The sequence below is a fragment of the Akkermansia sp. UBA7090 genome, from assembly GCF_002493465.1.
GTDB classification, from domain to species: domain Bacteria; phylum Verrucomicrobiota; class Verrucomicrobiia; order Verrucomicrobiales; family Akkermansiaceae; genus Akkermansia; species Akkermansia muciniphila_A.
Map to the genome: position 1 here is coordinate 1 of NZ_DKYW01000009.1, position 57,501 is coordinate 57,501.

The following is a 57,501-nucleotide window of genomic DNA, read 5'->3' on the forward strand; positions in this document are numbered from 1 at the left end:
GACGACGCGGATGGACGGCTATGAGGAAACGGGAGCGGGCAACGCAGGACTCAACGTCGGCCGGCAGGACTGGACGACGGGAACAGTGGCGCTGGGCGGCCGTTGGATGGGGCTGATAGGCAGCAACATCTTCGGACGTGAAGCGCTGGGGGAAATCCGGGTCAACGCGGCGCAGGACCTGGGAGACCGGAGGGGAGAAACAAACGTCACCCTGCTGGGCAACCCCGGCTTCACGCAAAGCGTGAGAGGGGCGAAAGCGGGAACGACGGCGTTGCAGCTCGGAGCGGGGCTGAGCGTGCCGGTGGGGACGAAAGGAACCATCTTCGTGAACGGCAACGCGGACATCCGTGACGGGTCCAGCTCGGTGAACGGAAGCGTCGGCTACCGTTACGACTTCTAACAGAAAGTAACATAATATGATGACCAGGCCGTTCCGGAATAGCTCCGGAACGGCCTGGTAACGTCCGGGTACGTCCGGCAGAGAAATGGGGGCGTCTATTCTTCCAGCAGCCGGCCTCCGTCGTGCCATTCTCCGTACATCCTGTTTTCACGGGTATTCTTCAGAAATTTTTCCAGACGTTTGCGAAACAGTTCCGGCTGGTTTTTTTTAATTTGAATGGTATCCAGGCGCACGTGACGGTATAGACGGGGAAATGCCAGGAAATTGGCGTAAATAAGCGGATCCTGTTGAAGGAGCTGTAAAATATACGGGTCAATACGGAATGCTTCCGGGTTCATTTCCGGCAGACATTGTTCGCCGTGGGGCGTCATTAACCCCAGCCTGGCCAGGCGGCGGCAACGTTCCTTGTTCAGTTCGGACCATTTACTCTTTCTGGATCGCGGAGTGAGACGCTGGGCCAGGAAACCGGAGGGCATCTTCTTGCGGGTGCTGTCAATCCAGCCGAAGCACAGGGCTTCCTCCACGGCGTCCAGGTAAAGGAGGGCATGTGGGGAAGGTTTCCTCGTTGTGAGAACCCAGCAGCAGGAGGAAGAGAGGTGGTTGTTTTCCAGCCATATTCTTAATTCCTTCCGTGTAGTGATGGGAAGAAGGTTGTTTATTTCCATGGCGTTTTCGTGAATGCCGCTTTTTCCTGCGGCGGTGCAAAGGGGATGAGTCCGTTGATGGCGGGTCTTCCGCTGACGTTCTAAGGGCTGATGATACTTCTCCGGAGCCTGCATTTCCAGCACAGACATGTTTTCTATCCGGGGGAACAGCTTCGGGCAGGGAACTTTTCTCTGGAACCGCCCTCCTTTCCGTCTTCCTTTTCCTTCTTCGGAGAGAATCGGCTGGTTTTCTGCTTGTCAAAACAAAAGCCGCCATTATAGATGATTTATGAAGAAGAGTGTAGCCCTGTCCTTGCTGGGGCTGGTTCTGCTGGTTTCCTCCGTAGCGGCTTTCAATATGGCATGTGCAGAAAAATCCTCCAACCGTGCGGATATCGCGCGGAAACGGGTAACGCCCGTGCTGAATTCCTTTCTGGAGCCGTGCGGCGCCAGAGTGGGGAATCCTGTGTTTTTACGGGCCGTCAAGGAAGACTCCGTCCTGGAACTGTGGGTGAAACCGGACAAGGCGGAATGTTACGTGCTTGCCAAGCGTTATCCGATCGCCGCATGGTCCGGGAAGCTGGGCCCCAAGGAGAGGGAGGGGGACAGGCAAACGCCGGAAGGTTTTTATGAAGTGGAACTGTCCGGACTCAATCCCCGGAGCAATTACCATCTGTCTTTCAACATCGGGTATCCGAATGCCTATGACCGCTCCCTGAACCGGACGGGGAGCTTCATCATGGTGCATGGCCGGGATGTTTCCATCGGCTGTCTGGCGATGACCGATTCCGGAATTGAGGAGATTTATACTATGGTGGAACAGGCCCTGGTTCATGGGCAAAAAAACGTTCCCGTGCAGATTTATCCCTTCGTGCCTACTCCGGCGCGTTTGTCAGAGGAAAAGGATTCTCCTTACGCCGCCTTTTGGGCGGACATGGCCCGCGCATGGGACTGGACGGAACGGACCCGTACTCCGGCCCGGGTGAATGCCGTCAATGGAAGGCTTGTTGTGGTGGAGCAATAAAAATCCTCCGGCTGTGGGCCGGAGGATAAAGGGAGACTTGCGGAACAGGGGCGGCAGAACCGCCCCGGATGCGTGTGTCCGGAATGCTCCGGATTAGACCAGCTGGGCAATCAGTTCTTCGCGGTCGCCCGGCAGAAAATCCATCGGGGCTATTTCCGGCAGCGTGTAGCAGCCTGCAGCCAGTTTCATGCTGGCGCGGGCGGAAGCCACCATGACCTGGGCGGTCAAAGCCGGATTATTGATGCGCATTTCAAACGTGAACATCTGGTTCTGCGTGGAGCCGGAAACGCCCTTGCGTTCCATCAGCACACCGTGGCCCATGTCTTTCAGCACGTCGATGTCGGGCACCTGCAGCACACGGGTGTCGTCATGGCTGAAGTAGGAATCGGATTTAATGGCGAATTCCACGTCGGAGAATTTGGCGCCTTCCTTCAGCACCACATAAACCATGCGGCGGTGTACGCCGGAACCCGTAGGAATGGTGAGGGAGAGCGCATCCGCCACTCCTTCCTTGGAACGTGCCACGACGCTGTGGCCCATGCTCATGCCGGGACCGAAGTTGGTGTACGTAATGCCCTTGGGAGCCATGGCCAGCATCAGGGTGCGGATGACGGAGTCCGTGCCGGGATCCCAGCCGGCGGAGATAATGGAAACGGCGTCGTGCTTGATTGCCTGGGCTCCCAGGGAACGGCGCAGGGCCACGATATCCCCGTGAATATCGAAGCTGTCTACCGTGTTGATGCCGCGGGCGAGCAGGGGCAGGGCCGTTTCTTCCACGCTGCGGGTGGGGGTGCAGAGCAGGGCCGCGTCCACATGGCCCAGTTCCTCCACATTGCTTGCGGTTCTGATGCCGTGCACAGGTTCGCTGCCGGGGCGGCGCACGATGCCTGCCAGTTCCATATCGGGAGCGGCGCGCAAGGCGTCCACAGCGTATTTCCCGATGTTGCCGTATCCTACGATGGCTACTTTAATCATTTTGGTAGTAAATAGTAATGGTTCCGGGTAATGGGAGCGGAATATCCGCCCGGCATTTTTTCCGTTGGCGCATGTTTTTTAAGTGTTTCAGGCACGCATGGCAAGAACGGAGAATGACAGGAGGCTTTGTGGCATGATTGCCGGTTCTTTGAACGGGGAATGAAGGAATGGAGTCTGATTATTCGGAACACTTCCAATAAAACGATGAAAAGCAAATTAATTATTCTGAGTATCGCCACCCTTCTTGGGTGCGTTTCCTGCAATACGATCGGCGGGGTTGGCAAGGATGTGGAAGCCGTCGGCAGCGACATTAATTCCGCAGCCCGTTCCACCAGCCGGGCCATGTAAGAAGGTTGTGTGGAGACCTTGAACGAAAGCCGCTTCATCCAAATGGATGAAGCGGCTTTCAGGTAAAAAATTTGCTGCCGCCCGCTTGTCCTGGTTTCCGGATTGCCGCAAAGGTTTGGATTGTTTCATGCAGGATGTAGCCGAACCTTGTCAATTCGTTGAGAATCCCATGGGGGCCGACTGCCATTCAAACAGAATGGGAGACGACAAAATACCGCCTCTTTTCCCTTAAAAGAGGACTCAAAAGGCGTCCGGCTACGTTCCGGGACTTATTGCATGGACTTGCTGGTAGCCTGGGAGGCGCTGTCAATCTTGCTTCCCATGGCTTCCACGTCTTTTCCTATTCCGCTGATCGTATTGCAGGAGGAGAGAGCGAGGGCTGTGGCGAGCGTCAAAAGGGCGGATTTGATATTCATTAGTCGAAGAGAGGTTGAAGGCCGTATCCTAACCTGCTTCCGGTTTCTTGTCAATGAACCTGGCGAGCAGTAATTTGTTATAGTTTTTTTCTATTATGCTATAGAATAATTGTATTATCGAATAATAACGCTATTTCCCATAAGAATCCTGCATTTTGTTACAGATTGAAAAATACCATGAAAACATCAGTTACAGGACAATAAATCAACATGGCGTTTACCGTTTTCCAGGAGAGGGCATGCCTGCCTTGCCGCTTTCGATATTACCGGGAATAAAGCAGAAAGCGCCGACGCTTTTCTGTTCATCCGGGCAGGTGGCGGGACACAGTGCTTGCTGACCTTTGCCTATTAGCCTTGAAGGCAGGCATTCTGCTTTTCCCTTTATGTTTCAAGACCCGTTTCCCTGTTGACGGGGAACGGATTTTGCCATTGCAGCGTGCGTCCTGCGTCAATATGGACAATGCTGTCCATACCTGCCCTGTCTGTTCGGGGGAGAGGCGGTTGCCGTCAGGAACGCTGGGATGGAGGGGTCAACTCGGGTTGACGGTAGTTGCGGTATCTGCCGCTGGGGCATCGGCTGCGGGAGCAGGGGAGGAAGCTGCAGTTTTCCCTTCCATGGGTTTGCCCAGAAAAGCGGGCAATTCCAGCCCTACGCTTTTGCCGAGTTCATGAAGGGGCAGCGTATCCTTTACCAGATTCTGGACGAATCCTCCTACAGAGGAGTTCCCTCCGTTGCCCATGACGACTACTTTGTCAAATTTCAAACCCTTAATGGCGCCGGACTGGAGCTCCACAATCTTGGTAAGCTGTTCCGTCACCAGCAGGTTGGAAGCGGCCTCGGAAGAACCTGCCGCCTGGACGATCTGCTGAAAACCGCGGGCCTTGCCTTCCAGCACGGCTTCAATCGCGGCCGCTTCACCGCGTCCCACCATTTCCATGCCTTCCCCTTCCGCTTTTTTCTTCAGGAGGGTAGCCTGGGCTTCGCCTTCCGCCAGTTGGCGGATGGCTTCCGCTTCCGCTCTGCGCTGGATGAGCAGAGCCTGCGCCTTGCCTTCCTGTTCCAGTTTGAGTACTTCCGCCGTGGCCTGGGCCTGCACTTCGCGCTGGCTCTTTTCAATGCGGGCTGTTACCAGGATGTTGGCTTCCTGCGTGGCGCGTTCGCGTTCCGCGCGCTTCAATTCCGCTTCTTTTTCCGCCTGGTAGGCTTCTTCCAGGGTTTTAGCCTCCTGCACCTTCTGGGCCACTTCCGCCAGCTTTTTGGCCTCCGCCTGCTTCACTTGCAGCTTGGCGGCGGATTCCGCAATTTTAATCTGGGCTTCGTTCTGGCCCTCAATGGCGATGGCGCGGGCGTTCGCCACTTGGATGGTCTGGTCCTTTTCCGCTTCCGCTTTACCAATTTCCCCGCGGCGCGTTTCTTCCGCCACCTTGATGGTGGCGTCATTGATGGCGCGCGCAGCGGCTTCTTTGCCCAGGGCGTTGATGTAGCCGGAAGCGTCCTGGATGTCCGTGATATTGGCGTTGATGAGATGGAGGCCCACTTTGTGCAGTTCCACGTCCACGCCTTCCGTGATGCCCTTGATGAGTTTTTCGCGGTCGGAGTTGATTTCCTCAATGGTCATGGAGGCAATCACCACGCGCATCTGCCCCATGATGATTTCCGCAGCCAGATTGCGGATTTCCTCCCGGGAGCGGCCCAGCAGGCGCGCAGCGGCGTTCTGCATGATTTCAGGCAGGGTGGAGATGCCCACGATGAAGGAGGAGGGCACATCCACACGTATGTTTTGGGAGGAAAGGGCGCCCTGGAGGGGCACGTCAATATTGATAGGGTTTAGATCCAGATAGCTATAGGACTGGAGAACCGGAAGCACGAAGGTGGAGCCGCCGTGGTAACATTTGGCTGGTTGGCCTGTGCCTACTTTCCCGAAGACGATGAGGATTTTGTCCGGAGGGCACATGCGGTAGCGGCTGAACAGCCAGGAAGCGGTCAGAATGATGAAGAGAACCAGAATGGCGATGGGGATGATTTTGTCCATAGTCGGCTAGGGGTATGATGATTGGGGTGTTTGTTAATGAAGAGGTTTGACGGTGACGACTCCCGCAGTGACGGCTACCACTTCCACCGGGGTTCCGGAGGGCAGGGGATGTTCCCCTTCCTGGACGGCAGGGAGGTACAGCAGCTGGCTGGGATGGGCGATTGTAACTTGTCCGCCGCGTTGGAGGTTTCCGGGAATGCTGATGTAAACGGAGCCAGTCATTCCCTTGAGGGTTTCATAATTCAGGGTGCCGTCTGATTTAAGGCTCATAATGAAACGCATGGAGATGCCGATAATCAGGAACATCAGCACGCCAGTGAAGAAAGCCGCCGCCAGGGAGGCGGCCATCCCCCAGTCCAGACCCTGGGCGAGCACGCCGCCCCAGCCGAAGCCCAGAAAAAAGCCGATGCCGGATTTAATGGACAGCAACCCTACGTCCGCTCCGCCGGAATCCGCATCAAAGTCCAGATCATGTTCCCCCAGCCCGAACAGGGACAGGAGAAACAGGAGCGCTCCCACGCCCGTTGCTACTACGGCGATGATAAAGAAAATGGAGTAATCAGTCATAGGGTGGATTGATTACCGACAGTATCCATGTTTGAAGGTTGCTTGTCTATGGAAAAAGAGCGGCGGCCGGATATCCGGCCGCCGACGGAAGGGGAAAATTTCCTGCGACTTGTTTTTCTCCCATGCTTATTTCATTTCCACGACGGCTTTTTCTCCCTTTTTGAGTTCCAGTTCCCGGAGCAGAAGGAAGTCGTTGGTCAGCAGGCCTACCTTTTCAATGGGTGTAGCGGTTCCGCCGATGGTGACGGTGGCTTTGCCGGCGCTGATTCGGTTGGGGAACCAGACCCCCAGGCGGCCTTTGGCGTCTTTGTTGGCTGTAACGGTGAAGCCTTTGGAGGCGTCTGCGGGGTCATTCCAGTCGATATGCCACGGAGACGGAGCGCGGGATTCGTCAAGACGCGCCGTCCAGGCAGGGTCTCCGTAAAAGGCCACGGTGTCCCGGTCGTGGATAAGGCCCAACTGATCCTTGCCCATGCCGTATCCGGCGGAACTCATGCCCCTGGCAAAGTCCGGATCGTTCCTGATTCCATTGATATCCGGGGAGTTAAAATGGACGTTCATGAGCTTGGGAAAACGGGTCATGGTCTCGTCCAGAATAAACTGGTTGTTCAAATACCAGGCTTCCGCCAGGCTGGAGGCGTCATGATTGCTGAACAGAAGGCCCAGTGTTCCCCAGCCTCCCTTGCCATACCAAGAAGGGACGGTGTAGCCTACCAGCTGGTTGAAGCCGTAGCGGCTCAGGGCGGTGATGGCCATGGAGTTTTTCGTTTTCTTGGCGTCTCCGATCAGGCAGTTTCCCGCTGCGACCCAGACAGCCGGAACCGGCCTGGTTTCAATCACCGGCGCTTTAATTCTCTTTAGGAAGGAGAGCAGGTCGTCTTCCTTCCCGTTGAAGAGCACGCCGCGCAAAAAAGTGGTGAATTCCCTGAACTGTTTTTTGTCCAGCGCATAGAACCGGTTGTTGCCGGAAACGATGAGCCCCTTGCCGAAAGGCATTTCCAGATTAAACTGGGTTGCGTGGGAGGCCGTTACGAAGAGCTGCGGGGAGTAACGTTTCCAGTATTCCATAAGCTTGGGCGTTACGCCCAGCGTGGTTTCATCCCCTTTGTCCTGTTCTTTCAGGCCTTTCGTGTAGAAAGCCGGCGTCACCTTGCCCTTGGAACCATGCTGTTCCAGGTATTGGAAGGGCTGCCAGTCCGTGATGCTCATGCTGTCTTTGAACCGGGAGGAATCCACATTGGTTGTTCCCATGGCGCGGCTGATGACGAGAGGCTTCGTTGCAGAGGCTATTCTCATGGCTGCCTGGGGGGTGTATCCTGTGACAATGCCCCAGATACAGTCTCCGTAAGGGTCGTCGTCCAGCCGGCGGCTCAGGCGGTGCAGGTCATTCACCAGCACCCGGTCTATTTCCTCCGGGCGCGCGACGACGGCCATGAAGCGGGGAGCCATTTTTTTAAGCGTGTCCAGCTTGGAGAATACGGAATCCTTTACGGTGACGATGGTGCCTCCGTGTTTTTCGGCCAGTTTGTCCGCTACGGCCTTCCAGTCCGGCATAGCGGCTGTTTTTTCGGAAATAACGATGGCATATCCGTTCTTGCCGGAGTCTTTGTTGACAGTCTTTACGACGGTGGCGCGAACGCAAAAAGCCGCCGGGGAGACGGCGGCCTGGGGAGAAGCGGCTTTGTCCGCCTGCTTTTCAGCAGGCGGAGTTTCCACAGCCGGATGATCCGGAAGAATGTTCAGGTTGAGGTGCTCTCCCTTGCCGAAGATGTCTCTGGCAAGTTTGTTGACCTCTTCCACGGTGATGGCTTTTACGTCCGGAATGCCTTCCCTCTGCTGGTTCAGCCGTTCCGGCTTGGCCTGGGAGTCTCTCAGCAGGGATGCCCAGTAGCCGTTGTCGCGCTGGGCGCGGTCCATGGAATTGAGAATGGGATTGCGTGCACGGTCCAGTTCCTCCTGGGTGATATTTCCCTTGCCGAGATCGTCCGCAATTTTGGCGATAGCGTTGCGCACAGCCTCCTTATTGCGCATGACGCCGGAACTCATCGTGATGATATAGCCGCCGTCCGGATAGGTTTCACTGATATTGAGGCCGGTGGAAGGAGAGTAGGTTTCTCCCATGTCTTCGCGCAGACCCTTGAATACGCGGTCATAAAAGACGGCCTTGAGCATATTCAGCCTGCGGGCCAGCTTTTTATCTTCTCCTCCGGGCGTTTTCCAGAAGAGGCAGACCAACGTTTTATCAATGGATGAGTCATAAGTCAGATCCTTGGAGAAATTAAAGTCCGCCATGGCCGGATGGCGAAGTTTTTCATCCAGCGCGGCCGGAGCTTCCGCACGTTTGGGAACCGCGCCTACGGTGCGTTCCAACAGGGGGATGATATCTTCCGTCCTGAAGTCTCCCGTAACGGTCACTTCCATGTAATTGTTTTTCAGCGGGGCGTCCACCCAGTCCCGCACGTCCTTGATCTGGTAGGAGTTCAGCTGTTCCTGAGTGGGGAAGGTGAACCGGGGATTGTTTTTGTAAAGGATGGCCGGCACCTGCTTTTTCATGGCTCCCTGAACTTCATGATCCATTTTGTTATAAATCATGGGAATGGTCCGACGGAGCAGGGTAACGCCGTCCTGGCGGTAGCCGGGGTGCATCAGGTAGGCCGTCTGGAGCTGGAGTTGCGTTTCCAGGTTTTCCCTGTTGGTGTTTCCGGAAAGCAGGAAGAAGCGGTCCGTCATGGAAAAGCCCACACCGACCTTCTTGCCCGCCATGATAGCGGCCAGTTCATCATTGGAATGGTCCTTCAAGCCTCCGCCGTTCATCACGGCGCCCGCAAAGAGTTCCAGCCCAGAGGCTTTTTCCGGTCTGCTCAGTCCTCCGCCGTCCACGGCAAAGGTGATGTTGATGGAATCCTTGTCAAATTCCGTGGGTTTCAGGTTGACGCGGACTCCGTTGGAAAGGGTGAGCTGGGTGACACCCAGGTCCGCAGCTTCCGCGCGGGCCGTCACCTTGCCGGGTTCCCCGAATTTATAGGAGAAATCCTTCCGGCTGTCCGTCTGGTAGGGCTGTACTTTGGCGGTTTGGGATTCCCGGTACGTCTTCATGATTTCGGCGCTTCCCTGGGCGTTTTCCTTATTGGAAGTGACGATGACGCGGGGAAAGGCTCCGGTCCAGGCTTCCTTCAGGGCGGCCTGGCATTGTTCGGGAGTCAGGTTTTCCACGACTTCCCTGGAAATGGCCCAGTCTTCCTGCGGCGTGGTGAAGACCTTGTCCTGCGCGGCGCTCTGGGCGATGGCGGAAGCCAGGTCTTCCGACTTGGCGGTGGACCAGGACTTGATGGCGTTTTCCGCGGCGGCGGTAATGTTGCTGCGGGCTTCCGCCAGTTCTTCCTTGTTGAAGCCGAATTCGATGGCCCGGCGCAATTCCTGTTCAATGGCGGCCAGAGCCGCTTTCCAATTCTTGTAGTCCGCCTGGGTCTGAATGGAATCCACTTCCGCCGCTTCCACTATGTCCGTGCGGCCTCCTGCCGCGGAGATAAAGGGGCAGTCCGCATTCTTCGCCATCTTTTCCAGACGGCGGTTCAGCATGGCGTAAGCCACGTTCAGGGGGATATCTTTGTTGCGGTTGGCGACGGTATCCGGCTTGTTCACGTAGGGCCGGGAGATGTTGATGCTGGCTTCCGTGCTGGTGGCCTCTTTATTGGTGATCCAGTGGGCAGTGGTTTCCGCAGCCGTTTTAAGCGTGCCCCGGTCCGTCTGGAAGGAGTAGTTGTCCTTCTTCATGGAGCCAAAATATTTTTCCACCCAGGCTTTTCCCTGTTCCGGGGTAATGTCCCCGGCGATGACGAGCTGCATTTGGCTGGGAACGTAGTGGGTCCGATAATAGTTGATAAATTTTTCCCGCGGCGCGGTGCGGATTACTTCCAGCGTGCCGATGGGATAGCGTTCCGGAATGCGGGTACCGTCCAGCATGATGGAGAAGACTTCCTTCATGACCCGGTAGCCGGCGGAGTCGCGCACCTTGTATTCGCTGGTGATGATGCCGCGTTCCGCGTCAATGGCGCTTTCTTCCAGCAGGGCCCCGTCCGCAAAATCCCTCATGATGGTGAAAGCCAGGTTCACGGTGGATTCCTTCATGCTGGGCACGTCCATCATATACACGGTTTCGTCAAAGGCGGTGTACGCATTTGCGTCCCCTCCCAGGCCCAGGCCTTCTTTCTGCATGGCGGGAATCATTTCCCCGCGCTTGAAATGGGTGCTCCCGTTGAAGACCATGTGTTCCAGGAAGTGGGAAACGCCCTGGATGTCATCCGTTTCATTCAGGGAACCCGTGTTGACGCGCAGGCGGATACTGAACCGGCCCTTGGGTTCCGCATTCGGGCGGATGAAGTAGGTCAGGCCGTTGGCGAGTTTCCCCTTGATAAGCTGGGGGTCCTGCTTGGGAATGCCTGCCGCCGTTTGCGTTGAGGCAGCCTGAATCTTGTTTTCTGTTGCGGCTCCGGCCGGCGAATAGGACGGAAACAGGCACGCAGCAGCCAGAATGGAGGTAATGGTAAATGCCTTCATGGGAAAATACTGCCTTTTTGTTTCACACGATTTTCCGGGCAAGTCAAGCGGCCTTCTCTGCATAAAAGCGGCGGATTTCCGCAGACTTTCGGGAAATGTCATTCTTTCCGCACGCAGGCGGCCATGGCAGGATGTGAACGGCGACAATGAAAAAGCGGGATTCTTCGCTTATGGGGTGGCATACCCGCCGGGAGATTCCAATAAATGTGTGGATTGGCTTCATGCCGTTCGCCGTCAAGGTTCTGCCGCGTTTCCGTCAGAAGGGCGTAAAGACCGCATTTTCGGGGAAACTGCCTTTTTCATTTCAGGCCGCGGGGGACTCTTTCCTGGACCTTTTCATAAGAATGACGCCCCATGTTGCCGCATAGAGCAGAATGTAGATTCCTGAGAAGGTCAGGATCATTATATTCTTTTGCCGAAGTTCTGCTGTATAGCTTTCTGCAGTTTCATCCGATTCTATGGTGATATAGGAATGGTTGTCGGCAGGGATGCTCAGCACGCGCCGCTCTACGGCGATTTTCTGATTCACGATTTTTTGTCCCGTTTCACGGGTAGCCGCCTGGAATTTCCACTGATAGCCTTTTCTGCCGGTATCACGGTAGTGGACCATGTAAACGGTTTTGGTGGGGTTCATGCGGCGGGCTCTTCCGGTTGCGCCGGTATTTTCCACCTGAACGGGAAGCACCCGGACAGGTACGAAGGAATAAACGCCTTTATCTTCATAACCGGACGCCGGAATAATGGAAGACAGCCTTTGAGCGGAAAAATAACCCATTGTAACTGCCGCGAGCAGAAGCATGACGCCGAACACGGTGATGAATGGTTTTAATTTTTTGATGCTCATTTCAGGAACATTTTAGATACTTCTTTTCAAGAAAAAGTGCAACGCATGTTCACGATTTTCTTGATGTATTGCCTCAAGCCGCTGCGCTCTTGCTCAGAAAGATGAGGAAGGTTGCCATTCATCCCGTGGGCGCGGTTTTGAAATTCCGCAAATGCGGTCCACACAACGTTCCCATGCTTCCTGGCCCTGGTAGATTTCCACTTCAATGCGCAGGAAATAGATGGGAACCTCCGGGTCTTCCTCCGGTTTTTCCAGCCGCACGGCATCCTTTTCCGTAGTTACGATCATGTCCATGGCCCGGTCCGCGCAGCGGTCATAAAATTCCTGCAATTCCGTTTGTTCAAACCAGTGGTGGTCCGGAAACCTGCGGCAGATTTCCACGTGGGCGCCCAGGGAGCGCAGGGAGTTTTCAAAACTTTCCGGGCGCGCGATGCCGCTGAGGCACGCCACCCATTTCCCCCGCAGGGCCTCCAGAGGAAGGCGTTCCCCCGTGAACACATTTTCCAGGTATCGGGGGCCGTGGTCGCTCACGATGATATCCGCCACGGGATTGTACTTCCTGATGGCGGAAATCAGCTCATCCTGCGGTTTCCCTCCGCATTTGGTCAGGATGATATAACTGGCGCGCGCCAAACTGCTTCTGGGTTCCCGCAGGGTGCCGCGCGGGAGCATGGCTCCAGTGCCAAAGGGCGCGCCGCAGTCCACCAGCACGATATCCAGTTCATGCGCCAGTTTCAAATATTGCATGCCGTCGTCCAGCAACAGGGTGTCGCAACCCAGGTGCTCAATGGCGAAGATGCCGGACTTGATGCGGTTTTTATCCACCAGCACCGCCACGCCGTCCAGATTTTTGGCGAGCATGAAAGGTTCATCACCGGAATACAGGGGGCCCAGGTAGCGCGTTTTTCCATCGCTGGCGATCTTGGGAAGATTCTCCGGCAGCTTACCGTCCTTGTCCCTCCATTCCTGCGGCTTGTCCAGCTCTGCGCTCTTGTAGCCACGTGTCAGGATGGCTACTTTGCGCCCGCGCCGGGTGAGGGTGCGGGCCAGCAGTTCCACCACCGGGGTTTTTCCGGTTCCTCCCACGGTGATATTGCCCACGCTGACCACCAGCATTCCCAGCCTGGCCTGCCTGGCGATGCTGGAATGAAACAGATACAGCCGCGCCAGAACCGCCAGCCTGAACAACCAGGAGGCGCCGCGCAGGACCATGCGCATCATGGCGGCGCGGAATCCCTTGGCACGGCCGAAGATGACTTCCGTCCCCCACTCTTCAAATTCTTCCGATCTGGATTTCATGGCAAGCCCGGCGGCGTTCCTGGAACCTCTTTCAGTAGAGGATGCGGTGGCAGCTGTCGCAGTAAACGGTTTCGTGGCCGCCCAGCACTTTCATACGGGCGTTGTCCGTGATAACCATGTGGCAGCCGCCGCAATGGCCTTTTTCATCCATGGGCACAATGACCGGAACCCCCTTGCTTTTGGTCATCCGTTCGTATTCCCCCAGGGAATCTTCCGGCACGGCAGCGGCCAGATCCGCGCGTTCCGCATTCAATTGGTTCAGAAGCTCCTTGTCCGTCTCTGCCGTCCGGTCAAAGCGCGCGAGCGTTTCCTCCAACTCCTGCTGGGCATCCTGTACACGGCGGATTTTCTGCTCCATGTCCGTTTTTGCTGCTTCCAGGCGCTCCATCAATTCCAGCTCCGAGGTTTCCAGAGCGTCAATAGCGGCTTCCGTTTTCTCCACCTCTTGGATGCACCTCTGGTATTCCTCGTTTTTCCGGGTGTTGGACTGGAGGGTTTTCATTTTGCCGATGTAGGAGCGTTTGGTTTCAACGGCGGCCTCCACATCCCGTATGCTTTTTTCAATGCCTGCCACTTCCTGTTTGGCGGCCAGGGCCTTCTGCTTGATGGCCTCCATCTGCTTCAGCAGGCGTGTTCTCTGTTCCGGCAGGGAAGCCAGATCCTTCCGGAGTTTGGAAATCCGCACATCCTTTTCCTGAAGGATCAGCAACTGGTCTAAATCGGCATGATTCATCGCCTGCCACCCTAGCATGCCCTGCCGGGAGGGAAAAGATTTTTTCTCGGCTCCGGGGCGGCGGTGCTGCCGTCTGTTGACGGTTCGGGGAAGTCTGAGAAATATTTTTCTGCTCTCCGCTGAGTATTTCGAGTAGGGCCTTTTGTTGCGCCGGGGTGCTTCCCAGTGAGGGCTGCGGCATGGAAAATTCCGCGTACTGCCGCGCCAGCCGGTTTTTTTTCTCCCGGTTCTGCCAGGAAAGGAAGGCGCACATGGCAAAAGCGCAGACGCAGACGATTGCCAGGACCATGTATGAATGGCTGTTGGAGGGCATGGAGAAAGGGGCTTGCCCTGCATTATAGAAAACGACTGTCTTCTGCTCAATGTAAATAGGCAGGTAAGGGAAAACGGCGTTTGCGGGGGAAGAATTTTCGTTCCTTGCCTGTTCTCCCTGAGCGGAGAAAGCCTTCAGAAAGCCGGGAATGGCCAGAGAGAAGGCTTGTATTGGCCCTCCGTGATGAAGGACAAATGATGCTGGGCGGCTGGGGGGGCGGGTATTTTGCCGTTGCAAAAAGAACCGCTTAAAAACCCAGGGCTTCCCTCTGCCAGTTCAACAGGGTGGAAACGCCTTTTTCCCTGTCTTCCGCAATGGCTTCCAGAGAGGCCCGGGTAATCAGGAAGGAGCCTTCCATGCCCAGTTCTTCAGCTTTTTCATCCCTGAGTTTGCACAGGCGGGCCAGATTGTCTTCAAACTGTTCGGAATGTTGCCGGCGCTGGATGCGGGGCCGGCATGGGTAGTCTTCTTCATCCAGCAGGTAGAATTTCTGGAGCGCATTCATGAACCGGCTGCGCCTGTGGGCATGAAAACGGGGCGGGGGAGCCACGGTGCGCTGCTCCTGAAGAGCCACGCTCCACTGGATGAGGTCAGCATTGGAGCAAACCATGAATGCGGGCTTGTCCCACGTTTTGGCTTCCGCATCACGCCAGGTCCACATTTCCCGGAGGGCGGCCAGCCCCTTCCTGTTCAGTTTTCCGCAGCCCTGGATGCGCCAGGGATCCTGATGTCCGGACAGATGGCGTTCCCGGGCGCGTTCCATGGAGTGTCTGCAAATTTCTTCAAACCAGCCCATGCGGCCTTTTTCCCGTAAGGCGGCCGTCAGTTTGTCCGCCATGTCCAGCATGTAATTTACGTCGTTCAGGGCGTAGGTGACCATGGTCGGGGAAAGGGGACGCCGCGCCCAGTCCGCCTTTTGGGAGGATTTGCTCAGGGTGATGCCGTAGAAGTGTTCCACCAGGGCGGCCAGTCCGAACTGGCGGAATCCCAGCAGGCGCGCCGCCGTCTGCGTATCCCAGATCATGGCGGGCAGCGTTTCCCAGGCGTTTTGAAAGAGGCTCATATCGTAGTCCGCTCCGTGCATCCAGACTTCCGTTTCTTTCAGCCAGTTGTAGAAAGGCCCCATGTCTTCGATGGAGAGAGGGTCGATCAGGCAGGAACCCGTTTCGTCCGCGTATTGGATCAGGCAGATTTTTTCCTGATAGCGGTGCAGGCTGTCTGCCTCCAGATCCAGGACTACCCGCCCCGCGGGCTGTGCGGCGGCGCGTTTGCGCCATTCCAGTAATTCCTCTTTCTCGCTAATCATCTTATTGCAACGGGGCGGGATTGAACCATGTATCCGGACGCCGGGCAACTGGAAATACAAAAAAAGTGCTGATGGGGCAATCATGTATTGCCTATTTCCCGGAAATAGGGCACGAAGAAAGGCGTATGGACGAGGAAGCCACAGCAACCGGACGCAACCACGGAGAACAGCCTTTGGATGAACTGATGAAGCGCTGGCATCTGACCAATCATGACCTGGTGGAGATTTCTCCGGAGCAGCTTACCCACAAACAGGTTCAAAAAGCCCGGCAGGGGCGCCAGCTTACCCTGAAAATGATGCAGAAGGTGTGCCGCGCCTTGAACGTAGCCATCTGGGAACGGCTCACTCCCATGCAGAAGGAGCAGTACTTCGAATACATGCACAAGCATGTGTTCAGCTATGCCAGGGGATATGATCCGGCCTGGAAAGACCCGAACATGGACATGATGGTCTGACCCCGGTTTTCGTTACCGGGCGGATTTCGCCTGCTGCCAGCGTTCCTCCATGGCGTCTGCAGAGGCTTCTTCCAGGGAAAGGCCGTCTTTGGCAAGCAGCCGTTCCATTTCGTTGAAACGCCGCTCAAACTTTCTGTTTGCTCCGGCCATGGCCGTTTCCGGGTCGATGCCCTTCTTCCTGCACAGGTTGACTACGGAAAACAGAAGATCTCCCAATTCCTCCGCGACGCGTGGGTCTTCCTCCGGCGCGGAAAGAATTTCCCCGCATTCCGCGGTTTCTTCCTTCACCTTGTCAAGGGCGCCTTGGGCGTCCGTCCAGTCAAATCCTACTTTGGCGGCTTTTTTCTGGAGCTTCCATGCCTGGAGCATGGGAGGCAGCCCCTTGCCTGTTCCATGCAGGTACGGGGTTGTTTCCGCCCCTTTTTCCCGGCGTTTGATCTTGTCCCACTGTGCCAATACGGCATCCGTCGTATCCGCCTTGGACTGGGCAAATACATGGGGATGGCGGCGGACGAGTTTTTCGCTTACTTCCGCAGCCACGTCATTGAAATTGAAGCGCCCTGCTTCCTGGGCAATCTCCGCATGAAAAACCACTTGAAGCAGAACATCGCCCAATTCTTCCCTCAGCTGCGTCCAGTCATTCCGCTGGATGGTGTCCACGACTTCATAGGCTTCCTCAATCATATTGGAAATCAGGGAATGGTGGGTTTGCTCCGCATCCCAGGGGCAGCCGTGGGGGGCGCGCAGACGTTTCATGATGGAGATGAGGCGCTGCATTTGAAGGGCAGGCTCGCGGCATTCGATCATTTCAGTGTCGTTCATGACGGAGCCATACTAATCGCGCAAGGGCGGATGACTAGAAAAAATTCCTCTTTACCCGGAACGCTTCTTCCTTACACTCGCCTCCATGGAAGTTCACACGTGGAAAGAACGCACGGAAGAGGGAACCCTGGTGTACAGGGCATGCCACCATGCCGGCAAATGGAAGCTGGAGTGCGCCCCCAAGGTGGGCCGTGCGGAACGCGACGATGTGGAATGGGAACGCGTGGAATTAACGCGGGCGCACTGGGTGACCCTGCGCGATGTGCTGTGGCGTAAATACCAACGCAAGCGATGCCCGTGGCGTTTCATTGAAACCATAGACAAGCTTCTGGAAGAGATGCCGGAAGAGGAGGACGCCGATTTCCCCGATGGGAAAGGCGGACGATAGGAACCCCTTTCACCTTTCTGCCGTGCGGGGAATGCTGGGGGCGGTTGTCAGGGAATGGCTTTCCTGGGTGTATCCCTTCGTTTGCGAGTTGTGCGGGCGCGGCGGCCTGGACGGTTGCCATGTTTGCCCGGACTGCCGCGGAAGTTTTGTGCCTGTTGAGCCTCCTTTCTGTGTCGTCTGCGGGGAACCGGCGGAGGGTTCCTTCATTCCGTCCGGATTATGCCGCCGCTGCGCGGCGGCTCCTCCCTCTTTTGAGGAAGCCCGCGCTGTGTATGTGAATACGGGATCATTGAGGGATCTGCTGCTGGCCTTCAAATATGGGGGAGCCGTTCATCTGGCCGGCTCCTTCGCGCAGATGATGGCGGAGGCTGTGCGCGGAAATCTTCACTGGTTCGGAGGGAAAGAGCGCCTGCTCGTTCCCGTGCCCATGCATCGCGGCAAGCAGGCTCAAAGGGGGTATAACCAGGCGCAGGAACTGGCGGAGCTGCTGGGGAAGGAACTGGACTGGCCCTATGCCGGCGTGTTGAAACGCCTGCCGGATACGCTTCCCCAGGCCAGCTTGTCGCGGGAGCAGCGGCTCAGACATGCCCGCAAAATTTATGCGGCGGATGAAAAAGGGATGAAACGCCGCCCCGTCAGGGGCAGGGATGTGCTGCTGGTGGATGATGTTTTTACGACCGGAGCCACGGCAGATTCCTGCGCCCGTCTGCTCCTCCGCGCCGGGGCTGCTTCCGTCTGCGTGCTGACGCTGGCGCGTACGCATCATTTATGGCGCGGCTGAACCGGAATTTCCTTTCAGCCCGCCTGTTTCCTTTTTACAATGGCAGGCATGAATCCGGAGCTGATGTTTCATACGGAAGATGAAGTCATGTTTTATGATACGGACTGCGGCGGTGTAGTCCATAACCTGGCCTATTTGCGCATGATTGAAGCCTGCCGCACCAAGCTTGGCGCTAAACTGGGAATGGATTACAAAACCATGAGCGATTTGCAGCAGTTTGCCGTGGTGGTGCGCCATGAGATCGACTATGTGCGTCCGGCTGTTCTTGGAGACACCATTTTAACGACGGGATGGCTTCAAGCCGTGGAGCGGGCCCGCTTCTGGTGCGATTTTGAAATGCGGCGCGCTTCCAATAATGATCTTTTAGTCAGGGCTCATCAGCAGCTGGCCCTGGTCCAGATGCCGCAGGGGCGCCCTGCGCGTATTCCTGCGGAATGGCGCGCGAGATGGCTGGAATGCATGGAATCCTGATCTTTTTTTGTTCATCTTCCATTTTACGCTTGCCATGAAAGGGGGTGTGGTGTTTACTGCTTGCGCCCTTCCAGCAAGGGTAAGTGCTTGGGTAGCTCAGTTGGTAGAGCAGTAGACTTTTAATCTATTGGTCCCGGGTTCGAGTCCCGGTCCAAGTACCATTCCTCTTTTAAAACCCCGTAAGTTCAGCGACTTACGGGGTTTCTCTTTCTTGTTTCAGGTGTTGGATATGATTCCGGCGCTATATGTTTCACCAGGAGGTTGATAGCATGATATGGCGGTAAATCACATGTCGGTTGCCGTTCTTTGAAGAGACAGCCCGGAACTCTTTTCCGGCAGGGAATTCCCATAGAAACGTTCAGGCCGCATATCCCCCCTGCCGTGCTGTGTTATTCGGCATGATTTTTCGTCGCCCATTTCCTGTACTGCGCGGACAATTGCTCCACAAGCTCTTGGCGCCTGGATGCCAGATTGTTCTGCTCCGTTCTGTCCCTGATGTCGTACACCTGCCAGGGGCCCCGGTTGGGGGCCACCAGCTTGAATTGACTTGTCAGGGCCGCCCGGTTTCTCTGATGTTCCCAGAAAATAGTGCGGGGAGGGCAGGTATTGGGAATGTAGTCCCAAACCTTGGACGGAGGAAGTTCCGGAGGGTTATTCCAGTAAGTGTTGAGCGGTTTGCCGTCCATATGGGCCGGAATTGGGAGGGCGGCCCACGCAAGGCAGGTGGGGGCGATGTCCTGGAGCAGGAAAGGCGAGTGGTAGCGCGAGCCCGGACGTATCTTGGAAGGGTAGCGAATGATGAAGGGGGCGGACAGCCCTCCGTCAAAGGTTTCTATTTTATACTGGCGGTAAGGGGTATTGGACACAGCCGCCCACATGGGGCCGTATCCGTCCCTGCAGCCGACTTCTCCCAGCGGACCTGTGGGAAGGGTGGTTTTCTTGTTTTTATTGTTCTGGGGCATTTCCGCTGTTGCGCCATTGTCTGATAAAAACATGACGATGGTATTGTCGCAAAGGCGGTGACGTTCCAGGGACGCGAGAATGCGGCCTATTCCGCGGTCCATGATAGCGATTTGGGCGGCGTAGGCGGCCATGCATTCGGCCATATAATCCTTGCGTTTTGCGGAGGCTTGTTCATAACCTTCGGGATTGAATTTGCCGGCCATGCCCAGGTTGGCGGCAGGCGGGACGATTCCCAGCAGCTTTTGTTTTTCCAGTCTTTGGGAAGCAATGGCGTGGGGAGATTTGCCGTTGTAGAACGGGAGCATTTTTTCTATTTCCTTCCGGGGGGCCTGGAGGGGAGTGTGCGGAGCCGTATAAGCCACGTAGAGGAAGAAGGGCTGATTGCTTTTGGCGGCATCGTCAATATAGGCCAGAGCCGTTTTGGTGATATCGTCCGTCATGTAGAAGTCCTCCGGCAGATCCTCCGGACGGAGCAGTTCTCCGTCTTCCCCGAAGGGCCGGTCCGGCATGGGTTTGTAATAATCTGCCGCACCGCCCAGCAAGCCGCGGGAGCGGTCGAAGCCTCGGTCCCATGGATAAGCTCCCCGGACTTTTCCAAGATGCCATTTCCCGGAAAGATAGGTACGGTATCCCGCTTTTTTCAGAAGTTCCGGCAGGGTAGGGATATTCGGGTTCAGGCGGCCGCGGTAACCGGGGCGCCCGCTGTCGTCATCCAGCAGCCCTACGTCCGCCTTGTGAGGTTCGCAGCCGGTCATGATGGAAGCCCGGGAGGGGGAACAGCGGGAAGCGGTGTAGAGCCGGGTTGCCTGCATCCCCTGCCTGGCCAGGGTATCCAGGGCGGGGGTGGGTATTTCCGAGCCGTAGCAGCCCGGGTCGGACCATCCCATGTCATCGGCCAGGATAAGCACAATATTGGGCCTGTCCGCCAGGGAAAGGGCAGGGGAAAGAAGCCAGAGGGCTATGCCGGCTAGGATGGAGGAACGCAGGATAGAGCGCATGAAAGGAAGATGAAATAATCATCTATAAATAAGCGGAATCGCTCTTGAATATTGCAACAGGAAGGAAAAAACAGGTTGTTACGGAAAGGGCCGACGTTGCGTATGCCTGTTTTTTTCCGGAGACTTTCTCCAGCGGCTGGATATCTCTTCTGCGTGGTGAAGCGTGCCGGAAGGGGGCCCTACCACCACAGGATGGCGCAAAGCAGAATGGCGGCTCCATAGGCCATGCCTCCCAGGCAAAGAGGCGTCCACCAGGTTGGCTTGAAGCATATTTTATTGACCATGTCGCGGTACAGGTAGGGCTTGCCTATCCAGAGAATCGAAAGGAAAATGACGATGTAACACCAGATGGGAATGAGGAGCCTGGTCACTGGCTCCTGAAGGAAGGCTGCACTGAGCAGGGGAGCCGCCACCATCAGGCCGAAGATGCCCAGCGCCCGTGGAAAGAGCAGGTTTTTCACCTGCGTGACCATCAGCACCAGAAAGACGGGGCATGCCAGCTGGAGCAGCCAGCGGATGCCTTCAAATTCCGCCAGTCCTACCCGGAAGCGGCTCAGCACGCCCAATCCTTCGGGAGCCACCAGCAGAAAGAACCAGAACAGGCCGCCGGCCAGCAGAATCTGAGCCAGCAGATGGTTGCGCGGAGACGCCAGCAGAAGAGCCTGCACCTGCCGCCTTTTTACCAGCGCATACAGGTGGGCCAGCAGCAGGACGGTTCCCAGGATATACCCCGCCACAGACAGTGGTATCATGCCGTCGTACGGATGCAGGAAGGGTGCATGCTGGTTCATCTGGACGCTAACCTTAATGATTATCCCGGCTTCGTAAAGACGAATCAGCGGGAGCAGGAAGAAAATTCCATTGGATTACCGGCAACGGTCCGTTGGCTTCCTTCCCGCGCCGGGAGGAAAAACAGGGGGGTCAGGAGCCTTGGGTGACTTTGTTAAGTGTGGGGTCCTCAATGGGGGATATTTTCCCGTCCGCATAAAGCACCATGATTCCTCCCTGGTGGCGTTCAAGGGCTGGAACTACGATTTCCTCAAAATCCTGTTCCGTGATGACGCTGCGCCCGTCAATCGGGACGCCGTCGCTGATCCAGGGTTTGCCCCGCAGGGCCTGGCCGCGCGCCACATTCATGGGACGCCCCTTCCGGTTGTCCAGCCAGCTGGTGTAGGAAATAGTGTTTGGCCCGGCAGGAAGATTGGCGTCCTCCGCTCCAAGGATTTCCGGACGCTTGTCGTTTTTGCAGCGGAACGTGTCCGGAAGCATGTTGGGTTCCTTGGCGTTCCGGGCGATCAGGTCGGGTTGTTCCGCATTGACGATGGGCGCCAGGGCGTCCCACCAGTTCCGGCATTCCCTGGCGCTCAGGAGGCTGTCTTTCATGCCGCTGGAGGGCAGTTTCCCGCCGTTCTGGCCTGCGAATTCCTTGCCCCAGTCGCTAATGCGGCGCAGGTTGTCCGTACAGCGCGTTCTGGCTGCCGTTTCCGTGGCATGGGAATAAATGCTGTAGGAGACGCCTGCCAGCAGGGCGATGATGGCGATGACTACGAGAACTTCAATGAGCGTGAAACCTTTGCTGCGTGGGGTAAGTGAGCGGGTTTTCATGATTTCTCGCCATTATGCACGATTGAGGCCGCTTGAAAAGGCAGAAACTGCGCTTTTGGGTGAAAAGAGCGTGGGCCGGTGTGCCGGGGATGAAAAAGGCCGGTCCCGTGAAGGACCGGCCTGTAAAAAGGGGGGTGACGCCGAATTTCGCTTACTTGGCGGAAGTTACCAGAGCGGCGAAGGATTCCGGCTTCAGGGACGCGCCGCCCACCAGGGCTCCGTCAATGTCCGGCTGGGCCATGAGTTCCTCCACGTTTTCCGGCTTTACGGAGCCGCCGTACTGGATGCGCACCTTGGCGGCGGCGTCTGCGCCGAAGACGTCGGAAATAACCTTGCGGATGAAGGAGTGGGCTTCCTGAGCTTCCTTGGAAGTTGCGGTCAGGCCGGTGCCGATGGCCCAGACGGGTTCATAGGCGATGACCAGGTTGGCTACTTCTTCCGGGGTGAGATCCTTGAGGCCGCCCTTGAGCTGGATTTCCAGCACGGGTTCCAAAATGCCTCCCAGGCGTTCGTCCTTCGTTTCGCCGATGCAGAAGATGGGGGTAATGCCTGCGGCGATGGCTTTCTTGATTTTGGAGTTGATGATGGCGTCCGTTTCTCCGAAATATTGGCGGCGTTCGCTGTGGCCGAGCACCACATACTTGAGCCCCAGTTCGTTCAGCATGCTGGTGGAGATTTCCCCGGTGTAGGCTCCGTTGTCATACTGGGAGACGTTCTGGGCGCCGGCGGCGATGCAGGAGCAACCGCCCAGGGCGTTCTGCACGGAGGGAATGGTGGTGAAAGGAGGGATGATGACTACGTCGCACGCGACGTCTTTCCCATTAATAAGGTTTTTGAAGCTTTCGATGAACTGGGCGCCTTCGGCGGGGCCGATGTTCATCTTCCAGTTGGCGGCGATGATGGGTTTGCGGGACATAATGGAATGATATAAATCAGGAACACGCATTGTTGACAAATTGGAGCCGAGGTCAAGCACAGATCAAAAGGGCCGCATATGCGCCGTCTGATTTTTCCTCGTGGGGGAGGATAAGTTTTTCTTCTTTCAGCGTCCATTCCGGGTGGTTCTGCAGAAAGTCCCTGACCAGCAGTCCGTCTTCCTCCGCGTCAATGGAACAGGTGGAATAAACCAGTCTGCCGCCCGGTTTGACGGCGCGGGAGGCGTTTTCCAGAATGGTCTTCTGGAGCGCGGCCAGGCGGCGGATTTCCGCCGGAGTCAGGCGCCAGCGCACATCTACGCGGCGTTGGATGACTCCGGTGTTGGAACAGGGAACGTCCAGAAGCACGGCGTCAAAGCGGCCCTCCCATTCCGGGCGGCAGGGAAGGGACCAGTCCGCCTGCGCCGTCCTGACGAAGGGGGATCCCTGCCTGTCCAGGTTTTCCTTCAGGGTGGGCAGCCGGTGTTCGTGGAGATCCGTGGCGGTCAGGCGGGCTTTGCCTCCGGTAACGGCGATGATGGCTGCGGATTTGCCGCCGGGGGCGGCGCAGGCGTCCAGAATCTCCTCCCCGGGCTGGGGGGCCAGCAAATCAATGGAGTAACGGGTGGAAGGGTCCGCCACATAAAGAGAGCCTGCTTTAATTTCCTCCAGCGGCAGAAGGCCTTCCACGGAGAACCAGCCGGGTGCGCGGTCCAGCGGGGCGAGGGAGGCCGGAATATTTTTCAGGGGCATCAGAGGATTGGCGCGCACATACAGGCGCGGCGTGGTGTTGTTCCAGCGGAGCAGGTCGCGGATCGTCTGCGGCCCCATTTGTTCCGTCCATCTCCGCACCAGCCACGCGGGGGTGGAATAATGAATGGAAAGCGGAAGATGTTCCCGTTCCTCCAGAATGTCTTTCTCCCGACGCAAAGCGTTGCGCAGGATAGCGTTTACCAGTCCTCTCAGGCGTACGGACGCAAGATTCACGGTTTCATACACAGCGGCGTGGTCCGCCATGCCCAGCAGGAAAAGCTGGCTCAACCCCAGTTGGAGAATAAGGCGCGCTTCCTCGTCCAGCCTGCCTTTCCGGAGGGTTCCGATGATGTGGTCCAGCCAGGTCCGGTTGCGCAATACGCTGAAGACCAAAGCCTGCACCAGGTGCCTGTCTGCCGGTGGAAGCGCGCCCCGTGAACATTCCCGGTCCACGAGGGTTTCCGCGAAGGAGCGGCCTGCATGCCAGCTCTTCAGGCAATTCAGTGCTGTCTGGCGGGGGGAGGGGGGATTGTTCTTCACCGGGGAACTCTACATGCGGAACGTTCAGGTTTCAACCTGCAAAAACGCCCGGCGGAAAAAGGGGTGCGCCGGGCCGGTTCCGGTTTTCACCGGTCTTTTCTGGGGCTGCCCACTTCCTTTCTGTAGATGGCCTGGAGTTTTTCCAGCTGGTCTTTCCTTGTTTCCGCAAGATTATGCCTTTCTTCAGGGTCCCTGCCTATGTGAAAGAGGAACGGTTTATTCCGTTTTTGCGTAAGTTTCCAGCCGTCTCCCGTGATGACGGTGTGGTCCACGACCACATAATCGCGCTGCCTGGCGGAGTTGCCGAACAGTATATCTTTATAGGAAACGGCATCTTTGCCTTCCGGCATGCGGACCCCTGCAAGATCGGCGAAAGTGGCCATATGGTCGTAGTTGGCCACCAGATTGTGGCAGACCTTTCCATAGGGCAACGTACCGGGCCAGGAAATGATAAGGGGAACACGGATGCCCCCTTCATGGCTGGTCCATTTCAGGCCGGCCAGATTGGCCATGGATTTGTTTGGGCCAATGCGGCCGCGGCTGCCGCGGAAAACATCCAGCAGTTCCCCGGTGCCGTCCAGGACGCCTCCGTGGCAGTCGAGCCCGCGGCCGCGGCTTTTATCCGTACGGTAGTAAAGTTCATGCCCGTTGTCGGAACTGAAAATGATAATGGTGCGCTTGTCCAGGCCCAGCCTGCGCACCTGGTCCACGATGGCTCCGACCTGCCTGTCCAGCTTGTCCACCATGGAAGCGTATTCTTCTGCCGCTCCGGCGCATTCCCTGTTGGTTCCGCTGGCATTGTCATAGGCCTGGCGGATGGCAGGGAAGCCCGCGTACGTGTTTTCTTCCGGAGGAATATCTACCGGGCCGTGGGGAAGGTTGGTGGAAAAAAAGATAAACATGGGCCTGTTCCGGTTTTCCTCCATGAAACGAAGGGTTTCCGCCAGCATCACGTCCGGAGCGTAGGTGACTTTGCCTTCCCTGTTGCCTCTTCGTTTTTCTGTGGCTCCCGGACTGTAGTCTTCCGTGGTTTTCCCTCCGTCGGCATGGGTATTGCCTTTCAGGGGGAGGCGTTCGCCGTCTTTCCAGAGGAAGGAGGGATAAAAGCCATGGGCCCGCTGATGGTCCATGTACCCTGCATAGCGGTCCCAGCCGTGTCTTTTCAATTCTCCGTGCCAGGTGGTGAATCCCCATTCCAGCTTGCCGAACTGTCCCGTGACGTATCCGGCTTTTTTCAGCAATTCCGGGAGGAACACTTCTCCCCCGGCGGCCTTGATGCGTGCTGCCCGTGCCGCTTTCTCTTCCAGTTGCTCATTGGACCAGCCTTCCCGTTCCGCCGTGATGACCAGGGCTCCCGCTGTCTGGGTGTAGGAATGGGAGTGGCTGTCGTGCACGCCCATAAGCAGGGAAGCGCGCGCCGGGCAGCAATATTGGCTGCTGTAGCACCGGGTGAACATGATGCCCTGGCTGGCCAGTCGGTCAATATTGGGTGTTTTCACGATTTCCTGGCCATAGCAGCCCAGCATGCCCATGCCCAGGTCATCCGCGTAAATAAGAATGATATTGGGTTTGAAGGCCGCGGCAGACGCCAAAAAGGGAGAGAGCGAAAATACAGCCGCCAGAAATGCGTGTGAAAGGAATCCCATACTGGTCACTACGCGGGAAAGGAAAAGGTTATTGCAAAGAAAAAACCGTCCGGAGTACCTTTTCCGGACGGTTTGATAAAGAGCGGCTCCGTTACGGGCGCTTAATTGCCGTAGGGTTTGTTGACGCGGCTGAACTGCTTCAGGCGCAATCCGTTGAGGTGGATGAAGCCTTCCGCGTCGTTCTGGTTGTACAGTTCCTCGTGGCCGCCTTCCATCGTGGCGATTTCTTCGGAATACAGGGACTGCGGGGAACGGCGTCCGGCGTACATGACGTTGCCTTTGTAGAGTTTCAGGCGTACTTCCCCGTTGACGGTTTCCTGGGATTTGGTCACGAGGGCCTGGATGGCCTCACGTTCCGGAGCAAACCAGAAGCCGTTGTAAACCAGCGTGGCGTATTCCGGGATGAGGGAGTCGCGCACTTTCTGCACTTCCCGGTCAATTGTAATTGTTTCAATATCGCGGTGGGCCGCCAGCAGGATAGTGCCGCCGGGAGTTTCATAAATGCCGCGGCTCTTCATGCCCACAAAGCGGTTTTCCACGATATCCACGCGGCCGATGCCATGCTTGCCGCCCAGGGCGTTCAGCACGTACATGACGCCCAGGGGGCTGAGGAGGGTGTACCCGTCGCGTTCTCCCTTCGGGGTGACGCCCAGTTCTTTCAGCAGGGCGTCAAGGCCATCGTACTGGATGCCGATGACATTGCCCTTTTCATACAGGAGCTGGATGTATTCGGCCTGATCCGGAGCGTCTTCCGGGGAAACGGAAAGCTTGTACATTTCACGGTCGGCGGGGGTGGTGCCGTCGTACCAGGTATCTTCCAACATCCCGGCTTCAAAGGAAATGTGAAGCAGGTTGCGGTCCATGGAATAAGGCTTTTTCAGAGACTGCCGGATCGGGATGCCGTGGGATTCCGCGTAGGCGATCATTTCCGTGCGGCCCGGGAACTGCTGGCGGAATTCGGGATCGCGCCACGGGGCGATGACCTTGATGTTCGGAGCCAGGGCATTGACGGCCAGTTCAAAGCGGACCTGGTCGTTCCCCTTGCCGGTGGCGCCGTGGGCGATGGCGTCCGCGCCTTCCCGGATGGCCAGATCCACCATATCCTTGGAAATGCAGGGGCGGGCGATGGAAGTTCCCAGCAGGTAGCGGCCTTCGTAAAGGGCATTGGCCTGCATCATCGGGAAGATGTAGTTGGTGGCGAAGTCTTCCTTGAGGTCGCCGATGAAGCACTTGGAAGCGCCCGTCGCCAGAGCTTTGGCTTCCAGGCCGTCCAGTTCCTCCGCCTGGCCTACGTCTGCGCAGTAGGCGATGATTTCGGCATTATATTTTTCCTTGAGCCACTTCAGAAGAACGGAGGTGTCAAGGCCGCCAGAGTATGCAACTACGATTTTCATGTACGTCAATGATTAGTGTGCGGCGGCATGATGCCCCATTCCCCCCCCGGAGAAAAGGACAAAATCATGTTTCGCCGCAGGCTTTTCCCAGGAGCCTCCGGAGACTGCTTTGATGAAACGGTTCCTGACGGAGATGAACCGGCCTTTCCTGGAAAAGCAACGCTCTTTTCTTCCACAGTTTTTTCCGAGATTTACTGGAAATTGCTGCCGGAACCCATTGAAAAATAGCGTTCCATGCAGAGCTCTGCAAGTTTTGGCCTCTTCCGGGTTCCATCTATCATATCCGGCAAATGGTTCGTCCATAAGCCTTCAAATGCCGGGATGATACGCTCGCCCATGCCTGCGCAAGCAGCGCCTCCGAGGTACGGATCTTTATCATGACCATCTTATTTGTTGGGATATTTCTAAAAAATCGGAAAACATTCTTCGTGCCCAGAGAGTCAGCTGTTTTGCGCGGACTCCTTCCAGATATGTCTTCATGGGGTGTTGGAGATAATGGTTAGGAAGAGTTAAATAAACCGGCTTCTTTCATCCTGTTGTGAACGTTGCGGATGCCTTCTCACGCGGTATATTTGTAAAAGAAACAGGTATTCAATCCCATGCGTGAAGGCTGGAGGAAAGGCCGGATGACATTGAAAACGGCCTGAATTTGATAAAATCGAAAAAAAGCGCTTGATTTTTCATCCCCGTCCCTCTACTTATTCCGCCGAACTTATGGCTAAGAAGAGCTGGATCGCAAGAGACAAGAAAAAGGCTGAAACCGTCAAGCGCTATGCAGAACTGCGTGCGCAATTGAAGGCTGAGAAGGATTATATCGGTTTAACCATGCTGCCCCGCAATGCAAGCCCGACCCGTACGGTCAACCGCTGCCTTGTTTCCGGCCGCCGCCGCGCATTTATCCGCCGTTTCAAGCTTTCCCGTATTTCCTTCCGTGAACTGGCCAACGCCGGCATGATTCCCGGTGTGACCAAGTCCAGCTGGTAAGGACAGGGAAAGGTTGCAGCCTTATAAAGATTTTGACGCTAGGCTGATTTTTATTTAGCCTAGCGTTTTGCTATGCCCATATACGAGTATATTTCCGAAAACCCTGACGACCCCGGCCTGTCCTGTCCGGTGTGCCGCCGCGGTTTTGAGTTGAGGCGTCCCGTGGACCGTGCTCCGCTTGAAAAATGCTTGGTGTGCAAGCATCCCGTGCGTAAGGTCATCAGCCGCATTAATGTGCCGGAGGTAACCAAGCCTCTTTCCGTTTCAGACGCCAAGGCTGCCGGATTCACCGTGCTGGAGCGCCGGGATAAGGGCGTTTATGAAAAACTGTGATGACAAGTGCCGGGCAATATCTCTGCCTTCTTCTCCGAATATGTTATTTGAATCAGAATGAATGATCCGGATCCTCTGAGTATTCTTGCGGCCTTCGGGGCCGCTGAAGCGCCCGGTTCAGGCCCGGCGCTGGATGGGATGATGCTGGCAGTTGCCGGCTTTGTCCTTTTTTTACTGTTGAATGCGTTTTTTGCGGCGAGCGAGTTCGCCTTGATGAAAGTTCGCGAAAGCCAGCTGCACGCCGGAGAAGGCGTTCCGGCCCGAACCCGGAAAAAACTGGCCCGGGCACGGAAGGCGGCCAAGCATCCCGATCGTTATTTGGCCGCCTGTCAGGCGGGCATTACTCTTTCTTCCCTGGCGCTGGGATTCCTGGGGACGTTTTTTGTATCGGAATTGACAGCTCCCTTTCTGGTTTCCGTGGGACTGGGAGGCATGGTTTCCGTTTACGGAACTGCTTTGGCCGTGACATTTATTTTCTTTGCCTGCTGCCAGATGGTATTTGGGGAATTTATCCCCAAGGCCATGGCGATGCGCCATCCGGACAAGGCCGCCCTGGCGACGGTTCCCCTGCTGTATTTCTTTTATACGGTGTTCAGGTATACGGGTATTCTAGGGCTGACGAACGGAATGACCCGGTTTGTGCTGAAATACCTGCTGGGCATTGATCCCCGTTCTACGGCGTGCCCGGTGCACAGCACGGATGAACTGATGTATCTGGTGGAAGAAAGCGAACGTTCCCGAGAGCTGACGAAGCAGGAGGCGGAAATTTCCAAGAATGCCCTTGAACTGAACGACATGTGCGTCAAGGACGTCATGACCCCGCGCTCTGAAGTGGATGTGATGGACTTGACGGCTCCCTTTGAGGAAAACTGGGAGCTTGCCCGGAAATCCCGCCACACCCGGTTCCCTCTGGTGGAAGGAGACCACCTGGATGAAGTGAAGGGCTGGGTGCACGTCAAGGACCTGCTCAAACTGGTGGGACGGGAAAATCCGGATCTGATGAGCGTGCGGCGTGAATTGCGCGTGGTGCCGGATACGATGCCCCTGGACAGCCTTCTCACGTTCTTTCTGAAAGAACATGCCCACTTTGCCCTGGTAGTGGATGAATTCGGCGATTCTATCGGCCTGGTATTCCTGGATGATGTGCTGGAACAGATTGTAGGGGATGACATTCAGGACGAATTTGACCAGGAGGAAATGCGGGAGTTTGTGAAAACCGGCAAGGACACATATGCCGTCAATGGGGCTATTACCCTGTTTGACCTGGCCGATTACCTGCCTGAAATGGATTTGGATTGTCCAGGCGTGACCACGCTGGGCGGTTACGTAATCAGCCGGATGGGTTATATTCCGGAAGAAGGGGAGGAATTGCGGATTGGCCGCTACCGGGCTGTGGTGACGGGATCTGACGGCAGAAGAATCACGCAGATTCTGCTGACCCGCCTTCCGGAGGAACAGGAGGAGGAATAGCGCCATGAAGGAAAAACCGCATCCGGATATGAGTTTTGAAATGGAGGCCCGGGCTTCCGGTTTTCTTTGCGTGGCCGGAGTGGATGAAGCCGGGCGCGGGCCGTTGGCCGGCCCCGTAGTAGCCGGAGCCGTTATTTTGCCTGTTCTGGCGGAGGAGCTGGCCGGTCTGAACGATTCCAAGCAATTGACTGCGGCAAAAAGGGAACGCCTGTTCCTGGCTCTTCTGGAGTGCGAACAGGCGGTTTGTTCCGTAGGAGTGGCTTCCGTGGAAGAAATAGACCGGTTCAACATTTTGAGAGCTACTCATCTGGCGATGGCGCGCGCGGTGGAAGGCCTGGCCCTGCGCGCGGATTTCTGCCTGGTGGATGGATTGCCTGTCAAGGGGCTTCCTGTTCCGCACCGCGCCATTGTGAAAGGGGACGGCAGGAGCCTTTCCATAGCCGCCGCCAGCGTTTTGGCCAAGGTAACGAGGGACCGTATGATGACGGAAGCGGACGCTTCCTACCCGCAGTACGGTTTTGCAAAACACAAAGGATATGGCACGAAAGCCCATATGGAAGCTCTGCGGAGGCATGGGCCCTGTCCGCTCCATCGCCGCTCGTTTGCGCCGGTTTCACAAATGGAACTGTCCTTCCCTGAGCAGGGGTGAGCGGGATACGGCATGGCTGGGAATGTACGGGGAACTGGCTGCGGCCTCCTTCCTGCGTGCGGAAGGGTGCGTTGTCCTGAGAAGAAATTGGCGTCCCGTCAGAGGCGGAGAGCTGGACATGGTGTGCCGGGAAGGGGAGTGCCTTGTTTTTGTGGAGGTGAAAACCCGTACGGGAAATGGTTATGGTGGCGCTCGCCGCGCCGTGAACGCCCGCAAAAGGGCGCTGATACGCCGGGGCGCGGCGGAATGGCTTCGCCTGCTTCCGGAACCGGTGACTTTCCGCTACGATGTTGTGGAAGTCCTGTACAGGGAAGGGACACCCCCGGAATTCAGGCATATCCGCGGGGCGTTCGGGGCGAAGGATTTATACTCTTCATGAAAATACCGGGACAGGCGGGATGGAAACGCGGCGGATATGGAACTCAGGTCACGAAGCTCTGCGCAGTGACGGGACAATTTCTTCAATCCCGCATTTCCCCATGCGTGCGGATGCAGAGGTTTTTTCTATTATAATATAGTAAGGGCGGAAAATCAGTCCGCCCGGAGAGCCAGAATGGCCTCCATGAAATCCTGGGGAATATCCATGCGGGCAAGTTCGTCTTGGAGAAGAACGCCGTTGGCTCCCGCATCCAACATGCGGCGCGCGTCTTCCACGGTACGGATGCCCCCTGCGGACAGGACAGTAACGGAGGCGGGTATTTCTTCAATGAGTTTTTCCGTGATTACAGGATTGGCCTGGAGCGTGTGAGGGTCTGCATTATTGATGCAGATGAATTCCGCTTCCAGATCCATGACAGTTTCCAGTTCTTTCAGGGTGTGAACCTCCATCATCACGTCCAGGCCCAGCCCGGAAGCCATGCGGTACATCTCCGACAAATCTTTTGCCGGCAGGGCGGCCGCGACCAGGTTGACGGCATCCGCTCCCGAGACGATAGCCTGGCAGATCATGGCGGGATGAATGAACACGTCGCGCGCCATGACGGGAATGGAGCTGATTCTGGAAACAGTGGACACCATGTCCCATGAGCCGCCGTATACTTCCGGTTCCACAGCGATGGAAATGCCCTGCGCTCCGCCCTGGAGGAACATGTCGTACATGTGCCGGATATCCTGTACTCCTTCCCGGAGGCTGAGGGCGGGATGCACCCTGGATATTTCCGGAACTACGGAGAGGCGGGTTTCCCCAAGATCCACCGCGGTGCGGAATCCCGCATAGTCGTTCCGCTGGATGGCGGAGGCCCGTAATTTCCCTTCCAGAGGAAGAAGTTTTTTCAAATCGGCGCGTTTGCGCTCCAGAATGCTGTTTAGATAATCCATATATTACTTTTTGGGCAGGAAGTAGGAACGTTGTTTTTCAGAGATGGGCAGACCGGCCTGTTCCATGACACACAGCATATCCTCCCAAACCTTTCGCTTTTCTGAAATATCTTCCGTACGGAGAAGATAACTGGGATTATAAGTAACGCGCACGGGCGTGTTGAAAGCTGTGTGGAAGGCGCCTCTCAGGGCGGAAAGAGGCGTTTCTCCTGACTGGAGGATGCCGCGGGCTGCGATGGCCCCCAGGGCTACCACTACTTTCGGGCGCACCAGCATGATTTCCTCCCGTAAAATGGGCAGGGAAATTTCTATCTCCCGGTCTGTAGGAGGACGGTTGTTGGTAAGCTGCCGGGGGAGGGCGGGGCGGTATTTGACCAGATGGGTCAGGTAAATATCGGAGCGGGAAATCCCCATGGCTTTCAACATGGCGTCCAGTTTCTGCCCGGAAGGGCCGGCCAGGGGAAAGCCCTGTTTTTCTTCATACAGTCCGGGAGCGTCCGTTACCATCATGATATCCGCCCTGGGGTTGCCGGAGGAAAAGACGGGCGTTTCCCTCAGGGAATCCATGTTCCGGAGCGGCGGCCAGTTAACGACCAGTTCCCGCAGGGAGGACAGTTTTTCTTCCTCCGTTTCACCTTCCAGATCAAAAGAGATATGGCGGGGTACCGGAACTTCCTCCTCCGTTCTGTGCGGCTGTACTCCGTTGAGGATATCCCGGAGTTCATTGCCGAAGGATGCTTCATCCACGGAGTCTGAAGGCGGCTGGTCCGGGGAGGGCTGTTGCGGCCGTGTTTCACTTGCGTCAGGATAGGCGGAAACGGAAGAGCGGAGGGGGCTTCCGGATATCCGGCGCGCATCCATGACCCATTTTCTCAGAACCATTCTGGCTTCCTCCGTGACGGTGGTTTTCTCCACGCCCCGGGAGAGCAGGGCGCGCAAATAATCCAGCGTGAGGTGTTGAGGAAGGCCGGCGGGCATGTTCGTACCGGAGTGTAATCTATTTCCGGACGGATGCAACAGCCCATTCGGTATGTGCCCGTCTGCCGGGTGAAACGCCGGAACCTTTTATGGAAGGATGCCCGGAAGGGAAAAGAAATGAAGGTCATAGGCGCTTCCTTCCCGTGGCAGCGCCGTGAAAACGGACAGGAAGCCCTTTCTCCGGCTGAACTTCCTTTTTCCGGTATGAGCGTTACCCGAAATTTGGAAGACAACGGCCAGGGAGGGGGCTTTTTTTCAACCGGGCTGGAGCGTCTTTTCCCGTGGCGCGTTTTTGCGGCGGGAACGTTACTGATAACATCCGGACTTTCCGGCTTTCCCTTACAGGGGAATCTTCCTTCCAGTCTCTTCTTGACCCCTTCCTTCTGCTGCATGGGAAGGCTGTGAAAATGCGGAGATGGCAAGGGAACGGGCAGGAATTCGCGTGGGACCTTGAACGGCAAAGGGAAATTCGTTCAACGGGAGACGCGTTTTTTCTTGCCCATGACGCCTTTGCGGGATATCTGCCCTTGAGCTTTTTCAGGAAATATTTTTGAGTGATTGTGTGCTCTTTGTGTGCGTAATATTTTTATTATAAATTGAATATGGTAAAAATAAAAAAGTGTGTCGTGGTGTGATAGAAAAAAGTGTTTCGGGAAGTATATTATTTGTCATGATATGACAAAAATGCGGCATGTTTTATATATTGTTTATTTTTAGCAATTTATAATAATAGATCTTCCTTGTTTGGTAAGGGCTGAGGGGAAAAAAGGATTGCCAAGGCAGGGATTATTTCGTACCCAAGAGCCGCCGTTGCCGATTTTCCGGCTTCCGCACATGGCCTGAAGGTTTTGCCGGAGTGATTGCCATGTGTATGGCGCCTAACCTCGTACCGCATGAATTTAAGAATAATTGCCACCCTGTCTTGTGCCGTCGCGGCCATGTTTGTCAGCAGCTGCTCGACAAACGGAGCCGTAACCGGCATGGGGAAATCCAGTAGTGACGCTCTTGTTTTAGCCCGTGTAGGTGAAACTGCCCAGGGATTCGTCCAGCCCCTGGCCCCCAGTCGCTCGGCAGCGCCTTCTTCCAAACTTCCCAAGTTGGGGCGCGACAAGCACAAGATGCCGTTTTATCATCCCGCTCAGCGCACCCGTGTAGTGCGCACCACGGCTTATACCCATTCCGAACGCGACCATTTGGCTTACGGCCCCCGGAATGCCGTTGGGACGACGCTGAAATACACGTCTTCCGTCCGCAGCGCCGCTGCAGACTGGTCCGTTTATCCCCTGGGGACGACGTTCCGCATCAAGGGCCAGCCCTACCTTTACGTTGTTGATGATTACGGAAGCGCCCTGGTCGGCACCGGCACCATTGATATTTATCAGCCCAACAAGAAGCTGATGAAGGAGTGGGGCCGCCGCTATGTGGAACTGACGATTGTCCGCTGGGGAGATCCCGCCAACAGCCTGGAGGTGCTCGGCAGCCGCCGCGGCTACAGGCACTGCCGCGCCATGTATGCGGCCCTGCGGCACCGCGTTTCCAAGGGGTTTTATGCCAAGGCTGACTGACCTGTGCTTTTCATCCCGGCGCCGCCATCACTGCATGGCGGCGCTTTTTTATTTTCCGCTGTGCGGGCGGAGTGGTAATCTGGCGGCATGAATACGAAAAAACGGGCTTCCATTGTCCGGGAAGAACTCATGTCCCTGTACGGAGCTCCTCCTATTCCCCTGGTGCATCGCGACGCTTATACGCTGCTGGTGGCGGTTCTCTTGTCCGCCCAGTGTACGGACAAGAGAGTAAATCTGGTGACTCCTGCTCTGTTCGCCCTGGCCTCCACCCCGGAGGAAATGGCACGGCAGGATGTGGCCGCGGTCCGGGAAATTGTGAGGCCCTGCGGTCTCTCGGAAAGGAAGGCGTCCGCCATCGTGAACCTCAGCCGCATCCTGGTGGAAAAATACAACGGGAAGGTTCCTTGCGACTTTGCTGCTCTGGAATCTCTTCCGGGGGTGGGGCATAAAACGGCTTCCGTCGTCATGGTTCAGGCTTTCGGCGTTCCCGCCTTTCCGGTGGATACCCACATTTTCCGTCTTTCGCGTCTGTGGGGGCTGAGCAAGGGAAAAACGGTGGAAGCCGTGGAACGTGATTTGAAAAGCCTTTTCCCTGAAAATTCATGGGGAGATCTTCATCTGCGTATTGTCCTGTACGGCCGTGAATATTGTCCTGCGCGGGGATGCGGGGGGCGCTGCCCCATCTGTAGCCGGCTGGCCCGGGAATGCGGTTCCGCAGGCGGCTGAATTTTTTACAAGGTCTAAAATGAATGCTTGCAAGTCTGAATGGGCATGCTTTAATACGTCAGTATCTTGTTGAACAACCATATAACTTAAATTATGAAGAACCTTTTTAGACTGGGCTTCCGTTTCGTTGCATTTGCTTCCGTTCTGATGGCTGCGTTTTCTACATCCGCTTTCGCTCAGGAAGCTGCTGAAACTGTTGCTCCGCAGGAACAGACCATGCTTGACAAATGGATCATTGCCGGTGGTTGGACCATGATTCCGATTATGCTGGTGGAAGCTTTCATCATCTTCCTGGTGATCTACAACATGGTAGCCCTGAAAAAGGAAAAATTCTGCCCGGAAGACCTCAAGGTCACCCTGTTGCAGCTGATGGCCGAATGCCGCATCCGGTCCGCCATTGAAGTGGCTGCCGGCAGCCCCACCTATCTGGGCCGTCTGGTTGCCTACGCTCTGCCGAACGTGGATGCCACCCGTCCGGAAGACCTTGGCAAGGATGCTATTGAAGACGCCGTAGCCGACTTTACGGCCAACGAAAGCCGTGCCGTGTTCAAGTGGATTAACATGCTGGCCCTTTGCGCGCAGATTTCCCCCATGCTCGGTCTGTTCGGGACGGTGCAGGGGATGGTGGGCGCATTCGGTACGCTGGCTACCGCAGGCCAGGCGGACCCCACCCAGTTGGCCGGTGATATTTCTGTGGCCCTTCTGACGACCTTCTGGGGCTTGATCAACGCCATTATCGCCACTCCGTTCTTCTTCTTCCAGAAGGGTATAGCCAATGCCCATATTGCTGAATGCGTGGGCACCGTGCAGGAAATGGTGAATACCTCCATCAATGTGGTGAACGCTGAAGCCCAGCTTGCCCGTATTCCTGAAGGTTTGGCCTGATTGCCGGAACAGACGGTCCGGTCCGGAAGCTTCCGCGTGTGCGGAGCCGGACCGGAGAATCTCAACCAAATGTAGCTTATGGGTAAGAAGAAAGCTAATGTAGCGCCTGAAGAAGTAAATGGGGAAATGGATATGTCCCCCATGATCGACATGGTTTTCCTCCTGTTGATTTTCTTCGTGGTGAACGCTACGGCCATTACCGTTAAAAAAGATAAGAACATTCAGATGCCCACGGCCAGCAGCTCCGGTGAAGTGAAATCCGCCAACGGCTGCATTGTGGTGAATGTTTATGGGGAAGGCGCGGGCAAGCGGCCGCCCGGCGTAGATCCCAGTGTTCTCTGGTCCTCCGACGTAGGCACCCCGCTCAACTCTACTGACGAACTCAAGGAATATATCAAGAACCTTGCGGAACGCTTCAAGGACAAGCAGGATTTTGAAACGCGCCTTTATCTGCGCGGTGACCAGCAGGCTCTCTTCAAAGGGTCCCGGGAGGTAATCCGTGTGGCTGCGGAATGCGGTGTAATCAAAGTGATTTTTGCCGTTCTGCCTGCCAAGAATTCCTCTACTGCAAACAAGGCTGAATAACTTTACGCGCTATGGCAAGACACAAAAAACTGGAAACGGTTGAGGATGAAGATCCCAAGCTGGATATTTCCTCCCTCATCGACGTGTGTTTCCTTCTGTTGATTTACTTCATTGTGGCGACTTCCCTGATTCAGGAACGCAAGCTGGATATGTCCATGCCGGGCCAATCCATGGGCGAAAACGCCTCCCAGATTGAGCCGGCGCTGATCCGCATCATCAAGGACGGCACTATTTACTGGGGCAAGGACAACAGCCTGATGATCGACAATGACATGAACAACCATAACCTGGCGACGCTCGTGCAGCAGCTGGAAGCCAAAAAACAGGAAGCCAGCGCCGTAGGCACCAAGCCGGTAGTGCAGTTGTGGGTGGAAGGGGATGTCCCCCACCAGCGTGTTATTGACGTCATGAACGCGTTGACGGAAGCCGGAATTACAACAGTGGCTCTGACCGACCTTAAGGACGACTGAAAGTAAATTACCTTTATTTTTTCATTGTCTCTTAGCTTCCGTTCCCTTTGGGGAGCGGAAGCTTTTTGTTATTGCCGGGAGAAACAGAGGCTTGCATACGGCAGCAAAGCTCCGTGGAGAAATTCGGAGCAGGGCATGCCCCTTTTATTGTACGATAAATGTTCTGGTTGGGAGATGTAGTTTTGGCTGGAGCCATACTCCTTCATGGCCCGTCGCGGAATCCGTTTTTCCCTTCCGAGGAACCGCAGGCGGCGGATAGCCGTGAATTTTGACCGGGGACGGAGCTTCAAGAAAATGTTGCTGTCTTTCTCCAGTATTGTATTCCGTGCACGTCCGGGAGGGGGACAGGCAGTCTGAAGATGCGCATTCGGGAGAACGTTGGAGGTGCCGGCTTCAGGAAACCTGTTCATTCACGGGAGGGATTGAAAGAGTGATATTGGAAGGCAGGTGAAGCAGATAAAGGAAAAAGCGGCTTGAACTCTTGATCTTATTTGTGCAGTGACCGGAAGGTCCTTATTGGTGATTCCCGGAAGTGATCATTTGTTATTGGGGAATACGGGGGGAGGAAGTATATTTTCCCGTATCTCCCCGTGGGGAGGAATGGCTGTTTTTTCATCAGAGAAGGCGAAGGCGTTTATTCCGCTCCGTTTTTCATGATATTTCCTTTCAGTTCGCGGCTGGGATTTCCTATTGAAAAAAGAAAATTGGGCGGGGGCTGTTGTTGGGGGAGAAGGCCGGCATGGCTGTGGATGTCGGAAAAATGGAATCCGGTCCGGCGGACGCTGTTTCCGCCATGTTGCATGTGCCTTTGATGTCTTGATGGACGGGATTCGGGGCTGATGAAGCCGTGAGCCGTGTCCTGCCGGGAAATGGTGAAGGAGGGAGCGTAGAGTTCCTTTGGCCGTAGAGTGGTGCGGCGGGATATTGAAAAAGCCTTTTTATGCCGGGAAAAGCAGTATTTTCCCGGATGTCCGGCGCCCACCTGCCCCAGCTTCAAACAGACGGAGGCTGAAAGAACTTTCTTGCAAGGATGACTAAAAAGGTAAAACTTTCTTCTTTAGAGTTTGACACATCCTGTTAAAATGACGCAATCCATTACAGATAGGTGCATTCCGTGTATTTGCACAGATACTGTGCCTGTTTTATTATCTCTTCTGTTTCAACGAATTTTAAACACATGATCAAATCAAACTATACTACTGCACTGGCTGCAGGCCTGGTTTCCGTGCTGAGTATCGGGGCGGCACTTCCATCCGGCGCCCAGCATGGCCCGCGCGATTACCAGCGCACGGCCCTGACGGCCATGAAGGAAGGGAAGTGGCAGGAAGCCCTGGAGGCCGTGGAGCGCTGCATCCGCGTTTATGAACCCCGTATCAAAATGCTGGGGCTGGATGACGGCTTCGGCTGGTTCTACTATCAGAAGGGCGTCTGCCTGGCCCAGTTGAAGAATTACAAGGAAGCGGTGGAAGCGTTCAAGACTTGTTACACCAAGTTTCCGAGCGCTAAAAACCAGCTCGTGAAAATGGCCCTGTTCCGGGAAGGGGAAAATTACTGCCGTCTGGGCGATTTTGCCAAGGGCGCGGAGCTACTGGAGAAATTCTTGAAAGAATACCGCAGCGACCCTGTCGCCAGAAACGTCAATGCCGGTGAAGTGCAGGGGCTTCTGGCCCAATGCTATTTCAAGATGTCCCCGCCTGCTTTTGAAAAAGGTCTGGAAAACCTTGGCTCCTGCGTCACGTCCCGCTACAAGGGCCGCCGTATTACGGATGCCGTTATCACCAACGGCTTCCTGGCGATGGTGGATGCCGCCATCAAGACCGGCAAATGCAGCGAAACGGTGAAATTTGTGGAAAACTACCCTTCCGTGATGAATATCAGCCCCACGCGTGTGGCGTTGTACGCTCCGCGGCTGGTGAGCTACGTTGCGGAGGTGCTGGAAAAATCCCGCGCCCTGCTTCAGGAAGGAAAGCAGAAAGAGGCTGAAGATTATGCTTCCCTGGCGATGGTGCTGATGGGCCTTCTTCCCGATCAGGCCGGAGTCATGGCGGATGCCAATTATTCCCTGGACCGTCTGGGCCGCGCCAACGGCGCCGTGCCGGGCGTGACGGATTTCTCCCATACGCTGGACAGAGCGAAGGTGACTGCCCTGATCGACCAGTTCAACAAGATGAAGGAGGATGGAAAGGTCATGGACGCTTTCACGTTCAGCTTCATGGGCAATCAGGCTCTGGTGCATGGTTCTCAAAGGGTCGCCCGCGCTGCCTACCAGCTTATCAATGAATCCTACCCGGACGCTCCGGGCAGGGAGGATAACCTGTATTACCTGGCGATGACCACCTGGCAGCTGGGAGAAGCGGACAAGGGTGGCGAGCTTGTGGCGCAGCACCTGAAGGAATTCCCCAATTCCAAATATGCTCCCATGCTTAATACGCTGTCTCTGGAGGGACTCCTGAAGGAAAAGAAATTCGACCTCTGCGTCCAGCAGGCGGACAAAGTCATGGAGCTGCACAAGAATGACCCCACCCATAAGTTCTATGAACTGGCCCTGTACTGCAAAGGAGCTTCCCTGTTCAACCTGGGGGCTTCCGACGCTTCCCGTTACAAGGAAGCGGTTCCGGTGCTGGAACGCTTCGTGAAGGAATACCGTGACAGCACCTATCTGAAAACGGCTATGTACCTTCTTGGCGAAACTTACACGAACCTGGGCAATACGGATGAAGCTATCCGGGCCTTTACCAATTACATTGCCCGTTTCCCGGACAAGGATGATGCCAATATGGCCGCCGTGCTGTATGACCGGGCCTTCAACTACCTGAACCGCAAGAACCCCGGAGATGAAGAGCTTGCTGCGAAGGATGCGAAGGAAATTGTGGACAATTTCAAGGACCACCGCCTGTTCCCGTATGCCAACAATCTGCTGGCTAATCTGTATGCCGGCAGCAAGGAACATGAGCAGGAAGCGGAAGGATATTTCCTGGCTGCTCTGGAGTCCGCCAAAAAACTGGGCGACAAGCGTCCCGCTGCGGAAGCCGTGTACAACCTGTTTATCAATGCCACCAAGAAGCCTCTTCCGGTAGAACCGAAGGAAGCCGTGGAAACGGCCAGGACGGCGCGCCGGGACGAGGTCAAAAAATGGTATGACGAGTACTGGAAAGACAGCGATCAGCCCGGCAGCCGCTACAGCCTCCAGCTGGGCGCCGCCGCCATGGACTTCTTCAAGGATGACAAGGAGATGTTTGACCCGGCATCCGTCAAAATGCAGGAAATTATCGTGAGGGAAGGCAAGAAGGACGATCCCAAGATGACTGTCCTCCTGGAGGAAGCCGTCAATTCCTATACCAAGACGTATATGGCCGGCAATCAGGCTCTGGGCCGTAATCTGGATGCCAATGCCATGCGCAACCACTTCTACCGGTTCCCCGGTGTGGACAATGATAAAGACAAGACGCTGAGCGCTATGCTTCGTATGGCCGTCATTGCCCAGACTCAGGAACGGTATGAAAAGGCTCCTGTGGAAACGGACGAACAGCGTGCCGAGAAGGCCGCTCTGGAAGGTCTGGTCAAGCAGCTCTTCGTGGAGCTGAAGCGCGACTTCAAGCCTTCCGACCTGCCTCCGTATACGCTTGTGAAGCTGGGCACGCACCTGGCCGGCGCTTCCCAGCCTGAAGAAAGCATCGCTTACTTTGATGAAATCCTGGATCCGTCGGAACCTGATCCGGTGCGTAAAAAGGCCCGCATCAACGGCATGTCCAAGTACCGCAAAAATGCGGTCTTCGGGAAAGCCGTAGCTCTGGGGCGCAGCAAGGATAAGGCCAAGGTGGACACCGCCATCAAGATGATGAAGGATGAACTGAGTAAGGAAGAATCCAGCTCTAATCCGGACCGCAAGGCCATGGAAGACGCTCAGTACAATCTGGTCAAATTCACCTCCGCTCGCCAGGATTGGCCGGCCGTCATCGCCGCTGCCGACAAATACCGCGAAAACAAGACCTACAAGAAGAATCTGCCGGAAGTCCTCTATCTGCAGGGTGAAGCCTACCTGAAGCAGAATGAGCTGGACAAGGCCCTGATCAACTTCATGAACATCACGGGTTCGTACAAGGGGCTCGTGAAGTGGTCCGCCCCCGCCGTGCTGGCGCAGATGGATACGCTGTGGAAGAGGAATACGATTTCCCAGGGCGCGGGCAAGCAGCCTTCCGACAGGTACGTTGCCTGGAAGGCCGGCAACCAGTACGTGCAGTTGCTGGATACTCCCACCAACCGCAAGAAGATGACGGCGGAGGACAGCGCCCTGGTCAATGAGGTGAAGGATAAGACGGCCAAGTTCGGTTCCGATCCTGCCGTCAGCCAGGAACGGGCGGACATCGCCGCCTATGAAGCAGCCATACGCGCCGCCAAGGGCCAGAAATAATAACAAGAGGTTTAGTAATCAATCATATGAAAGCACTTTCAGTAATAATGGTATTGGCCGGTTTGTCCGCCCTGGTCCCGTCCATGGCCCAGAACGCCCAGAATCCCCAGCGCCTGCGCGCCAGAGTTGCCGCGCCGACCATCAAGAATGGCCGTCCGACGGATATTTACATCCTTTCCTCCAATGGACCCGCAATCCAGTTTGTGGAGAGCAGGGAATCCCAGGAAGTCCTTCAACAGATGGCCAGCGCTTTCAAGACGCTGTATATCTTTGAAACGGACGATTTTGTGGATGCCAAGGTGGCTATGGAAAACCGGAAGAACCAGGAAGCCCGCAATAAGTTCCACGCTCTGGTGAACAAGTATGCCTCAACGCTTTCCATCAAAGACAGCCTGTCCGCCCGGGCGGCCGTCTATGAGCTGGAGTGCGCCATGCGCATGATGGACTGGGCTGGAGTCAAGGGATTGGCGGCCAAGTTCCCCGTCAGAGGATCCAATCTGTCTCCTGCCGCCCAGAATGACCTGGAGGTGGCGAAAATCATGGCCCTGATCCCGGATAAGGACTGGAACGGCGTGAAAAGCCGTGCCGGTTCTTTCCTGGCGACCAAGAAGAATGCCACCCGCCTCCAGCAGGCGCGGATGAAATATGCCCTGGGTGCGGCCTCCATGGTGGCCCAGGATTGGAACAAGGCGCTGGATTATTTTGCGGAAGCCCTGGTTTTGCTGCATGGCTCCGATGAGGAACTGGCGTCCGCCTGCGTGGTCCGCTCCCTGGATACCTATCTGCGCATGCCGGATGTCGCCAAGTTCTTTGAAAATCCCGCCGTCGCAGCTGTCGCGGAATCCAGAAAGAATAATGCCGACGCCGTCATTTCGGATTCACGGATGAAGGCCCGTCCCGCTCCTGTCAGGGAAGCGGCCGCCCTGTACCGTCTGCATGAACTGATGTTCCCGGACAGGAAACTGCCGGCCAAGTACGACGGTTTTGCGGTTTCCTACAAGCATCCTGCCGCTGTTGCTCCCGCCAAGGCTCCTGACCAGGCGCCCTCGGAGCCGCAGAAGAAGCAGTGATGAACTGATGCGGCAGGTTTATTCGCCAGCCGGTCTTTCTTTAACAAGGGCCGTCCTCCCCATAAGGAGGGACGGCCCTTATTTTGTATTCCTCCTGTTTCTGCGGACGAAACTTCATCCGGTGCATCCGGTAGGGAAATCGCCCCGTGATCAGGGAGATCATGAACAACTCGTCAAGTTGGAGCGCGCATCTTTGAAGGCCTGAAACGAACTCTTTCAGTCCTGTTTCCCAAGTGGCGGAGGACATGTCAAAGGCTCCGGAAGATTCGGAAAAACGGTATTAGGCCGCTATGCGCCGGGAACAGGGAACCGGGCGAGGCAGCAAGGACGGAGGGAGAAGAGCGGCGCCGGCATCAGCAGTTGTGGAATGAAAAATGCTGTGCCTTCATGACAGCCTCTGCGGGAGGCCGTTCGGACAGGGGAGAGCCGCCGGAGACGGGCGGGAAGAGGGGCGTTACTGCAGAACGGGGGCTTTTTTTACTTCTTCCATCCATTTTCTGTACAGCTCCGGAGAAATCTCGGAAGGCTTGATTTCCGAACGTTCGCCCCAGAAAACGGCTGTGTGGAGGATGGGAATGCCGGAGGCCTCCAGATGGCGGTCAATCGCCGCCTTGTGTTCCAGAACGGCGTTTTTTTCCAATCCGTGTACCACACCCATGATTTGCGCCCCTCCAAAAACATCTCCGCCTGTTCTCCAGTAACAATGGGTCATGCAGATGTGGCGCCCGCATTCCGCTCCAGCCCGGATTTCCATGCCGGTGGGAACCGTCCAATGGAACAGTCCGTTGTATTTGGTGACGGGGCCGTCGTTCGTTTTGGCTCTCACATGTTCCAGAAAAGTGGCGAAACGGCCAATGACCTGCTTCCGGTCCAGTTCTTCCGCCGTGCGGCAGTATTCTTCCGTTCCCAGCCCTTCCCGTGCGGCACGGAGGGACCAGGGATCTTCCACCATTTCCTCAGGCCTGAGCTGTTCCTTGACGGAGAGGAGCACCTTCCATTCCAGTTCGGAGAGAGAAACGGTTTTCGTTTCCTGCATGGGGGCCGGCTCCGGAGTTTTTTCTCCGGGCCTGAGTCCCCTGCGGCGCATGTGTCCCACTCCCAGCGCAAAGACGCCGCGCGCCGGCAGCAGAACATAGCCGTTCGCTCCGATATGGCGTTTCAGGATGCCGCAGTGTTCTTCCGGAGTGCCGCATCCCACGGGCACCTTGACCGTGGTCCAGAGCCTGTAGTTGGCGCCGGGATTGGCCGCATCCGTATTGCGGAGCACCACATGGCCCGTAAAAGGGTCCTGCTCCTTCATCCAGTCAAAAGCGGCATCCAGTTTTTTCTCCGGCAGAGACCAGGCCACCAGGGCTCCCTGGGCCAGCTTGGTCGCCAGCAGCGTCTGGCGCACGCGGCGCACTACTCCGGCTTCCATCATGGCTTTCAGCCTCTGGATAACCACGGGAACAGGGTGACCGCATTGTTCGGAAATGGCATGGAAGGGCCGGCGGCGGAACCCTTTGATGCGGTCTTCCGCCACCAGCAGGATGTCCGTGTTGACGGGGTCGTTCGGAGAAGTGGGGATGTTGTTCATGGCGGCGTAAAAAAGGCCGGGCGAGAGTATCGCCCGGCCCGGAAAGCCGGATTTGATTTTCAGGCTATTGCCCGGACTGGTAGAGGGGCTTGTTGTCGTACCGGGCGTCGTAAATGGCGAAGGATTCGCGGTGCTGGTTGTGGTCGCCCCGGAAGATCAGCCTTCCGCTGTGCTGGCGTTCCAGTTCCATGAGCAGGCTGGCGTCTTCATTCTTGAAGCGGGAGAGCACTTCCGAGTTGACGACGATGACCATGTCTCCGATGGTGTCCCGGTATTTCTGGATGCAGGCGTAAATTTGCCGCTGGATTTCCACGCTCATGGTCATCACGGATTTGACGCGTCCCCTGCCTCCGCAGTACGGGCACGGATCATGAACGGATTCCCGGAGACTCTCGTTGAGCCGCTGGCGCGTCATTTCCATCAGGCCGATGGGAGTGATCTGCAGTACCTGGGTTTTTGCCTTGTCCCGTTTCAGGCGGTCCTTCATGGCCTTGTAAACGGCCTGCTGGTCCTTCCTGTGGCGCATGTCAATAAAGTCCACCACCACCAGACCGCCGATGTTGCGCAGACGGAGCTGGCGCGCGATTTCATAGGCGGCTTCCAGATTGGTATCCAGAATGGTCTTGTCCAGATCCTTGGTGCCCTTGTTGCGTCCGGTGTTGACGTCAATGGCGATCAGAGCCTCCGTTTCGTCAATCACCAGGTAGCCTCCGCAGGGCAGAAGCACCTGGCGCTGGAACGCCTCATTGATTTGTTTTTCAATTCCCAGTTCTTCAAAGATGGGCGTGCGCACGGGGAAGTGCTGAATGTGGCGCTTGGCGCGACGGGAGATTTTTCCGGCAATGGCGCGCATGTGCTCCGTGGTTTCCGCGTTGTCGCAGATGATGTTGTCCACGGTGTCCGTGAGGAAATCCCGTGCCGTGCGTTCAATCAGGTCCGGTTCCTTGTACACGCAGACGGGAGCCGGGTTGGCCTCCTTCTTTTCTTCCACGCTGTACCATTGTTCCAGCAGCATGGCGAGGTCGCGGACAAAGTGGCGGTAGCGTTGGCCCTGGGCCACCGTGCGCATGATGATGCCCATTCCGTCCGGAACATTCAGTTTCTGCATGATCTGGCGCAGGCGCAGGCGTTCTTTGGGATCTTCAATTTTACGGGAGATGCCGAACTGGTCCGTGAACGGCATCAGGACCAGGTAGCGGCCCGCCAGGGAGACGTTCGTTGTGACACGGGGTCCCTTGGTGCCGATAGGCCCCTTGGTGACCTGCACCATGATTTCGGAGCCGATGGGGTAGATGTCCGGGATGTCTTTGGACGTGATTTTGCGCTGCTGTTTTTTCGGACGGCCTTCGCGTTCGATTTCTTCCAGGCTGGAGTCCAGCGCGGCGGGAAGCGCGTCCCAGAAGTGCAGAAAGGCGTTTTTTTCCTGGCCGATGTCCACGAACATGGCTTTGAGGCCCGGCTCAATGTTCTTGACGCGGCCTTTAAAGATGCCGCCTACGATGTTGTCTTCGCCTTCGCGCTCGATGGTGTATTCTTCCAATACGCCGTTTTCCAGAAGGGCCACGCGGCGTTCGAGCTTTTCGGCATTAATGATGATAGTGGAGCCTTCCATAGGATCACAGGATCCGAAGCCGAAGGCCCGTTTGATTTTTTTAAGCATTTTTGTAAACACGGGGTGAGAATAAGCTAGGGTGTGCTATTGCCCGTAATGTTTCCGGTGGGCCGTCTCCCGTCAGGAGCGGCTGGAGTTGAAGCTGTAGAGATGGCCGGAAAGGAATCATGCAGGCAGTTGCGTTGATGTGATGCGGCAGTACGGGAGACGCAAGGCCGGAGCGCTTGCTCCGGAGATTCCGTCTTCAGTCTTCCGCATCAGTAACATTGGTGAAGAAGTCCAGTTCCTGGAGGGCTTTCCCGGTACCTTCCGCAACGGCGCTCAGAGGGTCTTCCGCAATGTGGATGGGCAGTCCTGTCTGGTCATGCAGGAGCTGGTCCAGCCCGCGCAGCAGGGCTCCTCCTCCGGCCAGAACGATCCCCCGGTCCACAAGGTCGGCGGCCAGTTCAGGGGGGCAGCGTTCCAAAGTCGTCCGCACGGCGTCAACAATCGTGTTGAGCTGTTCCGTGAGCGCTTCACGCACTTCTTCTGATCGAATCGTCACTGTCTTGGGCAGGCCCGCGACCAGGTCGCGGCCCTTGACCTCGATAGAGAGTTCCTGAGGCAGGGGGTAGGCGGAGCCGATACGGATTTTGATGTCCTCGGCGGTACGTTCCCCGACCATGAGATTGTAAGTTCTCCTCATGTAGGAGATAATGGCGTCGTCCAGTTCATCCCCGGCGCAACGGACGGAACGGCTGTAAACGATGCCGGAAAGGGAGATAAGCGCTACTTCCGTGGTGCCGCCGCCAATGTCCACGATCATGTTGCCTGCGGCTTCCTGAACCGGGAGGCCCACGCCGATGGCGGCGGCCATGGGTTCTTCAATCAGATGCACGCGGCGTGCTCCGGCCGCTTCCGCGGATTCCTTGACGGCCCTGCGTTCCACTTCCGTAATGCCGGAGGGGATGGCGATGAGCACGCGCGGCTTGATCAGGTAATACCTGGCCGTGGCTTTTTTAATGAAGTAGCGGAGCATTTCCTCCGTGATGTAGAAGTCGGCGATGACGCCGTCCTTCAACGGCCGGATGGCCGTGACGGAGCCGGGGGTGCGGCCCAGCATGCGCTTGGCTTCGTCTCCCACGGCCAGAACCTTGTCCCCCTTGACGGCGACGACCGAAGGCTCGCGCAGAACGATGCCCTGGTCCTTGACGTTGACCAGGGTGTTGGCGGTGCCCAGGTCAATGCCAATGTCATAGGAGAAAAGTTTGACAATTTTCTGAAAGAAAGATGACATAAAAAACTAGTGGATAAAGGCGTAGCCCTGAAACAGCCGGTGGAGGAACACCTCGCTTCTTCCTTTTCACGGGACTGAAAGCCTGGCACTCGGACCGGGGCTGCGGGATAATCCCGTACAGGGCGAATCGACTATGAAAAAACATGCCTTCCAGGTCAAGCGGAAGATGCCGGATGACATATGTATTTGCATTATCTGCAAGGATGTATTATATGAATGAAAGGTGGCGCCGGGGAGTCTCCGTATATTAAAATCGCATTCCCCTATTCCATGATGAAAGTTACTGCTATCCGAATAACGGCGGCATGCCTGGCCGGCTCTTTTTCCCTTTATGCCGATACGGTTTCCGATCAGGAGGAGGCCGTCTCGTCTACGGGAACCTATTCCGTGGCCGGGACTCTCCGCCTGCCGGAAAACGTGACGAAGAGGGACGTTTACGGCATGAATGTGGGCTGGAAGCTGTTCAAGGGCCGGAAGGCACCGGAGGAAGCGGCCAGCCCGGATGGCGACGATTCTTCCTGGGAGTCCGTCAACCTACCCAACGGCATTGAGCTTCTTCCGGAAGAGGCCAGCGGCTGCTCCAACTACCAGGGGCCGGTATGGTACCGGAAAACTTTCATTCCTCCCTCCCGGCTGGAGGGGAGGAGGAACACCCTGTATTTTGAGGGCATCATGGGAAAGAGCGAGGTTTGGGTAAATGGAGAAAAGGCCGCGGAACATTTCGGCGGATATCTTCCCGTGATCGTCAATCTGGACAAGTGGCTGAAACCGGGACAAAAGAACGTCATCGCCGTGAAGGCGGACAATTCCAACGACGCTTCCTATCCCCCCGGCAAACCCCAGGAAGGCCTGGATTTTTCCTATTTCGGCGGTATTTACCGGGATGTGTACCTCATTTCCACCGGCCCCGTGTATATTACGGATCCGAACGAGGCCGGCACCGTGGCCGGCGGGGGAGTTTTTTTCCGGACGGAATCTCTTGATCCCCGCACCCGCAAGGGCAAGGTAGGGGTGAAGGTTCAGGTGGCCAACCAGACGGATAAGGAACAGAAGGTGCGCGTGCAGGCGGTGATGACGGACCCCAAGGGGGTGGATCCCGCCGGGGAGACGGTCCCTCTGGCCATCCCACCCCATTCCACGGGTGAAGTGGATATCCCTCTTGTGCTTTCCAACGTGAAACCGTGGTCTCCGGACAATCCCGATTTGTATACGCTGAGCGTGGAAGTATGGGATGCCGCCGGAGGGGACCATGCCAAAGATCCGGTCCATCTGCTGGACAACCGTTCCATGAGGGTGGGTGTCCGGACGGTGGAAATAACGGAAAAGGGGCTGGTGCTCAATGGAACCCTGTTTCCTGAAAAGCTGATTGGCGGCAACAGACACCAGGATTTTGCCATGCTTGGGAATGCGGTGCCCAACAACCTGCAATGGCAGGATGCCGTGAAATTGAGGAAGGCTGGCATGCGCGTGATCCGGAGCGCCCATTATCCGCAGGACCCGGCTTTCATGGACGCCTGCGACCGCCTGGGCCTTTTCGTCATCGTCGCCACGCCGGGCTGGCAGTTCTGGGGCAGCGGCCCTTTTGCGGACCGGGTGTATGACGATATCCGCCAGATGGTGCGCCGGGACAGGAACCATCCCTCCGTGATGATGTGGGAGCCTATTTTGAATGAAACTCATTACCCGGCGGATTTCGCCAAAAAGGCCCGCGACCTGGTGCATGAGGAATACCCGTACAAGGGATGCTACACCGCTTGCGACGCGGTGGCTCAGGGCAATCAGCATTATGAGGTTCTGTATGCCCACCCGGCTACAGGCGACAAACACTGGTCCATCAAGGAGAGGAAGAACAACAAACCTTACTTCACCCGCGAATTTGGCGATAACGTGGATACCTGGGCCGCCCACAATTCCACCTCCCGCGTGGCCCGGCACTGGGGTGAAGCGCCCATGATGGTGCAGGCCCTTCATTACCTCAAGACCTCGTTCCCATATACCACATACGATACGCTGAACGCCGCTCCCGCCTACCATTTCGGCGGCTGCCTGTGGCATCCTTTCGACCATCAGCGCGGCTACCATCCGGATCCTTTCTACGGAGGCATGATGGATGCTTTCCGTCAGCCCAAGACTTCCTATTTCGCGTTTATGTCCCAGCGTCCCCAGAAGACGCTCAACGGGGCCGGTTCCGGCCCTGTGGTGCACATTGCCAACGAATGCACTCCTTTTTCTCCAGAAGACGTGACGGTGTTTTCCAATTGTGATTCCGTCCGCCTGAGCGTCAACGGAGGGCCTCCGGAGGAAAAGAAGGTGGCATCCTGTCCCGGCGGCCTCAAGCGTGTGCCCGTCGTGTTCCCGAAAGCCTGGGATTTCATGGAAAACAAGAAGCTTGCCCGGTCCGGCAAGGAGGGCGCGGTGAAACTGGTGGCGGAAGGCCTGATAGGCGGCAAGGTGGTGGCCAGGCATGAAGTCCGCCCGGCCCGGAGAGCGGAAAAAATCCGGTTGACTCTGGACCGGGAAGATGGCGTGGATTTGTACGCCAACGGTTCCGACGTGTTTGCCGTGGTGGCGGAGGTTACGGATGGCCGCGGAACGGTGAAGCGCCTGAATGATGAGGAGATTGTCTTTTCCGTGGAAGGTCCTGCCGAGCTGCTGACGGATTCTCCGGACGGCACGCTGACCCAGCCCGTTAAATGGGGTTCCGCTCCGGCTTTGGTGCGTCTGGGCGCCAAGCCCGGCACGGTGACGGTGAGGGCCTCCGTGAAGCATCCCGGCTCCCAAAAGCCTGTTTCCGGCGTTATAAAGTTTGACACGAAGGCTCCCGGGTTGAAAATGCTCTTTACGGAAGACGCCGTAGGTTGCGGGAAGAAAGCTGCCGGGACGCCGTCTTCCGCCGCGGCTTCTGTCTCCGAACGGGAGAAATCCCTTCAGATGGAGCTGGAAAAGGTGCGCCATGAACTGAACAGTTTGCGCAATGAAAAGGTGAGCGCCCAGCAAACCCACTTCGAATAAGCGGAATACGCCAATGATGCTAAGGGAAAAAATCGTCCGTTTCTGTCTGCTCCTGCTCCGGCTGGGGATGGGGGGCTTTTTCCTGTTCGTCGCGGTGCGCAAGCTGTTTCATCTGGACCAGCTTCAGGAGACGATCGACCGTTTCGCCATTTTCCCGGAGGCCTGGGGTCATCCCCTGGCCTGCCTGGGGGTGTCGTGTGAAATTGTGGTGGGGCTGGGGCTCCTGTTCCGCAGAACCTGCGCCGGGGCCGCGCTGCTGGGCAGCGCGCTGACATTCACGTTCGTGGCGTTATTCGTCCAAGGCTGGGCCAGGGGGCTTTCCCTCTCCTGCAACTGCATCGGCGTGGAGAGGGCGGTAACCAGTTATCCCTTTGAAGTGGCCTGGAGGCTGGTCCTCTTTTTCCTCATGCTTATTCTCCTGTGGGATTCCTGCCGGAAGGGAAAAACGTACTTTAATGTGACCCGGCTGGATTTCAGTGAAATGTGACCGGAAGGAAAGACTCCTGCCGTTTTCCGGTTCGGGATAGTTTCCAGGAAAATGTTCCGGGAGAGGAGGCCGGGAACCATCGGGCGGGTAGTGACGGCGGCCATTGCAGTACCGAATGAAGCCGCAGGACGCCTGCAAGGCCAATGGTTACGCCCTGCTCCATATAAGGGGGCTTCCATGCAGCCGCATGGAAGCAGGCCGGGGAAATGGCCGTTTTGTGCGCCTTTCCCCGGCAGGACGGTTCATGTCCTCGTGTTGTCAACGATGCCGCCGTCCGCTCCGTATTACAGCCTGTGGCCGAAAGAGTCTTCCGGCGTCAGGGATTTGACCAGTTCCAGCAGCAGCTTGATGGTGTTTTCCACATCTGTCAGAGAGGCCGTTTCCACCGGGGAATGCATGTAACGCAGGGGGAGGGACACCAGCGCGGAGGCCACGCCGTCGCGGGAGATGTAGATACTGTCCGTGTCCGTTCCGGTGCGGCGTCCGGCGGCTTCATGCTGGAGCGGTATTTTGTTCTTGTCCGCCACGATTTCCAGACGGGCCACCAGATTGGGATGGTTGGCCGTGCCGTGGATGACCGCAGGGCCGCCTCCAAGCCTGATATCGCCAAATTTGCCCTTGTCCAGTCCGGGCGAGTCCGTGGCATGAGTCACGTCAATGCAGATGGCCGCGTCCGGGCGCAGGCGGTGGGTAATCATTCCCGCGCCAATGCAGCCCACTTCTTCCTGCACGGCGTTGACGAGCACCACGTTCCAGGCGACGGGCTTTTTCAGCTTGCACAGCTTGCGGGCTATTTCCGACAGGATGAAGCCGCTCAGCCGGTTGTCCAGAGCCCGGCATACCAGCTTGTTTTCATTCATCAGCATGGGGCCGTCGCAGTAAACGCCCACATGGCCCACGCGCAGCCCGAGTTCCGCTACTTCCTTGTCGGAGGAGGCGCCTACGTCAACGTAAATTTCCCAAATCTTGGGTTCCTTTTCTCCGGGTTCCCGCAAGTGGATGGCCGTGTTTCCGGTTACTCCCATCACTTCGCCCTGGGAACCCAGGAAGCGCACGCGGCGCCCCCGCGCGATGGCCGTATCCGTGCCGCCTACGCGTTCCACATACAGGAAGCCGTCCTTGGTGATATGACGGATCATGAAGCCGATTTCATCCGCATGGGCTTCAATCATCAATGTGGGGGCTTCTTCCGCGTCCGCGTGGAAGACGGCCCAAGTATTGCCGTAGGTGTCGCACTGGACGTCTTCCGTATATTTGCGCAGTTCGTCCGCCCAGATGCGCTGGGCGTCTATTTCAAAGCCGGACGGGCTGGGTGTTTCCAGAAGTTCCGTTAAGAATTCAAGGCTGTCGTCGCTGATCTTCATGGCTTTTGTATAGCACCGTTCCGGCATGCGCTCAACAGGAAAGCACGGCTCCTGCAGTGGAGCTCTTTTTGAAGGCGGGGAATAAAAGGCCCCGACTGCGCAGGAAGCAGACGGGGTCTGGAAAAAGTTTTTTTGACAGGGGGGCTAGGACTGTTTGTCCAGGGAAAGCCCCGCCAGAACGTCCTGCTTGTCCATGATATAACCGGTGTCCGGATCGTGGTACTGAGTGGAGTAAACGGATGTTCTGGCGCTTCCGTACGGGTCCGTTTCCTTCGCGACGGGGAGGCGGTTGACCAGGGAAGGGAAGCACTGCTCCACCAGTTCAAAGGCAGTGACGGGTTCCGGCACCAGATTCACGGAAAAGATGCCGCACTCCCAGGCTTTTTCCACGTCCCTGACCAGGCGGTGCATGGGATAAAGCTGGTGGCGCTCCAGCAGGGCCACGTCCAGCTCTTCCGTCCCTTCCGGAACTTCTGCCAGCAGATCCGCCACACTCATGCCTGCTCCCGTTCCGGTGACTTCCGGAAGGTACACGGTCAGCACGCGGCCGAACCGGAGGTTGATGAAGTCTTTCAACTCCACCAGAGCCGCCAGCCATTCGTCCTCCGGTTCACGGAGCAAGGGGGAAAGTTCATTGCCCGTTTCCGGCTGGGTGTCAATGCTGGTGATGTAGGTCACCCGTTCCGCCTTTACATCATGCAGGAGATCAATCAGGGTTTTAACCTGAGCCAGAAAGGGAGCCGTATTCCGCCGGATAGCCGTGCCCCCTTCCCGGAGGGAGGGGCAGATAATGACGGCCTGCCCGAATTCCTTGCCGCGCAGCAGGGACAGGTTGGTTTCATCAATCAGGTAGTCAAAATACCGTTTTGAGGACCAGAAAGCGCCGAGGGCGCAAGAGGAACCGATGAGGACCGTGTCTGTCATGGAATGAGTGCGGGGAAAGAGGTTGCGGGGGATGAACCTTTATTTCAGGGCGTCAAAGGCGGATTTGAAGAGGAAGTACCCCCAGCCCCAGTCTTCGTTGCCGGCCCAGTCCTTGTCATAGTGGTGGCGGGGCAGCAGAAAGCGTTCCGGGTGGGGCATCAGGCCCATGGCGCGCCCGGTGGAATCCTGGAGGCCGGCGATGCTGCATTCGCAGCCGTCGCGGTTGTCCACGTACTGGAGAGCCACATTTCCGGCGGCCAGGTATTTTTCTGCATCTCCGGGGCGGGTGACCAGGCGCCCTTCCGCATGGGCGGAGGGCAGCTCGAATTCGTCCGGCAGGCCCTGGAGGAAGGGGGAGTCTTTGGCTACTTTCACCAGTTTGGCCCAGACGCATTCAAAGCGTTCCTTTTTATTGTCAATCAGGCTGGAATCGGGAAGAATACCCAGCTTGGTGAGAATCTGGAACCCGTTGCAGATGCCCAGGAGCATGCCTCCACCGGCGTGGTGCCGCTGCAGGGCATCCCCCAGGAAACGTTCCGTTTCCAACTGGGCCAGGCGGCCGCTGGTGACGTAGTCCCCGTAGCTGAAGCCGCCTCCCAGGACGACAAGCTGGGATTTGGCGACATGTTCCGGCGTAGCCGTGGCGATGGGCTGGATCTGGGTGGAGAAACCTGCCGCGCGCAGGGCGCGTTCCGTTTCCACGTCGCAGTTGGTGCCGGGGTATTTCAGTAAAAGTGCGTGAGGCATATTGGTAGAAATGAATCGTTGGTTTGGTAAGATGCCGGTTTCGGGAGATCAATAATAGGGGGTAAGTCCGTCCTTCCAGAGCTTTTTGAGGTTGGCGATGTCGCAATCCAGCACCTTTTCTCCGCCGCAGCAGGTGGCAGTGAGGCGCTTTTCTTCCGTAACGCTGCCGATGCAGGCGCAGGGGAATCCGTCCATAGCCGTTTCAAAATCCGCGGCGAATTCCGGGTCCACCTCCACAAGGATGCGGCCCGTGCTTTCGCTGAACAGGGGGACTGCCGGGGATTTCCAGCCGTTGACGGTCGGAACCTTCGTGAGATCCAGCCGGACGCCTCCCTTGCCGGAAAAGGCCATTTCCGCCGCCGTGACGGCCAGGCCGCCTTCGGAAATGTCATGGGCGGAGAGCACCAGGCCGGAAGTCAGGGCGCTGTAGTAGGCTTTGTACAGTTCCATGTTCGCCGCGCAGTCCGTCTGGGGAACCTTGCCGTCTTCCACACCGTGGGTGCGGGCGAAGACGGAGCCGCCCATCTCGTCTTCCGTATGGCCGATGAGGTACAGCAGGCTGTTGTTCCGCCTCAGGGAAGAACCAATGACGTGATCCGGGTTTTCCACCACGCCGAAGCCGGAGCAGAGGAAAGTGACGGGCACGTTGATGGGGCCGTCTTCCGTTTCAAAGTAGTTGTAGAAGGAGTCCTTGCCGGAAATGAAGGGGGCATTGTACGCGTCCGCCGCCTTGGCGATGGCTTTCACGCATTCCACCAGGCGGCCGAGTTCCGCCGGATCTTCCGGATTGCCCATGCAGAAGTTGTCCAGCAGGCCGATTTTGTCCGGATTGGAGCCTACCAAGATGAGCTGGCGCACGCATTCATCCACGGTGCCGGTCCCCATGGCGTAGGGATCCGTTTTGCCCCATTCCGGGAGAATGGCGCAAGCCATGGCCATGCATTTGTCCGAGCCGTCGATGTCCACCACGGAGCCGTCCTGCGGGGCGTCCGCCTGCGCGCCCGCCAGGGGCTTCAGGATGGTGTTGCCCTGCACCTCGTGGTCGTACTCGCGGATGATGGGTTCCCGGGAGACGATGGCGAAGTCCCCCATCACGGTTTCCAGGGATTTGTTCAGGTCCTTGTCCGGGAGGGGCTGGCCTGTGAGCGCCTTGCCGGGGGTGAATACGGATTCCAGCTTCTTGATGGGGGCGTCATGCAGCTTGGAGTTGTCCAGGCAGCAGACGAGTTCCCCCTTGTGCCAGACCTTCAGAATTCCCGTGTCGTCGGAATGGCCCAGGACGGTCAGTTCTGTCTGGAAAGTGTCTGCCAGCTTCCGGAGTTCCGGAAGGTCTTTTTCCTCCACGGCCATCACCATGCGTTCCTGGGATTCCGACAGGAAGATTTCCCAGGAGATGAGGCCGGGTTCCTTGAGAGGGGCGTTGTCCAGGAAAATTTCGCCTCCTGTGACGGAGAGCATTTCTCCGGCGGCGGAAGAGAAGCCGCCGGCGCCGCAGTCCGTAATGAAGACGATGAGACCGCGTTCGCGCGCTTCCAGAATGAAGTCCAGCGTTTTCTTCTCTTCAATCGGGTTGCCGATTTGCACGGCGGTGAAGTCTTCCTCATGGGAGGCTTCATCCAGGGCGGCGGAAGAGAACGTGGCTCCCTTGAGGCCGTCCCGTCCCGTGCGCCCGCCGATGACGATCACCTTGAGACCGGGGCGCATTTCCTTCAGGATGTCGCCGCGCGGAATCACGCCGGCGGTGCCGCAGAAGACGAGGGGGTTGTAAATGTACGTGGGGTCAAACTGGATGGCGCCGTTGACAGTAGGAATGCCCATGCGGTTGCCGTAGTCGCGCACGCCGCGCACCACGCCGCGCATGATGCCCAGGGGGTGGATGACGTCCGGGGCGGTGATGTCCGCCGGATTCGTGTCCGGGGCGCCGAAGCAGAAGACGTCCAGGGAGGCGATGGGTTTGGCGCCCTTGCCTGCGCCCAGGATGTCGCGGATGACGCCGCCCAGCCCGGTATTGGCTCCGGCATACGGTTCAATGGCGGAGGGGTGGTTATGCGTTTCCGCTTTCAGGCAGACGGCCAGGTTGTCGTCCAGGGCGATGAAGCCGGCATTGTCGTCGAACGCGCTGAGCACGAAGCCCGGCTTACGTTCCATGATTTTTTCGGAAGGTTTCTTGATGTAGGTCTTGAACAGGCTGTTCACCGTTTCCGGCGCGCCTCCGTTGACACTGTGGCTGATGGAGGCGGAGAAGATGCGGTGCTTGCAGTGTTCCGACCACGTCTGGGCGATTACTTCCAGTTCCACGTCAGTGGGGTCGCGGTCGATTTCCCGGAAAATCTGCTGGACGACTTCCATGTCCTCACGGGACAGGGAAAGCTTCTGCTTCTTGCTGAGTTCAAGCAGTTCGTCGCTGCTCAGGTTCCTCACGGGAACGGTTCGGTAGGTTTTGGCGGACATGTGGATGGGAAAGAAAAAGGGTTAGGCGATGGTCCAGTTGTGAATGGCGGGGTTGCAGACGTCCTTGGCAAAGCGCGCCGCCAGGGTTTCCTTGTCTCCCTGGCCGAAGATGTACACGCGCTGGGTGATTTTCAGACCGTCCAGAGTAAAGCCCATATTCCGGCGTCCGCGGTAGTTTTGCAGGATGGCTTCTTTTTCCAGGTCCAGGGCGCCGGCTTTCATGCCGTAGTCAATCGTGAACAGGGCTCCTTCCAGGATGGGCGCGTTCTGTTCCGTGCATTCCTGGGAAATGGGGTCCACCAGCACACTCAGGAGATATTCGCGGGCTTTTTGTTCGTCCCCGTTGATTTCTACGGTGTAAACGCGGCTGCGGCGGAACGTGAGGCCGGCGTTCAGGGGGGTATAGAGCAGGGCGTCCGCGTTGGCGGCGGCCTGGAACCGGCTGATAACTTCAAAGTGGAGGGTCATATTGCTCAAGAGTGTGGTAAAATGAAAAATGGGGGCCGGCGGAAAGGCCGGCTCCCATGGAGGAGGGAAGAGGCTTAAGCCTTGTTCTGGAGCCGGGAAAGGACTTCTTCGTAGGCTTCCATCACGTTGCCGAGATCCTGGCGGAAGCGGTCCTTGTCCATCTTTTCGCCGGTCTTGATGTCCCACAGGCGGCAGGTATCCGGGGAAATTTCATCCGCCAGCACGATTTGGGAAGGATCTTCCGCCAGGCGGCCGAACTCGATTTTGAAGTCCACCAGAGTAAGGCCAACCTGTTTGAAAAAGTCAATCAGCACGTCATTCACGATGCGGGCCTGGTTTTTCAGGAAGGCGCATTCTTCTTCCGTAGCGGCGTTCATTTCCCGGGCGTAGTCGTCATTAATGAAGGGATCGCCCAGGCTGTCGTCCTTGTAGGAGAATTCCACAATCGGCTTCTTGAAGGGAGTGCCTTCCTTGACGCCCATGCGGCGGCTGAAGGAGCCGGCGGCGATGTTGCGCACGATCACTTCCAGAGGAAGGATGGAAACCTTTTTCACGTCAATGTTGATGTCGTCCACATCTGCAACCAGGTGGGTTTTCACGCCCTTGTTTTCCAGCATGCGGTAGATGACCAGGGTGATGGCCTTGTTCATCCTGCCCTTGTTTTCAAACTGGGCCTTCTTGGCTCCGTTTCCGGCAGTGGCGTCGTCCTTGTATTCCATGCGGAGGACGTTGGGATTGTCAGTCGTATAAAGGCGTTTGGCCTTCCCTTCGTAAATAGGTTCCATGATACGTGTTGCGCAGGGGTTAAATGCGTGCGAAAATGTTACGTCAGACGCTCCGCACGGTCAAGCCGCAACTGGATGGGGGAGGGAAGGGAAAAAGACGCGAAGCCCGAATGCGAAGGCGGAGCATGACGTGGGCGGCCGCTGTCTCCGTAGCGGCTCTGGAAAGC

50 protein-coding genes and 1 tRNA gene are annotated in these 57,501 nt (G+C 56.7%); 22 read left to right on the top strand and 29 right to left on the bottom strand.

The genetic code is table 11. From position 1 onward, the window contains the following. The coding region (locus B3075_RS02930; protein WP_290492018.1) for an autotransporter outer membrane beta-barrel domain-containing protein at window positions 1-400 on the top strand (400 nt) is incomplete at its 5' end. Between the two features lie 95 nt (window positions 401-495). On the opposite strand, the gene B3075_RS02935 is transcribed toward B3075_RS02930, so the two are convergent. Next, window positions 496-1,065: a YdeI/OmpD-associated family protein gene (locus B3075_RS02935; RefSeq protein ID WP_290488241.1), complete on the bottom strand. Its 570-nt coding sequence runs from the start codon at window positions 1,063-1,065 to the stop codon at window positions 496-498. A gap of 268 nt (window positions 1,066-1,333) precedes the next feature. On the opposite strand from B3075_RS02935, the gene B3075_RS02940 reads away from it, so the two are divergent. Beyond that, on the top strand, window positions 1,334-2,068 hold the full coding sequence (locus tag B3075_RS02940; RefSeq protein ID WP_290488242.1) for a L,D-transpeptidase family protein: 735 nt from the start codon (window positions 1,334-1,336) through the stop codon (window positions 2,066-2,068). A gap of 93 nt (window positions 2,069-2,161) precedes the next feature. Here the strand turns inward: B3075_RS02940 and B3075_RS02945 are convergent, their stop codons facing one another. Beyond that, complete coding sequence (locus tag B3075_RS02945) at window positions 2,162-3,043, bottom strand: diaminopimelate dehydrogenase (protein ID WP_094136853.1); 882 nt, start codon at window positions 3,041-3,043, stop codon at window positions 2,162-2,164. A gap of 204 nt (window positions 3,044-3,247) precedes the next feature. On the opposite strand from B3075_RS02945, the gene B3075_RS02950 reads away from it, so the two are divergent. Then, window positions 3,248-3,391, top strand: coding sequence for a hypothetical protein (locus B3075_RS02950; protein ID WP_012419632.1), 144 nt, complete (start codon window positions 3,248-3,250; stop codon window positions 3,389-3,391). Between the two features lie 269 nt (window positions 3,392-3,660). On the opposite strand, the gene B3075_RS02955 is transcribed toward B3075_RS02950, so the two are convergent. From B3075_RS02955 to B3075_RS02990, 8 genes are all read right to left on the bottom strand, one after another. Beyond that, window positions 3,661-3,807: an entericidin gene (locus B3075_RS02955; RefSeq protein WP_094139218.1), complete on the bottom strand. Its 147-nt coding sequence runs from the start codon at window positions 3,805-3,807 to the stop codon at window positions 3,661-3,663. A gap of 530 nt (window positions 3,808-4,337) precedes the next feature. Further along, complete coding sequence (locus tag B3075_RS02960) at window positions 4,338-5,840, bottom strand: flotillin family protein (protein ID WP_065529744.1); 1,503 nt, start codon at window positions 5,838-5,840, stop codon at window positions 4,338-4,340. Window positions 5,841-5,873: 33 nt separating this feature from the next. Next, window positions 5,874-6,407 (bottom strand): hypothetical protein, encoded by a 534-nt coding sequence (locus B3075_RS02965; protein WP_094136854.1) that lies wholly within the window; start codon window positions 6,405-6,407, stop codon window positions 5,874-5,876. A gap of 126 nt (window positions 6,408-6,533) precedes the next feature. After that, a complete protein-coding gene (locus tag B3075_RS02970) occupies window positions 6,534-10,964 on the bottom strand; it encodes a M16 family metallopeptidase (protein ID WP_290488244.1) in 4,431 nt (1,476 codons plus the stop codon). A gap of 304 nt (window positions 10,965-11,268) precedes the next feature. Next, entirely contained in the window at window positions 11,269-11,808 is a 540-nt protein-coding gene (locus B3075_RS02975) for a hypothetical protein (RefSeq protein ID WP_290488245.1), read from the bottom strand. 93 nt (window positions 11,809-11,901) lie between these two features. After that, window positions 11,902-13,107 carry a tetraacyldisaccharide 4'-kinase gene (gene lpxK / locus B3075_RS02980; protein WP_094136857.1) on the bottom strand — a complete coding sequence of 402 codons (1,206 nt, stop codon included), beginning with the start codon at window positions 13,105-13,107 and terminating at the stop codon, window positions 11,902-11,904. A gap of 31 nt (window positions 13,108-13,138) precedes the next feature. Further along, the gene (locus B3075_RS02985) at window positions 13,139-13,858 is read right to left on the bottom strand and encodes a zinc ribbon domain-containing protein (RefSeq protein WP_290488246.1); all 720 of its coding nucleotides are present in this window, start codon (window positions 13,856-13,858) and stop codon (window positions 13,139-13,141) included. A gap of 542 nt (window positions 13,859-14,400) precedes the next feature. After that, complete coding sequence (locus tag B3075_RS02990) at window positions 14,401-15,459, bottom strand: ribonuclease D (RefSeq protein ID WP_290488247.1); 1,059 nt, start codon at window positions 15,457-15,459, stop codon at window positions 14,401-14,403. A 125-nt stretch (window positions 15,460-15,584) separates the two neighbouring features. Here B3075_RS02990 and B3075_RS02995 point away from each other — a divergent pair, with 125 nt between their 5' ends. Then, window positions 15,585-15,914 carry a hypothetical protein gene (locus B3075_RS02995; protein WP_290488248.1) on the top strand — a complete coding sequence of 110 codons (330 nt, stop codon included), beginning with the start codon at window positions 15,585-15,587 and terminating at the stop codon, window positions 15,912-15,914. A gap of 12 nt (window positions 15,915-15,926) precedes the next feature. Here the strand turns inward: B3075_RS02995 and mazG are convergent, their stop codons facing one another. Next, window positions 15,927-16,736: a nucleoside triphosphate pyrophosphohydrolase gene (mazG, locus tag B3075_RS03000; RefSeq protein ID WP_290488249.1), complete on the bottom strand. Its 810-nt coding sequence runs from the start codon at window positions 16,734-16,736 to the stop codon at window positions 15,927-15,929. Window positions 16,737-16,821: 85 nt separating this feature from the next. On the opposite strand from mazG, the gene B3075_RS03005 reads away from it, so the two are divergent. From B3075_RS03005 to B3075_RS03020, 4 genes are all read left to right on the top strand, one after another. Then, window positions 16,822-17,124 (top strand): hypothetical protein, encoded by a 303-nt coding sequence (locus B3075_RS03005; RefSeq protein ID WP_094136862.1) that lies wholly within the window; start codon window positions 16,822-16,824, stop codon window positions 17,122-17,124. 31 nt (window positions 17,125-17,155) lie between these two features. After that, the gene (locus tag B3075_RS03010; protein WP_290488250.1) at window positions 17,156-17,905 is read left to right on the top strand and encodes a ComF family protein; all 750 of its coding nucleotides are present in this window, start codon (window positions 17,156-17,158) and stop codon (window positions 17,903-17,905) included. Between the two features lie 48 nt (window positions 17,906-17,953). Further along, the gene (locus B3075_RS03015) at window positions 17,954-18,376 is read left to right on the top strand and encodes an acyl-CoA thioesterase (RefSeq protein WP_290488251.1); all 423 of its coding nucleotides are present in this window, start codon (window positions 17,954-17,956) and stop codon (window positions 18,374-18,376) included. 85 nt (window positions 18,377-18,461) lie between these two features. Then, window positions 18,462-18,537, top strand: a tRNA-Lys gene (locus B3075_RS03020). Between the two features lie 228 nt (window positions 18,538-18,765). On the opposite strand, the gene B3075_RS03025 is transcribed toward B3075_RS03020, so the two are convergent. The 7 genes from B3075_RS03025 to B3075_RS03055 all read right to left on the bottom strand — a co-directional run bounded on the left by B3075_RS03025 (window position 18,766) and on the right by B3075_RS03055 (window position 27,189). Continuing rightward, window positions 18,766-20,337 carry an arylsulfatase gene (locus B3075_RS03025; protein ID WP_290488252.1) on the bottom strand — a complete coding sequence of 524 codons (1,572 nt, stop codon included), beginning with the start codon at window positions 20,335-20,337 and terminating at the stop codon, window positions 18,766-18,768. A 179-nt stretch (window positions 20,338-20,516) separates the two neighbouring features. After that, window positions 20,517-21,128: a hypothetical protein gene (locus B3075_RS03030; protein WP_290488253.1), complete on the bottom strand. Its 612-nt coding sequence runs from the start codon at window positions 21,126-21,128 to the stop codon at window positions 20,517-20,519. A 130-nt stretch (window positions 21,129-21,258) separates the two neighbouring features. Continuing rightward, the gene (locus tag B3075_RS03035) at window positions 21,259-21,942 is read right to left on the bottom strand and encodes a type II secretion system protein (RefSeq protein WP_094136867.1); all 684 of its coding nucleotides are present in this window, start codon (window positions 21,940-21,942) and stop codon (window positions 21,259-21,261) included. Between the two features lie 151 nt (window positions 21,943-22,093). Beyond that, a complete protein-coding gene (gene tpiA / locus B3075_RS03040; protein ID WP_094136868.1) occupies window positions 22,094-22,858 on the bottom strand; it encodes a triose-phosphate isomerase in 765 nt (254 codons plus the stop codon). Window positions 22,859-22,910: 52 nt separating this feature from the next. Further along, window positions 22,911-24,149, bottom strand: coding sequence for an RsmB/NOP family class I SAM-dependent RNA methyltransferase (locus B3075_RS03045; protein WP_290488254.1), 1,239 nt, complete (start codon window positions 24,147-24,149; stop codon window positions 22,911-22,913). 86 nt (window positions 24,150-24,235) lie between these two features. Continuing rightward, entirely contained in the window at window positions 24,236-25,795 is a 1,560-nt protein-coding gene (locus B3075_RS03050; RefSeq protein ID WP_290488255.1) for a sulfatase-like hydrolase/transferase, read from the bottom strand. A 101-nt stretch (window positions 25,796-25,896) separates the two neighbouring features. Further along, on the bottom strand, window positions 25,897-27,189 hold the full coding sequence (locus B3075_RS03055; RefSeq protein ID WP_094136987.1) for an argininosuccinate synthase: 1,293 nt from the start codon (window positions 27,187-27,189) through the stop codon (window positions 25,897-25,899). A 714-nt stretch (window positions 27,190-27,903) separates the two neighbouring features. Between B3075_RS03055 and rpsN the strand changes: the two genes are divergently transcribed. From rpsN to B3075_RS03080, 5 genes are all read left to right on the top strand, one after another. Continuing rightward, window positions 27,904-28,173 (top strand): 30S ribosomal protein S14, encoded by a 270-nt coding sequence (rpsN, locus tag B3075_RS03060; RefSeq protein ID WP_012419610.1) that lies wholly within the window; start codon window positions 27,904-27,906, stop codon window positions 28,171-28,173. A 72-nt stretch (window positions 28,174-28,245) separates the two neighbouring features. Beyond that, a complete protein-coding gene (locus B3075_RS03065) occupies window positions 28,246-28,506 on the top strand; it encodes an FmdB family zinc ribbon protein (RefSeq protein WP_022198575.1) in 261 nt (86 codons plus the stop codon). A gap of 141 nt (window positions 28,507-28,647) precedes the next feature. Next, the gene (locus B3075_RS03070; RefSeq protein WP_290488274.1) at window positions 28,648-29,976 is read left to right on the top strand and encodes a hemolysin family protein; all 1,329 of its coding nucleotides are present in this window, start codon (window positions 28,648-28,650) and stop codon (window positions 29,974-29,976) included. 4 nt (window positions 29,977-29,980) lie between these two features. Beyond that, a complete protein-coding gene (locus B3075_RS03075) occupies window positions 29,981-30,625 on the top strand; it encodes a ribonuclease HII (protein ID WP_290488256.1) in 645 nt (214 codons plus the stop codon). A gap of 22 nt (window positions 30,626-30,647) precedes the next feature. After that, entirely contained in the window at window positions 30,648-31,004 is a 357-nt protein-coding gene (locus B3075_RS03080; RefSeq protein WP_290488257.1) for a YraN family protein, read from the top strand. Window positions 31,005-31,156: 152 nt separating this feature from the next. Here the strand turns inward: B3075_RS03080 and B3075_RS03085 are convergent, their stop codons facing one another. After that, window positions 31,157-31,942 carry a hypothetical protein gene (locus B3075_RS03085; protein WP_290488258.1) on the bottom strand — a complete coding sequence of 262 codons (786 nt, stop codon included), beginning with the start codon at window positions 31,940-31,942 and terminating at the stop codon, window positions 31,157-31,159. 3 nt (window positions 31,943-31,945) lie between these two features. Further along, window positions 31,946-32,920 carry a uracil-DNA glycosylase gene (locus tag B3075_RS03090; protein WP_290488259.1) on the bottom strand — a complete coding sequence of 325 codons (975 nt, stop codon included), beginning with the start codon at window positions 32,918-32,920 and terminating at the stop codon, window positions 31,946-31,948. A gap of 893 nt (window positions 32,921-33,813) precedes the next feature. Between B3075_RS03090 and B3075_RS03095 the strand changes: the two genes are divergently transcribed. The 7 genes from B3075_RS03095 (at window position 33,814) to B3075_RS03125 (ending at window position 42,632) form a co-directional block, all read left to right on the top strand. Next, window positions 33,814-34,485 (top strand): 3D domain-containing protein, encoded by a 672-nt coding sequence (locus B3075_RS03095; protein WP_256943580.1) that lies wholly within the window; start codon window positions 33,814-33,816, stop codon window positions 34,483-34,485. Window positions 34,486-34,572: 87 nt separating this feature from the next. After that, entirely contained in the window at window positions 34,573-35,211 is a 639-nt protein-coding gene (locus B3075_RS03100) for an endonuclease III domain-containing protein (protein WP_290488260.1), read from the top strand. A 93-nt stretch (window positions 35,212-35,304) separates the two neighbouring features. Continuing rightward, the gene (locus B3075_RS03105; RefSeq protein WP_094136879.1) at window positions 35,305-36,096 is read left to right on the top strand and encodes a MotA/TolQ/ExbB proton channel family protein; all 792 of its coding nucleotides are present in this window, start codon (window positions 35,305-35,307) and stop codon (window positions 36,094-36,096) included. 78 nt (window positions 36,097-36,174) lie between these two features. Next, window positions 36,175-36,681 (top strand): ExbD/TolR family protein, encoded by a 507-nt coding sequence (locus B3075_RS03110; protein ID WP_094136880.1) that lies wholly within the window; start codon window positions 36,175-36,177, stop codon window positions 36,679-36,681. 11 nt (window positions 36,682-36,692) lie between these two features. Then, the gene (locus B3075_RS03115; RefSeq protein WP_094136881.1) at window positions 36,693-37,151 is read left to right on the top strand and encodes an ExbD/TolR family protein; all 459 of its coding nucleotides are present in this window, start codon (window positions 36,693-36,695) and stop codon (window positions 37,149-37,151) included. Between the two features lie 1,177 nt (window positions 37,152-38,328). Beyond that, window positions 38,329-41,562: a tetratricopeptide repeat protein gene (locus B3075_RS03120; RefSeq protein ID WP_290488261.1), complete on the top strand. Its 3,234-nt coding sequence runs from the start codon at window positions 38,329-38,331 to the stop codon at window positions 41,560-41,562. A 26-nt stretch (window positions 41,563-41,588) separates the two neighbouring features. Then, window positions 41,589-42,632, top strand: coding sequence for a hypothetical protein (locus B3075_RS03125; protein ID WP_290488262.1), 1,044 nt, complete (start codon window positions 41,589-41,591; stop codon window positions 42,630-42,632). 454 nt (window positions 42,633-43,086) lie between these two features. Here the strand turns inward: B3075_RS03125 and B3075_RS03130 are convergent, their stop codons facing one another. The 3 genes from B3075_RS03130 to B3075_RS03140 all read right to left on the bottom strand — a co-directional run bounded on the left by B3075_RS03130 (window position 43,087) and on the right by B3075_RS03140 (window position 47,096). Next, a complete protein-coding gene (locus B3075_RS03130; protein ID WP_290488263.1) occupies window positions 43,087-44,208 on the bottom strand; it encodes an Lrp/AsnC family transcriptional regulator in 1,122 nt (373 codons plus the stop codon). Between the two features lie 64 nt (window positions 44,209-44,272). Continuing rightward, window positions 44,273-45,880 carry an Rne/Rng family ribonuclease gene (locus tag B3075_RS03135; protein WP_232051454.1) on the bottom strand — a complete coding sequence of 536 codons (1,608 nt, stop codon included), beginning with the start codon at window positions 45,878-45,880 and terminating at the stop codon, window positions 44,273-44,275. Between the two features lie 184 nt (window positions 45,881-46,064). Next, a complete protein-coding gene (locus B3075_RS03140; RefSeq protein WP_094136888.1) occupies window positions 46,065-47,096 on the bottom strand; it encodes a rod shape-determining protein in 1,032 nt (343 codons plus the stop codon). A 270-nt stretch (window positions 47,097-47,366) separates the two neighbouring features. Between B3075_RS03140 and B3075_RS03145 the strand changes: the two genes are divergently transcribed. Then, the gene (locus tag B3075_RS03145) at window positions 47,367-50,108 is read left to right on the top strand and encodes a glycoside hydrolase family 2 TIM barrel-domain containing protein (protein ID WP_290488264.1); all 2,742 of its coding nucleotides are present in this window, start codon (window positions 47,367-47,369) and stop codon (window positions 50,106-50,108) included. A 13-nt stretch (window positions 50,109-50,121) separates the two neighbouring features. Next, complete coding sequence (locus B3075_RS03150) at window positions 50,122-50,595, top strand: MauE/DoxX family redox-associated membrane protein (protein WP_094136890.1); 474 nt, start codon at window positions 50,122-50,124, stop codon at window positions 50,593-50,595. Window positions 50,596-50,879: 284 nt separating this feature from the next. On the opposite strand, the gene B3075_RS03155 is transcribed toward B3075_RS03150, so the two are convergent. From B3075_RS03155 to purC, 6 genes are all read right to left on the bottom strand, one after another. Then, a complete protein-coding gene (locus tag B3075_RS03155) occupies window positions 50,880-51,959 on the bottom strand; it encodes a M42 family metallopeptidase (RefSeq protein ID WP_094136989.1) in 1,080 nt (359 codons plus the stop codon). Between the two features lie 144 nt (window positions 51,960-52,103). After that, the gene (locus tag B3075_RS03160; RefSeq protein ID WP_290488265.1) at window positions 52,104-52,883 is read right to left on the bottom strand and encodes a hypothetical protein; all 780 of its coding nucleotides are present in this window, start codon (window positions 52,881-52,883) and stop codon (window positions 52,104-52,106) included. Window positions 52,884-52,922: 39 nt separating this feature from the next. Then, entirely contained in the window at window positions 52,923-53,630 is a 708-nt protein-coding gene (locus B3075_RS03165; protein WP_094136892.1) for a phosphoribosylformylglycinamidine synthase subunit PurQ, read from the bottom strand. Window positions 53,631-53,678: 48 nt separating this feature from the next. Then, window positions 53,679-56,081 carry a phosphoribosylformylglycinamidine synthase subunit PurL gene (gene purL / locus B3075_RS03170; RefSeq protein WP_290488266.1) on the bottom strand — a complete coding sequence of 801 codons (2,403 nt, stop codon included), beginning with the start codon at window positions 56,079-56,081 and terminating at the stop codon, window positions 53,679-53,681. Between the two features lie 21 nt (window positions 56,082-56,102). Continuing rightward, window positions 56,103-56,558, bottom strand: coding sequence for a hypothetical protein (locus B3075_RS03175; protein WP_290488267.1), 456 nt, complete (start codon window positions 56,556-56,558; stop codon window positions 56,103-56,105). 65 nt (window positions 56,559-56,623) lie between these two features. Further along, window positions 56,624-57,334, bottom strand: coding sequence for a phosphoribosylaminoimidazolesuccinocarboxamide synthase (purC, locus tag B3075_RS03180; RefSeq protein ID WP_290488268.1), 711 nt, complete (start codon window positions 57,332-57,334; stop codon window positions 56,624-56,626). Between the last annotated feature and the right edge of the window lie 167 nt (window positions 57,335-57,501).

Coding starts and splice junctions, on each gene's coding strand:
- B3075_RS02935 (WP_290488241.1), bottom strand. CDS start 1,065: ATGGAAATAAACAACCTTCTTCCCATCACTACACGGAAGGAATTAAGA.
- B3075_RS02940 (WP_290488242.1), top strand. CDS start 1,334: ATGAAGAAGAGTGTAGCCCTGTCCTTGCTGGGGCTGGTTCTGCTGGTT.
- B3075_RS02945 (WP_094136853.1), bottom strand. CDS start 3,043: ATGATTAAAGTAGCCATCGTAGGATACGGCAACATCGGGAAATACGCT.
- B3075_RS02950 (WP_012419632.1), top strand. CDS start 3,248: ATGAAAAGCAAATTAATTATTCTGAGTATCGCCACCCTTCTTGGGTGC.
- B3075_RS02955 (WP_094139218.1), bottom strand. CDS start 3,807: ATGAATATCAAATCCGCCCTTTTGACGCTCGCCACAGCCCTCGCTCTC.
- B3075_RS02960 (WP_065529744.1), bottom strand. CDS start 5,840: ATGGACAAAATCATCCCCATCGCCATTCTGGTTCTCTTCATCATTCTG.
- B3075_RS02965 (WP_094136854.1), bottom strand. CDS start 6,407: ATGACTGATTACTCCATTTTCTTTATCATCGCCGTAGTAGCAACGGGC.
- B3075_RS02970 (WP_290488244.1), bottom strand. CDS start 10,964: ATGAAGGCATTTACCATTACCTCCATTCTGGCTGCTGCGTGCCTGTTT.
- B3075_RS02975 (WP_290488245.1), bottom strand. CDS start 11,808: ATGAGCATCAAAAAATTAAAACCATTCATCACCGTGTTCGGCGTCATG.
- lpxK (WP_094136857.1), bottom strand. CDS start 13,107: ATGAAATCCAGATCGGAAGAATTTGAAGAGTGGGGGACGGAAGTCATC.
- B3075_RS02985 (WP_290488246.1), bottom strand. CDS start 13,858: ATGCTAGGGTGGCAGGCGATGAATCATGCCGATTTAGACCAGTTGCTG.
- B3075_RS02990 (WP_290488247.1), bottom strand. CDS start 15,459: ATGATTAGCGAGAAAGAGGAATTACTGGAATGGCGCAAACGCGCCGCC.
- B3075_RS02995 (WP_290488248.1), top strand. CDS start 15,585: ATGGACGAGGAAGCCACAGCAACCGGACGCAACCACGGAGAACAGCCT.
- mazG (WP_290488249.1), bottom strand. CDS start 16,736: ATGAACGACACTGAAATGATCGAATGCCGCGAGCCTGCCCTTCAAATG.
- B3075_RS03005 (WP_094136862.1), top strand. CDS start 16,822: ATGGAAGTTCACACGTGGAAAGAACGCACGGAAGAGGGAACCCTGGTG.
- B3075_RS03010 (WP_290488250.1), top strand. CDS start 17,156: ATGCTGGGGGCGGTTGTCAGGGAATGGCTTTCCTGGGTGTATCCCTTC.
- B3075_RS03015 (WP_290488251.1), top strand. CDS start 17,954: ATGAATCCGGAGCTGATGTTTCATACGGAAGATGAAGTCATGTTTTAT.
- B3075_RS03025 (WP_290488252.1), bottom strand. CDS start 20,337: ATGCGCTCTATCCTGCGTTCCTCCATCCTAGCCGGCATAGCCCTCTGG.
- B3075_RS03030 (WP_290488253.1), bottom strand. CDS start 21,128: ATGAACCAGCATGCACCCTTCCTGCATCCGTACGACGGCATGATACCA.
- B3075_RS03035 (WP_094136867.1), bottom strand. CDS start 21,942: ATGAAAACCCGCTCACTTACCCCACGCAGCAAAGGTTTCACGCTCATT.
- tpiA (WP_094136868.1), bottom strand. CDS start 22,858: ATGTCCCGCAAACCCATCATCGCCGCCAACTGGAAGATGAACATCGGC.
- B3075_RS03050 (WP_290488255.1), bottom strand. CDS start 25,795: ATGGGATTCCTTTCACACGCATTTCTGGCGGCTGTATTTTCGCTCTCT.
- B3075_RS03055 (WP_094136987.1), bottom strand. CDS start 27,189: ATGAAAATCGTAGTTGCATACTCTGGCGGCCTTGACACCTCCGTTCTT.
- rpsN (WP_012419610.1), top strand. CDS start 27,904: ATGGCTAAGAAGAGCTGGATCGCAAGAGACAAGAAAAAGGCTGAAACC.
- B3075_RS03065 (WP_022198575.1), top strand. CDS start 28,246: ATGCCCATATACGAGTATATTTCCGAAAACCCTGACGACCCCGGCCTG.
- B3075_RS03070 (WP_290488274.1), top strand. CDS start 28,648: ATGCTGGCAGTTGCCGGCTTTGTCCTTTTTTTACTGTTGAATGCGTTT.
- B3075_RS03075 (WP_290488256.1), top strand. CDS start 29,981: ATGAAGGAAAAACCGCATCCGGATATGAGTTTTGAAATGGAGGCCCGG.
- B3075_RS03080 (WP_290488257.1), top strand. CDS start 30,648: ATGTACGGGGAACTGGCTGCGGCCTCCTTCCTGCGTGCGGAAGGGTGC.
- B3075_RS03085 (WP_290488258.1), bottom strand. CDS start 31,942: ATGGATTATCTAAACAGCATTCTGGAGCGCAAACGCGCCGATTTGAAA.
- B3075_RS03090 (WP_290488259.1), bottom strand. CDS start 32,920: ATGCCCGCCGGCCTTCCTCAACACCTCACGCTGGATTATTTGCGCGCC.
- B3075_RS03095 (WP_256943580.1), top strand. CDS start 33,814: ATGAATTTAAGAATAATTGCCACCCTGTCTTGTGCCGTCGCGGCCATG.
- B3075_RS03100 (WP_290488260.1), top strand. CDS start 34,573: ATGAATACGAAAAAACGGGCTTCCATTGTCCGGGAAGAACTCATGTCC.
- B3075_RS03105 (WP_094136879.1), top strand. CDS start 35,305: ATGAAGAACCTTTTTAGACTGGGCTTCCGTTTCGTTGCATTTGCTTCC.
- B3075_RS03110 (WP_094136880.1), top strand. CDS start 36,175: ATGGGTAAGAAGAAAGCTAATGTAGCGCCTGAAGAAGTAAATGGGGAA.
- B3075_RS03115 (WP_094136881.1), top strand. CDS start 36,693: ATGGCAAGACACAAAAAACTGGAAACGGTTGAGGATGAAGATCCCAAG.
- B3075_RS03120 (WP_290488261.1), top strand. CDS start 38,329: ATGATCAAATCAAACTATACTACTGCACTGGCTGCAGGCCTGGTTTCC.
- B3075_RS03125 (WP_290488262.1), top strand. CDS start 41,589: ATGAAAGCACTTTCAGTAATAATGGTATTGGCCGGTTTGTCCGCCCTG.
- B3075_RS03130 (WP_290488263.1), bottom strand. CDS start 44,208: ATGAACAACATCCCCACTTCTCCGAACGACCCCGTCAACACGGACATC.
- B3075_RS03140 (WP_094136888.1), bottom strand. CDS start 47,096: ATGTCATCTTTCTTTCAGAAAATTGTCAAACTTTTCTCCTATGACATT.
- B3075_RS03145 (WP_290488264.1), top strand. CDS start 47,367: ATGATGAAAGTTACTGCTATCCGAATAACGGCGGCATGCCTGGCCGGC.
- B3075_RS03150 (WP_094136890.1), top strand. CDS start 50,122: ATGATGCTAAGGGAAAAAATCGTCCGTTTCTGTCTGCTCCTGCTCCGG.
- B3075_RS03155 (WP_094136989.1), bottom strand. CDS start 51,959: ATGAAGATCAGCGACGACAGCCTTGAATTCTTAACGGAACTTCTGGAA.
- B3075_RS03160 (WP_290488265.1), bottom strand. CDS start 52,883: ATGACAGACACGGTCCTCATCGGTTCCTCTTGCGCCCTCGGCGCTTTC.
- B3075_RS03165 (WP_094136892.1), bottom strand. CDS start 53,630: ATGCCTCACGCACTTTTACTGAAATACCCCGGCACCAACTGCGACGTG.
- purL (WP_290488266.1), bottom strand. CDS start 56,081: ATGTCCGCCAAAACCTACCGAACCGTTCCCGTGAGGAACCTGAGCAGC.
- purC (WP_290488268.1), bottom strand. CDS start 57,334: ATGGAACCTATTTACGAAGGGAAGGCCAAACGCCTTTATACGACTGAC.